Origin of the sequence: Salinimicrobium gaetbulicola, from assembly GCF_042676025.1 — a bacterium.
GTDB classification, from domain to species: domain Bacteria; phylum Bacteroidota; class Bacteroidia; order Flavobacteriales; family Flavobacteriaceae; genus Salinimicrobium; species Salinimicrobium gaetbulicola.
On the sequence record NZ_JBHTJP010000032.1, the window covers coordinates 631,271 to 687,901 of the forward strand.

Annotated in this window: 58 protein-coding genes and 2 tRNA genes (2 of these 60 only partly in view); 46 read left to right on the forward strand and 14 right to left on the reverse strand. The window is 42.4% G+C overall.

All coding sequences use genetic code 11. The annotated features are described in order from the left end of the window. The 4 genes from serA to ACFQ1G_RS04350 form a co-directional block, all read right to left on the reverse strand. Positions 1 to 424 carry the beginning of a phosphoglycerate dehydrogenase gene (gene serA / locus ACFQ1G_RS04335; protein WP_380737046.1) on the reverse strand. It extends 1,469 nt beyond the left edge of the window, so only the first 424 of its 1,893 coding nucleotides appear in the window; its start codon is at positions 422 to 424; the stop codon falls past the left edge of the window. A 379-nt stretch (positions 425 to 803) separates the two neighbouring features. Beyond that, entirely contained in the window at positions 804 to 1,109 is a 306-nt protein-coding gene (locus ACFQ1G_RS04340; protein ID WP_380737047.1) for a hypothetical protein, read from the reverse strand. A 217-nt stretch (positions 1,110 to 1,326) separates the two neighbouring features. Then, positions 1,327 to 2,325, reverse strand: coding sequence for an alpha/beta hydrolase (locus ACFQ1G_RS04345; protein WP_380737048.1), 999 nt, complete (start codon positions 2,323 to 2,325; stop codon positions 1,327 to 1,329). Positions 2,326 to 2,385: 60 nt separating this feature from the next. After that, positions 2,386 to 3,726, reverse strand: a complete 1,341-nt coding sequence (locus ACFQ1G_RS04350; protein WP_380737049.1) for a serine hydrolase domain-containing protein — start codon at positions 3,724 to 3,726, stop codon at positions 2,386 to 2,388. Between the two features lie 181 nt (positions 3,727 to 3,907). Here ACFQ1G_RS04350 and ACFQ1G_RS04355 point away from each other — a divergent pair, with 181 nt between their 5' ends. The 7 genes from ACFQ1G_RS04355 (at position 3,908) to arsB (ending at position 9,415) form a co-directional block, all read left to right on the forward strand. Next, complete coding sequence (locus ACFQ1G_RS04355; protein WP_380737050.1) at positions 3,908 to 4,405, forward strand: nuclear transport factor 2 family protein; 498 nt, start codon at positions 3,908 to 3,910, stop codon at positions 4,403 to 4,405. A gap of 241 nt (positions 4,406 to 4,646) precedes the next feature. Then, the gene (locus ACFQ1G_RS04360; RefSeq protein ID WP_380737051.1) at positions 4,647 to 5,420 is read left to right on the forward strand and encodes a M15 family metallopeptidase; all 774 of its coding nucleotides are present in this window, start codon (positions 4,647 to 4,649) and stop codon (positions 5,418 to 5,420) included. Between the two features lie 68 nt (positions 5,421 to 5,488). After that, a complete protein-coding gene (locus ACFQ1G_RS04365) occupies positions 5,489 to 5,920 on the forward strand; it encodes a hypothetical protein (protein ID WP_380737052.1) in 432 nt (143 codons plus the stop codon). 73 nt (positions 5,921 to 5,993) lie between these two features. After that, entirely contained in the window at positions 5,994 to 6,584 is a 591-nt protein-coding gene (locus ACFQ1G_RS04370; RefSeq protein WP_380737053.1) for an N-acetylmuramoyl-L-alanine amidase family protein, read from the forward strand. A 122-nt stretch (positions 6,585 to 6,706) separates the two neighbouring features. Beyond that, entirely contained in the window at positions 6,707 to 7,726 is a 1,020-nt protein-coding gene (locus tag ACFQ1G_RS04375) for a DUF3471 domain-containing protein (protein ID WP_380737054.1), read from the forward strand. Between the two features lie 10 nt (positions 7,727 to 7,736). Continuing rightward, positions 7,737 to 8,354 (forward strand): arsenate-mycothiol transferase ArsC, encoded by a 618-nt coding sequence (locus tag ACFQ1G_RS04380; protein WP_380737055.1) that lies wholly within the window; start codon positions 7,737 to 7,739, stop codon positions 8,352 to 8,354. Continuing rightward, positions 8,354 to 9,415: an ACR3 family arsenite efflux transporter gene (gene arsB, locus ACFQ1G_RS04385; RefSeq protein ID WP_380737056.1), complete on the forward strand. Its 1,062-nt coding sequence runs from the start codon at positions 8,354 to 8,356 to the stop codon at positions 9,413 to 9,415. The genes ACFQ1G_RS04380 and arsB overlap by 1 nt, the downstream gene beginning before the upstream one ends. Before the next feature lie 126 nt (positions 9,416 to 9,541). Here the strand turns inward: arsB and ACFQ1G_RS04390 are convergent, their stop codons facing one another. Continuing rightward, entirely contained in the window at positions 9,542 to 12,211 is a 2,670-nt protein-coding gene (locus ACFQ1G_RS04390) for a TonB-dependent receptor (RefSeq protein WP_380737057.1), read from the reverse strand. Positions 12,212 to 12,487: 276 nt separating this feature from the next. On the opposite strand from ACFQ1G_RS04390, the gene ACFQ1G_RS04395 reads away from it, so the two are divergent. The 14 genes from ACFQ1G_RS04395 to ACFQ1G_RS04460 all read left to right on the forward strand — a co-directional run bounded on the left by ACFQ1G_RS04395 (position 12,488) and on the right by ACFQ1G_RS04460 (position 24,480). Continuing rightward, positions 12,488 to 13,948 carry a serine hydrolase gene (locus tag ACFQ1G_RS04395; protein WP_380737058.1) on the forward strand — a complete coding sequence of 487 codons (1,461 nt, stop codon included), beginning with the start codon at positions 12,488 to 12,490 and terminating at the stop codon, positions 13,946 to 13,948. Positions 13,949 to 14,067: 119 nt separating this feature from the next. Further along, positions 14,068 to 14,742, forward strand: coding sequence for a hypothetical protein (locus ACFQ1G_RS04400; RefSeq protein WP_380737059.1), 675 nt, complete (start codon positions 14,068 to 14,070; stop codon positions 14,740 to 14,742). A 114-nt stretch (positions 14,743 to 14,856) separates the two neighbouring features. After that, positions 14,857 to 15,810: a calcium/sodium antiporter gene (locus ACFQ1G_RS04405; protein ID WP_380737060.1), complete on the forward strand. Its 954-nt coding sequence runs from the start codon at positions 14,857 to 14,859 to the stop codon at positions 15,808 to 15,810. 107 nt (positions 15,811 to 15,917) lie between these two features. Further along, positions 15,918 to 16,400, forward strand: a complete 483-nt coding sequence (locus tag ACFQ1G_RS04410) for a hypothetical protein (RefSeq protein ID WP_380737061.1) — start codon at positions 15,918 to 15,920, stop codon at positions 16,398 to 16,400. A 22-nt stretch (positions 16,401 to 16,422) separates the two neighbouring features. Next, positions 16,423 to 16,827: a hypothetical protein gene (locus ACFQ1G_RS04415; RefSeq protein WP_380737062.1), complete on the forward strand. Its 405-nt coding sequence runs from the start codon at positions 16,423 to 16,425 to the stop codon at positions 16,825 to 16,827. Positions 16,828 to 17,074: 247 nt separating this feature from the next. Further along, positions 17,075 to 17,578: an RNA polymerase sigma factor gene (locus ACFQ1G_RS04420; RefSeq protein WP_380737063.1), complete on the forward strand. Its 504-nt coding sequence runs from the start codon at positions 17,075 to 17,077 to the stop codon at positions 17,576 to 17,578. Then, positions 17,568 to 18,170 (forward strand): hypothetical protein, encoded by a 603-nt coding sequence (locus tag ACFQ1G_RS04425; protein ID WP_380737064.1) that lies wholly within the window; start codon positions 17,568 to 17,570, stop codon positions 18,168 to 18,170. Before ACFQ1G_RS04420 ends, ACFQ1G_RS04425 begins: the two co-directional genes overlap by 11 nt. A gap of 237 nt (positions 18,171 to 18,407) precedes the next feature. Continuing rightward, positions 18,408 to 19,406: a Gfo/Idh/MocA family protein gene (locus tag ACFQ1G_RS04430; RefSeq protein WP_380737065.1), complete on the forward strand. Its 999-nt coding sequence runs from the start codon at positions 18,408 to 18,410 to the stop codon at positions 19,404 to 19,406. Positions 19,407 to 19,546: 140 nt separating this feature from the next. Then, entirely contained in the window at positions 19,547 to 20,575 is a 1,029-nt protein-coding gene (locus ACFQ1G_RS04435; protein ID WP_380737066.1) for an SMP-30/gluconolactonase/LRE family protein, read from the forward strand. Positions 20,576 to 20,589: 14 nt separating this feature from the next. After that, complete coding sequence (locus ACFQ1G_RS04440) at positions 20,590 to 21,531, forward strand: aldo/keto reductase (RefSeq protein ID WP_380737067.1); 942 nt, start codon at positions 20,590 to 20,592, stop codon at positions 21,529 to 21,531. Positions 21,532 to 21,736: 205 nt separating this feature from the next. Then, positions 21,737 to 22,732, forward strand: coding sequence for a potassium channel beta subunit family protein (locus tag ACFQ1G_RS04445; RefSeq protein WP_380737068.1), 996 nt, complete (start codon positions 21,737 to 21,739; stop codon positions 22,730 to 22,732). Between the two features lie 82 nt (positions 22,733 to 22,814). Beyond that, the gene (locus tag ACFQ1G_RS04450) at positions 22,815 to 23,246 is read left to right on the forward strand and encodes a GNAT family N-acetyltransferase (protein WP_380737069.1); all 432 of its coding nucleotides are present in this window, start codon (positions 22,815 to 22,817) and stop codon (positions 23,244 to 23,246) included. Further along, complete coding sequence (locus tag ACFQ1G_RS04455) at positions 23,179 to 23,793, forward strand: GNAT family N-acetyltransferase (RefSeq protein ID WP_380737070.1); 615 nt, start codon at positions 23,179 to 23,181, stop codon at positions 23,791 to 23,793. The genes ACFQ1G_RS04450 and ACFQ1G_RS04455 overlap by 68 nt, the downstream gene beginning before the upstream one ends. Positions 23,794 to 24,003: 210 nt before the next feature. Then, the gene (locus ACFQ1G_RS04460) at positions 24,004 to 24,480 is read left to right on the forward strand and encodes a cupin domain-containing protein (protein WP_380737071.1); all 477 of its coding nucleotides are present in this window, start codon (positions 24,004 to 24,006) and stop codon (positions 24,478 to 24,480) included. Positions 24,481 to 24,686: 206 nt separating this feature from the next. Here ACFQ1G_RS04460 and ACFQ1G_RS04465 read toward each other — a convergent pair whose 3' ends face one another. From ACFQ1G_RS04465 to ACFQ1G_RS04475, 3 genes are all read right to left on the reverse strand, one after another. Further along, entirely contained in the window at positions 24,687 to 24,875 is a 189-nt protein-coding gene (locus ACFQ1G_RS04465) for a hypothetical protein (RefSeq protein WP_380737072.1), read from the reverse strand. Between the two features lie 111 nt (positions 24,876 to 24,986). After that, positions 24,987 to 26,219, reverse strand: a complete 1,233-nt coding sequence (locus ACFQ1G_RS04470; RefSeq protein WP_380737073.1) for an ammonium transporter — start codon at positions 26,217 to 26,219, stop codon at positions 24,987 to 24,989. Positions 26,220 to 26,221: 2 nt separating this feature from the next. Continuing rightward, positions 26,222 to 26,560 (reverse strand): P-II family nitrogen regulator, encoded by a 339-nt coding sequence (locus ACFQ1G_RS04475; protein ID WP_380737074.1) that lies wholly within the window; start codon positions 26,558 to 26,560, stop codon positions 26,222 to 26,224. Positions 26,561 to 26,868: 308 nt separating this feature from the next. On the opposite strand from ACFQ1G_RS04475, the gene ACFQ1G_RS04480 reads away from it, so the two are divergent. The 8 genes from ACFQ1G_RS04480 to nadB all read left to right on the forward strand — a co-directional run bounded on the left by ACFQ1G_RS04480 (position 26,869) and on the right by nadB (position 36,491). Further along, positions 26,869 to 28,197: a TolC family protein gene (locus tag ACFQ1G_RS04480; protein ID WP_380737075.1), complete on the forward strand. Its 1,329-nt coding sequence runs from the start codon at positions 26,869 to 26,871 to the stop codon at positions 28,195 to 28,197. 29 nt (positions 28,198 to 28,226) lie between these two features. Continuing rightward, positions 28,227 to 29,309: an efflux RND transporter periplasmic adaptor subunit gene (locus tag ACFQ1G_RS04485; RefSeq protein WP_380737076.1), complete on the forward strand. Its 1,083-nt coding sequence runs from the start codon at positions 28,227 to 28,229 to the stop codon at positions 29,307 to 29,309. 173 nt (positions 29,310 to 29,482) lie between these two features. Further along, positions 29,483 to 32,731, forward strand: a complete 3,249-nt coding sequence (locus tag ACFQ1G_RS04490) for an efflux RND transporter permease subunit (protein WP_380737077.1) — start codon at positions 29,483 to 29,485, stop codon at positions 32,729 to 32,731. 89 nt (positions 32,732 to 32,820) lie between these two features. After that, positions 32,821 to 33,126, forward strand: coding sequence for a hypothetical protein (locus ACFQ1G_RS04495; protein ID WP_380737078.1), 306 nt, complete (start codon positions 32,821 to 32,823; stop codon positions 33,124 to 33,126). A gap of 17 nt (positions 33,127 to 33,143) precedes the next feature. After that, positions 33,144 to 33,329: a YgaP family membrane protein gene (locus ACFQ1G_RS04500; RefSeq protein WP_380737079.1), complete on the forward strand. Its 186-nt coding sequence runs from the start codon at positions 33,144 to 33,146 to the stop codon at positions 33,327 to 33,329. A 217-nt stretch (positions 33,330 to 33,546) separates the two neighbouring features. Continuing rightward, positions 33,547 to 33,981, forward strand: a complete 435-nt coding sequence (locus ACFQ1G_RS04505; RefSeq protein ID WP_380737080.1) for an RrF2 family transcriptional regulator — start codon at positions 33,547 to 33,549, stop codon at positions 33,979 to 33,981. Positions 33,982 to 33,986: 5 nt separating this feature from the next. Beyond that, positions 33,987 to 34,952, forward strand: coding sequence for a quinolinate synthase NadA (gene nadA, locus ACFQ1G_RS04510; protein ID WP_380737081.1), 966 nt, complete (start codon positions 33,987 to 33,989; stop codon positions 34,950 to 34,952). Positions 34,953 to 34,955: 3 nt separating this feature from the next. Continuing rightward, a complete protein-coding gene (gene nadB, locus ACFQ1G_RS04515; RefSeq protein WP_380737082.1) occupies positions 34,956 to 36,491 on the forward strand; it encodes an L-aspartate oxidase in 1,536 nt (511 codons plus the stop codon). A 3-nt stretch (positions 36,492 to 36,494) separates the two neighbouring features. On the opposite strand, the gene ACFQ1G_RS04520 is transcribed toward nadB, so the two are convergent. The 3 genes from ACFQ1G_RS04520 to trhA are packed head-to-tail and all read right to left on the reverse strand — an operon-like array spanning position 36,495 to position 37,855. After that, a complete protein-coding gene (locus ACFQ1G_RS04520) occupies positions 36,495 to 36,767 on the reverse strand; it encodes a DUF202 domain-containing protein (RefSeq protein ID WP_380737083.1) in 273 nt (90 codons plus the stop codon). Position 36,768: 1 nt separating this feature from the next. Next, entirely contained in the window at positions 36,769 to 37,146 is a 378-nt protein-coding gene (locus ACFQ1G_RS04525) for a rhodanese-like domain-containing protein (RefSeq protein WP_380737084.1), read from the reverse strand. A gap of 58 nt (positions 37,147 to 37,204) precedes the next feature. Then, positions 37,205 to 37,855, reverse strand: a complete 651-nt coding sequence (trhA, locus tag ACFQ1G_RS04530; RefSeq protein ID WP_380737085.1) for a PAQR family membrane homeostasis protein TrhA — start codon at positions 37,853 to 37,855, stop codon at positions 37,205 to 37,207. A gap of 445 nt (positions 37,856 to 38,300) precedes the next feature. Between trhA and ACFQ1G_RS04535 the strand changes: the two genes are divergently transcribed. Next, a complete protein-coding gene (locus ACFQ1G_RS04535; protein WP_380737086.1) occupies positions 38,301 to 38,660 on the forward strand; it encodes a hypothetical protein in 360 nt (119 codons plus the stop codon). A 253-nt stretch (positions 38,661 to 38,913) separates the two neighbouring features. Beyond that, complete coding sequence (locus tag ACFQ1G_RS04540; RefSeq protein WP_380737087.1) at positions 38,914 to 41,013, forward strand: glycoside hydrolase family 97 protein; 2,100 nt, start codon at positions 38,914 to 38,916, stop codon at positions 41,011 to 41,013. A gap of 281 nt (positions 41,014 to 41,294) precedes the next feature. On the opposite strand, the gene ACFQ1G_RS04545 is transcribed toward ACFQ1G_RS04540, so the two are convergent. Then, positions 41,295 to 41,368 (reverse strand) — tRNA-Pro (locus ACFQ1G_RS04545). A 147-nt stretch (positions 41,369 to 41,515) separates the two neighbouring features. Next, positions 41,516 to 42,760 (reverse strand): alginate export family protein, encoded by a 1,245-nt coding sequence (locus ACFQ1G_RS04550; RefSeq protein WP_380737088.1) that lies wholly within the window; start codon positions 42,758 to 42,760, stop codon positions 41,516 to 41,518. Between the two features lie 307 nt (positions 42,761 to 43,067). Between ACFQ1G_RS04550 and ACFQ1G_RS04555 the strand changes: the two genes are divergently transcribed. The 15 genes from ACFQ1G_RS04555 (at position 43,068) to ACFQ1G_RS04625 (ending at position 56,002) form a co-directional block, all read left to right on the forward strand. Beyond that, complete coding sequence (locus ACFQ1G_RS04555) at positions 43,068 to 43,310, forward strand: GIY-YIG nuclease family protein (protein ID WP_380737089.1); 243 nt, start codon at positions 43,068 to 43,070, stop codon at positions 43,308 to 43,310. Then, positions 43,296 to 43,370 (forward strand) — tRNA-Pro (locus ACFQ1G_RS04560). The genes ACFQ1G_RS04555 and ACFQ1G_RS04560 overlap by 15 nt, the downstream gene beginning before the upstream one ends. 135 nt (positions 43,371 to 43,505) lie before the next feature. Next, positions 43,506 to 44,684, forward strand: a complete 1,179-nt coding sequence (locus ACFQ1G_RS04565) for a PQQ-dependent sugar dehydrogenase (protein WP_380737090.1) — start codon at positions 43,506 to 43,508, stop codon at positions 44,682 to 44,684. Next, positions 44,684 to 45,121, forward strand: coding sequence for a c-type cytochrome (locus ACFQ1G_RS04570; RefSeq protein ID WP_380737091.1), 438 nt, complete (start codon positions 44,684 to 44,686; stop codon positions 45,119 to 45,121). Before ACFQ1G_RS04565 ends, ACFQ1G_RS04570 begins: the two co-directional genes overlap by 1 nt. Before the next feature lie 53 nt (positions 45,122 to 45,174). Next, positions 45,175 to 45,783 (forward strand): uridine kinase, encoded by a 609-nt coding sequence (udk, locus tag ACFQ1G_RS04575; RefSeq protein ID WP_380737092.1) that lies wholly within the window; start codon positions 45,175 to 45,177, stop codon positions 45,781 to 45,783. A gap of 17 nt (positions 45,784 to 45,800) precedes the next feature. Continuing rightward, a complete protein-coding gene (locus tag ACFQ1G_RS04580; protein WP_380737093.1) occupies positions 45,801 to 46,112 on the forward strand; it encodes an FtsB family cell division protein in 312 nt (103 codons plus the stop codon). Positions 46,113 to 46,156: 44 nt separating this feature from the next. Beyond that, positions 46,157 to 47,539 (forward strand): methylmalonyl-CoA mutase subunit beta, encoded by a 1,383-nt coding sequence (locus tag ACFQ1G_RS04585; protein ID WP_380737094.1) that lies wholly within the window; start codon positions 46,157 to 46,159, stop codon positions 47,537 to 47,539. A 41-nt stretch (positions 47,540 to 47,580) separates the two neighbouring features. Then, complete coding sequence (gene scpA / locus ACFQ1G_RS04590) at positions 47,581 to 49,680, forward strand: methylmalonyl-CoA mutase (RefSeq protein WP_380737095.1); 2,100 nt, start codon at positions 47,581 to 47,583, stop codon at positions 49,678 to 49,680. A gap of 60 nt (positions 49,681 to 49,740) precedes the next feature. Next, entirely contained in the window at positions 49,741 to 50,622 is an 882-nt protein-coding gene (locus ACFQ1G_RS04595; protein WP_380737096.1) for an SDR family oxidoreductase, read from the forward strand. Between the two features lie 185 nt (positions 50,623 to 50,807). Further along, on the forward strand, positions 50,808 to 51,572 hold the full coding sequence (locus tag ACFQ1G_RS04600; protein ID WP_380737097.1) for a ParA family protein: 765 nt from the start codon (positions 50,808 to 50,810) through the stop codon (positions 51,570 to 51,572). 6 nt (positions 51,573 to 51,578) lie between these two features. Then, on the forward strand, positions 51,579 to 52,478 hold the full coding sequence (locus ACFQ1G_RS04605; RefSeq protein WP_380737098.1) for a ParB/RepB/Spo0J family partition protein: 900 nt from the start codon (positions 51,579 to 51,581) through the stop codon (positions 52,476 to 52,478). Beyond that, a complete protein-coding gene (locus tag ACFQ1G_RS04610; RefSeq protein WP_380737099.1) occupies positions 52,468 to 53,052 on the forward strand; it encodes a DUF5683 domain-containing protein in 585 nt (194 codons plus the stop codon). Before ACFQ1G_RS04605 ends, ACFQ1G_RS04610 begins: the two co-directional genes overlap by 11 nt. A gap of 1 nt (position 53,053) precedes the next feature. Beyond that, positions 53,054 to 53,749: a 4-hydroxy-tetrahydrodipicolinate reductase gene (gene dapB / locus ACFQ1G_RS04615; protein WP_380737100.1), complete on the forward strand. Its 696-nt coding sequence runs from the start codon at positions 53,054 to 53,056 to the stop codon at positions 53,747 to 53,749. 48 nt (positions 53,750 to 53,797) lie between these two features. Next, on the forward strand, positions 53,798 to 55,366 hold the full coding sequence (gene lepB, locus ACFQ1G_RS04620; RefSeq protein WP_380737101.1) for a signal peptidase I: 1,569 nt from the start codon (positions 53,798 to 53,800) through the stop codon (positions 55,364 to 55,366). 3 nt (positions 55,367 to 55,369) lie between these two features. Beyond that, positions 55,370 to 56,002, forward strand: a complete 633-nt coding sequence (locus ACFQ1G_RS04625) for a WbqC family protein (protein ID WP_380737102.1) — start codon at positions 55,370 to 55,372, stop codon at positions 56,000 to 56,002. Here the strand turns inward: ACFQ1G_RS04625 and ACFQ1G_RS04630 are convergent. Next, positions 55,994 to 56,631 carry the 3' portion of an endonuclease/exonuclease/phosphatase family protein gene (locus tag ACFQ1G_RS04630; RefSeq protein ID WP_380737103.1) on the reverse strand. The gene runs 394 nt beyond the window's last position, so only the last 638 of its 1,032 coding nucleotides appear in the window; its start codon lies beyond the right edge, outside the window; its stop codon occupies positions 55,994 to 55,996. The genes ACFQ1G_RS04625 and ACFQ1G_RS04630 overlap by 9 nt on opposite strands.

Here is a 56,631-nt window from a genome sequence, read left to right on the forward strand (position 1 = left end):
CGATCCTTCCTTCGTCATCTACTTTAAAGGTATTTGCAAAAACATTTTCCTTCCGTACCCCGAATTCTTCCACGATGGGAACAATGAACTCTTTAAAACCATTGGAAATAATGTAAATATTCTCATGGTGTTCATTGAAAAACTCCCGGTTCCTAATGAAAGATGTGGACACTTTACTTTTTAGACGATTCACCAGGTGAGGCAAGTGACTTTCTTTAGCATTTAGCAAAGCCAGTCTTTTCTCCAGCGACTCCCTAAAAGATAGATCTCCCGCCATTCCGCTATTGGTTAGCTCTTCAAGTTCCTGAAGTCGCTGCTCTTTTTCGGCATGATCTGCCAGGGAAATTTCTCCTAATACATCCAGGGCTTCAACCTGGGTAAAGGTGCTATCAAAATCAATTACAAAGTGCCGATTGCTTTTCATCTTAAAGAAGTGTTTTAATGCGCTAATGCATCCAAAGCTAAGCAATTTTCAAAGTTTCAAAAGGAGATTTAAATTGAAAGATCCCAGAATTATGAATTCCTAAAAAATTTCATATTAAGTTTATATAAATCTTAATTAAAGCTGGGCTAAAGTGCCTATCCTTTTATTTCAATTCGTTTGAATCAAAGGAACCTGCTTACATGGCCTCAGATTCTTTGAGACTGATGTTTAAGAACTTTGAAAAATAATCGGAAAGGTCTTGGAAACTGGATCACAGAACCTAGAACTTGAAAAATAGCTATTTAGAATAAATAAAACTTTAAAAAGTCCTTCAACTAGAAGGGATTTTTATCCGTAGTAAACTTTGGTTGATGATAATTCAGATCTCCATTCCAAAAGTAAAAGCGATCAATACCAGGAACAGATAAAGTAAAACCGAGAAAAAGTTCGCAAAGATGGCAAGCTGGGGACTTTGAAAGTCAAGGCTGTTTATAAAAGTATAGATCAAACCACCAAGGCCACCGGCTACCGGCACTAATATGAAAGGAAGAAACATCTCCTCATTTTCAGTCACATTTGGACTCCCTAAAAAAGCAAGTGTAAGTGTAATAAGACCTAAAGCGATCAATCCTCCTATCACTGCAGCTTTCCAGGAGCCAAATTTACCATTAGGCTGTTTTTGCATTCGTTATCTTCTGGTTAGTCATACAAATCTACTTCCTTTCAACTTGGAAACAAAAATAAAAGCCCTGTAAAAGGTTATTTTCAAAGGGCTTTCCGTTGAGACTTATGTTTTACACCGTAAAAATATGCTAAAAAAGCCATGTGTTTCAATACGATGGAACTTGATAGAACAGGTGTACTGGAGAAATGTATTAGTTAAAGCATTTTCGGAAATAACTTTACTTTAATTTTATTTTCAAGACCCGGGTTAAGAAATCCAGGATCTCCCTTTCCACCACCTGAGTGTTTTTTGATTTTATGCCGCTTCCTATAAAATGGGTTTCTGGCTCTGCCAACGCGACCAGTTTTTTAAGGGAATCCCTGGTTCCCAAAGCCTTGTGCATGCTTTTAAAATCATCTACCTCTACATGCTCATCTTCCTTGAGAATATTATCGTGATAGTACAAAGTGAGCACCGGAACTTCAATGTTACTAAACGTTTCCTTATTCATGGTGGTAGAAACCAAAACCTGTAAGTCAACCAAAGCTTTTGAGGGATAGACTGTATCCCAGTATTGGGCTGCTATTTCTTCCTCGTGCTCTATCTTTTTTTCAGCTCCCAAAGAAACTAAATTTGCAATCTCATAACCCCAGGGAGAATTCAAGATAAAGGCTCCCTCCATATCATCTTCAATATTGGGCGCCATATTGATAAGGGCAAAAACTGAATCTGGATAGGTAGCCGCCAGTTTAAGAGCGAGCGTCCCTCCCGTTGAAGTGCTCATTATAATTACTTTATCACCAATTATCTTCCCGATCCCTAATGCCCTTTTAGCAGATTCCCAGGCCGATTCTGCTGAAAAATCTTTAAGGGCAGCTTCCGGTTTTAATCCATGACCCGCCCAGCGCGATAAGTAAATATTGGCTTTCAGAGAATCAGCGATATTGACATTTACCGGGTAGCCGTCTTTATAACTTCCGGCGAAACCATGCAGGTAAACAATGCTGTATTCACTTACCTTCATGCTGTCATTGTACCAACGGATCCTGGCCTGATTGTCTTCTCTAACCGGTTTCCGGGCTTCAGATTTCTCTACATCCTTCTCAAGGTCAGCCAGCTCCACAGGTAGTTTAGGCAGCTCAAAATTGTAAGTAGGCTTTGGGATCTTTGGACCGGTAAAAAAGGTGACCAAGACAATTACCAACAGGCCGGCAAGCAGCCAATATCTCTTTTTCATTTTATAAAGGTGAAAAATTACCGGCTTTGTTCCTAAATTTTTTTAACTGACAAATTCAGGTTATTCAAATTCAATTGACTCTACTACTCCACTCAGAAATTTATCAATATTGAATTCAGGGTTTTCCACTAATCCGAATCGCACCACCACCAGATCTTTTGAAGGAATGATAAATACATGTTGTCCCTGGAACCCGTTGGCAGAAAAAAGATCTTTCGGCACATTGGGATATACTCCGCCGGCATTCAGCCAGAATTGGGCGCCATATTGCCCTTCTGATCCGTTGGTAGGTGTAACGGTATATTCAACCCAGGATTCCTCTAATATTTGTTCCCCGTTCCAGTTCCCTTTATGCAGATATAACAATCCGAATTTAGCCCAATCCCTCGGAGTTGCCCAGGCATAAGAAGAACCTACAAAATTCCCCGTCAGATCAGTCTCCACTACCATCGAGTTCATCCCTATCTTATCGATCAACTCAGCATACCAGAAATCGAGGTATTCCTGATGCGCTTCAAATTGATCACGAATGAACCTGGAAAGTAAATTAGTGGTTCCGGAAGAATAATTCCATGTTTCCCCGGGTTTCCCAACCAGAGGTTTCCGTAATTGAACGTCGCTCATATCTTCTTCCAGAAACAGCATTTTTGTGACATCAGAGATCTCTCCATAGTCCTCATCCCATTCCAGACCGCTGTTCATTTGCAAAAGATCGTTCAAAGTGATCTTTGAACGTTCGTCATTTTCCCATTCCGGAAATAAATGATCCTGGTCCAAACCGATCTTTCCTTGTTTAGCCAGTACGCCAAGAACTCCACTTGTGATACTCTTGGTCATGGACCAACCCAAAAGCTTGGTTTCTGGAGAAAAGCCTTCGGCATAACGTTCAGCTATCAAATGGTCTTGATACAGTACCAATACTGCCCTGGACCGGTTTTGAGGCTCAAAAGCCATATCTATGGCCGATTTAAGTTTTTTACTATCTATATTGTGAAAAATGGTATCAACATATGGCGCATCTCCATAAGGATATGGTATTGTATCAAAGGAAAAACTGCGATTTGGAATATGGTCCACCCGTTTTTCTGCTGAAGTATCTTCAGGTAAGAGAGTACAACCTATCCCCTGAGTATAAACCGCTTTTCTTTTTTTAAGTCCGAAAACTTTGGAAGTAGCAAGGTGCTTTTCGAGATAGACCTCATTATCAGCCAGGGAGACAGGGTCGAAATCATTGTCTTCGGCTTCAATGGAAGCCAGTTCTCTATCAGCTTCAAAAGCACAGGAACATACATTCTTAGCAGCAAACCCGGTGATAATATTTAAGCGGGGATAGTAAAAGTAACCAACCACGGCTAATGACAGCACTACCAGAACCAGACTGAGGAGCAGTATTTTTTTCATGACTTGGGGATTGGATTCCTTTTAAAAGTAAGAATAAAATTGAATATTAGGAAGTTAACTACATTTGGAAGCCTTATTAAAATTTTAAAATATATCTGTTCTTAATATCCCACTGTAACAACCCGGTTAATTCTATTGTCTTTGACTACAGAATATATCCGATGTATAAAAACACTAACCAATGAAAAATATAATTCTCCTTATGTTCCTTTTTGTTCTCTCTAGTCAGTCATTAAGAGCACAATTAACACCCGGAAGCAAGGTGTATAGAGAAATAGTGAAAGCTGACAGCCTGCTTTTCAAAGAAGGCTTCAACAATTGCAATTTTGAAATTCTTAAAAAGATCACGGCCGAAGATCTTGAGTTCTACCACGACCAGGGCGGAATTACCTTTGGAAAAGAAGCTTTTATTGAAAGCACCAGAAAGAATATCTGTTCCATCAGTTATAAACCTATCCGGAAACTGGTGGAAGGAAGTCTGCAGATCTACCCGCTTAAAAACAATGGCAAGATCTATGGTGCTCTTCAAATCGGACTTCATGAATTCTATGCTCAAGAAAAAGATAAAGCTCCTTATTTAACGAGTGTTGCGAAGTTCACACACCTATGGATCAAACAGGAAGACAGTTGGTTACTTAAAAGGGTGCTGAGTTACGATCACCGTAGCCCGAAAGAGTAGCCCTTTCCTTAAAAGTTTATTATTTTAACATTATTCGGAAGATCCTTTCCTTTCAGGCCTTTTGAAAGAAAATATCGTCTTCTCAGTACCGGATCGACCAACGTAATTTTTTTCTTTCACATTTATTTTAGATTTTGGAGTATAATTTAAGATGTCATTAACAGTTATAAAAAGGTCGGAATGATTAGCCCCATCAATCTGATCAATCGAAAATGACTGACATCTTTTATCCAAATAGCCTATGTGGAAAAACCTACTTCTGCTCCTTCTTTTTGTGGCGCCCTTTAATTTAAAGGCTCAGTTCACTTCAAAAGACATCTCCAAATCTTTACTTTTGGGAAAACTTGATTATAATGAGAACGTTGATTTCGTGAAGGTAAACGATGATCATGCCTCTAAAACAACCTTTCTAAACAAAGAAGTTTATGATGCCTTTTTAAAAATGTATGAAAAGGCCTCCAGCGATGGTATCGAGTTGAAGATCATTTCTGGAGCACGAAACTTTGAGCACCAAAAAGCCATTTGGGAAAGGAAGTGGCAGCGCCTGGCCGACATTGACCCACACAGCCGCACCCAACAAATACTTGAATTCAGCTCCATGCCTTCAACATCACGGCATCATTGGGGAACCGATATCGACCTGAACAATCTTGAAAACTCTTATTTTGAATCGGGCCAGGGAAAAAAAGAATATGACTGGCTGGTAAAGCACGCCCCGGAATTCGGTTTCTACCAGGTTTATACCTCTAAAAATTCGGGAAGAACAGGTTATTCCGAAGAAAAATGGCACTGGTCTTATCTTCCGCTCGCAAACCGCTATCTACAAGCTTACAATAGTGTGGTAAGTTATGAAGACATTGAAGGTTTTGAGGGAGCTTTTCTGGCTGAGGAGTATAAAATGATCTCCCATTATGTCAACGGAGTTTCAGAACAGTTTGAAAGTCTGGTTTCTGCGGAAGAAATTTCCGAAGAAATTCTTAACCTCTCTGAGGACGTAAAAAACCTTAGCAGGTAAGCCGCAGCTTCGTCTGGGAAACAGAAAATTTTCAATAAATTTGCAGGCTGTAAATAACAACAGATAAAATGTCAGAACAGCAGCAAAATTCAGATCTGGAATCACAGAACACTGAAACTTTCAATTCTCAGCCGGAAATCCCGGAACTGTATTCCAAAAACCTGATCCTAGTATTTGCCATTGTGTTCTCGACTCTTTTCGCAGCTGTCCTCCTTATACTAAACCTCAGGTCTCTTAGTAAGAGAAATGCCGGGTTACAGGTTTTGATCTTCACGATCTTATATCTAATTGCCACCGGGATCGTAATTCAATCCTTCAATTTGCAGCCGGGTCTTACCGTGATCGCCAATGTAATTGGCGCGGCTATCCTGAACGAATACTTTTGGAACAAGCATATTGGCAGCGACCTGGAATATAAAAAGAAGGGGTGGATGAAACCTTTAATGATCGCTCTGCTCATCGCCTTATCTGTTTTCTTTTTACTGATGATGAGCATGTAACATGCCTCCTTGTAAGAAATGGTTTACAATATATCCGGATTAATTTCCGTTATTATTGACTAAAACCAACTAAATGAAAAACATTTTTAGACTACTGTCCCTGTGTTTACTGGCAGTTAGCCTTGCTTTTACAGCAGGAGACAAAAAGACCGTGATCATTGATGTGGCGCACGGTGGAAAGGATTCGGGTAACACCACCGAAAACGTACTGGAAAAAGAGATCGTGCTGCAAATAGCGCAAAAGATCGTGGCTTTAAATGATGATCCCAATTTGGAGATCATTCTTACCCGTAATTCAGATAAATCCCTGAGCCTTTCAGATCGCGTCAAGCTGGTCAACTCTAAGGACGCCGACCTTTTGATCTCCCTTCATTTAAACAGCGCAACCGCTTCAGAAAGGACCGGTGTGGAAATGTACATTACAGAGAATAATTCAATGAAAGAACGCTCTGCCCGCCTGGCCCAAACCATTAAAGCTTCGCTTGAAAAAGACTTTGAAGTAGCAGAGATCAAGAAGGCCAATTTCAAGATCCTCAAAGGCACTAACTGTCCGGCGGCTCTCATAGAATTGGGTTTCCTCAGCAATCCTTCAGAAAGAGCATTTCTGCAAAGTGAAAGCGGGCAGGAGAAAATGGCAAGAGCCATCTACCATGCTTTAAAATAAACTACCTGCATTAAATTTTTGAGGCGTCTGTGTGCGCCTCTTTTTTTGCCTGCATCTCACTCCGGCAACGGGTTTATTCGGCTCAAATTTTTCCGTAGTTTTAGGCTCTCAAAAACATGCACATGCGTAAAATTACTTTTCTGGCCCTGGGTCTCGCAGTTCTTACCGGAATTTCCTGCAGGGAGAACAAGAAGACGGCAGGCACTTCCACAATGGTATCATCAAAAGAACTTAACCCCCAAAAGCTGGATGAGCTGGGTAAACGCTACCTGGAACTGGGACGTTTCAGCGGAAGCATCCTGGTGGCCGAGAACGGAGAAGTAGTGTATCACGAATTTTTCGGCCGGGCAGATAATGAAACTCAAGAAGCGTTTTCTGATAACAGCATTTTCTCTTTAGGACCGTTCTCTGAGTTTATAAGCAACGATGCCGGTCACCAACTCATAAGTGAAGCAAAAAAGGATTCCGTGGAGGTTGAGTTAAAAAAGGCAACTGAGGCCCTTATTCAAAAAGCAGGCCTTGAACACACTTTTTTACAAACCGAAGTACCCCAAAATGCCGTTACTGGATACATACACAGTATAGGCCCCGATGGTCCAAAGACCGAGCCAGTTGCCCATGGCAAGGAATTGCAGCTTTGGACCACTGCAAAGGATCTCCGGAGACTCATAGCCGGTGTAGCAAAAGACAGCCTTATCCAGGACGGGTATTACGAAACCGGAGGATTTAATTACGCGATAAGAAAAAAGGGAGACCTCAGCGTGATCGTTCTCAGTAATAGAAGGCATCCCGTGGCCGGCGAAATGGCCAAAAGTATCGAAAACCTTTGGCAGCGACTGCCGTACCAACTGCCTCTGGCCCGAAAGGAAATTAAGGTCTCCCCTGCCCTTTTAGAAGAATATGCCGGTGTCTATACACTTGCCCCGGGAGCGAACCTGGAGGTGTTGTCAGAAAATGATAGCCTGTTCATTTTAATGGGGCCGCAAAAAACCTATCTCAAGCCCCAGTCAGAGAACCAGTTTTACATGGATAACAGCGAGGCAGCGATCAGGTTCGAAAAGGACAGCACGGGCAAGGTAGCCACTGCGGTGCTGCTGGACGGATTTTTAGAGGGAAGATCAATTCCCAGAAAACGGGAATAAAATAAAGCTCATGCCAGTATTTAAAGAGATATCAAATTATATTTCAGGGTTAAAGCCTGAAAACATTCCGCCGGCACGAAAAGAGGTTTTGCAGCCCCTTGTTGATTATATTCAGAAGAAGTCAGAGAAAAATGAGGAGATCAGGCTGAATTTTATCTGCACGCATAACTCCCGCAGAAGTCACCTGTCACAGGTATGGGCCCAGGCATTGGCTCATCACTTTCAGCTGAAGAACGTGGTTTGCTATTCCGGAGGGACCGAGGCCACGGCCATTTACCCAATGACAGTGGAAACCTTAAAAAAAACCGGTTTTCAGGTCAGGAATCTTTCCGAAGGAAAAAATCCGGTCTATGGCTTAAAATATTCAGCGAACAGCCACCCCGTCATTGGCTTTTCAAAAAAGATAGAGGATGCCTTTAATCCTAAATCCCATTTTGCGGCGGTCATGACATGTAGTGAAGCAGACGCCGGCTGCCCGTTCGTACCGGGTGCGGAAACAAGGATCCCCCTCACCTATGAGGATCCAAAACAGTTCGATGATTCCCCGGAACAAGCACAAAAATACCTGGAACGCGGCGAACAGATCGCAACCGAACTTTATTATATTTTTTCCCAAATTAAACCTTGATGACACGTAACAAGAAACTAGGTTTCCTGGACAGGAATCTCACCGTGTGGATCTTTGCCGCCATGATCATTGGCGTAGGATTGGGATATGCGATCCCCTCCATTCCCGAACTCATTAATTCGTACAGCACCGGGAGCACAAACCTGCCAATCGCCATCGGCCTTATCCTGATGATGTACCCGCCCCTGGCAAAGGTGAATTATGCGCTCCTTCCCAAAGTGTTCCGAAATACCAGAATACTTTCCATTTCCCTGGTCCTTAACTGGATCATAGGTCCGGTATTGATGTTCGCGCTTGCCCTCATCTTTCTTCAGGATCATCCAGAATATATGGTGGGCTTGATCTTAATTGGTCTTGCACGCTGTATTGCCATGGTGCTGGTATGGAATGACCTGGCCGATGGCAGCAGCGAATACGGAGCCGGCCTGGTTGCCCTCAACAGCATTTTTCAGGTCTTCGCATATAGTTTTTACGCCTGGATCTTCATCACCATCCTCCCTCCTTATTTTGGTTTTGAAGGCGCGATCGTGGATATTTCAATAGAAACCATCGCCGAAAGTGTGGCGATCTACCTGGGGATCCCTTTTGCAGCAGGAATACTCAGTCGACTATTTCTTGTAAGATTGAAGGGAGAAGTTTGGTATACCAATACCTTTATTCCGACTATTTCGCCTTTAACTTTGATCGCCCTGCTGTTCACCATTGTGGTCATGTTTTCCCTCAAAGGCGAATTGATCGTAGAGATCCCTATGGACGTGCTCCTCATAGCCGTGCCGTTATTGATCTATTTCACCCTCATGTTCATCATTGGCTTTTTCTTTTCAAAGGCTATGGGAGCTGAGTATGACAAAACCGCTTCAGTGGCTTTTACCGCCGCAGGAAATAATTTTGAGCTGGCCATCGCGGTGGCGATTGGGGTGTTTGGACTTAATTCCGGCCAGGCCTTTACAGGCGTGATCGGGCCGCTGGTGGAGGTTCCGGCTTTGATCTTCCTGGTGCGGGTCTCTTTCTGGCTTAAGGATAAATACTACGGAAAGACCGAAGTTTCAGAGCACTCTTAAAGATCATATTTGTTTCCTCTTTTCCGGAAGTTCTTCTGCGGAAGGCCTATCGGAAGGCAATCAAGCACCCACATAGAATAAAAAAAGGGATCCCGAAGGATCCCTTTTTAAGTTTATCAGAACAGCTTATATCTTCACATTCAGTTTCGCATAGTAATAAGCTCCGCTTATTCCCATTTGTACCGTGTCCCAATAACCGCCACCTTCGGTCCAGTCATCCTGCTGGTCCGGATACACATTGAACAGGTTATTGCTTCCCACATTCAGTTTTAAGTTCTTGTTCAGTTTAAAACCAAGGTTCAGGTCGGTCACGATCTTAGGATCATATGTGTCTGAAGCCGCCGCGATCTGGTTGGCAAAACTGCCATAATCTTCGGTTGGTTCGAACATCTGCCAGTCGAGTAAAGTAAGTTCGCTGAAACGGGTCAATCCCACGGCCGCGTCAAACCAGCCCAAGTCATATTTTACGTTCAGGGTTAGTTTACTTTCAGGAGCTGAAGCCAGTAAAAATGCCTGGTCACGTACCCCGAAGAAGGTCTCTTCATCAAGGTTACCATTCTTTACATCTGTGATCTCCATGTCATTGATGTTCCCGATAAAGCTCGTTGCCAGGGTACCTTTTCCAAGGCTCATTTTATGGGTAAGCACGATATCAAGTCCCATAGTTTCAGTGTCGGCACCGTTAGCAAAGAACTGGGCTGCCTTTACATTTTCGATCTGTGGGGCTTCAAAATTACCTGTCAAAACGATCCTGTCCTGGATGCTGATATAGTAACCATCTACTGTAGCCGTAAAGCTGCCAATATCTGCCGTGAAACCAAGAGAGGCGTTAAAAGCGGTCTCTTCCTGTAACTGACCAATCCCGAAGGATGCCGTCACCGGACTGTTATTCGGAGAAAGTTGAGTATCCAGTGCTTCCCCGCCCACGAAGTTCGTGAACTTCAGGTTGTAATAGATCTGTGCCAATGACGGTGCTCTGAAACCTGTACTTACAGAGCCTCTGAAATTGACATTGCTCCCGGCCTTAAGGCGGGCGGCCAGTTTCCCGTTAAGGGTACTTCCAAAATCACTGTAGTTCTCAAATCTCGCGGCCGCTGCAAGTAAGAAAGCATCGGTAAGTTCGATCTCACCGTCGGCATAAAGGGAAATGTTCGAACGGTTCCTGTCCACCTCGTTATCCGGGCTGTAACCAGGGAACCCCTGGGAACCTCCGGGACGCAGTTCTCCGGTTTGAGAATCTGTTGGTTGCTCCTGGATGGAAGGATCTGTAATTACCTTTCCGTTCACGTCATAAGTAGCGTAAGAAGTTTCTTCTCCTGCAAAGATCACGAAGTTCTCAGTCCGGTATTCTGCACCAAAAGCGAGGTTCAGTCCGCTCATGATGTCGTCAAAATACCTGGAAACATCCATGTTCAGCGTGTTCTGGCTCAGGCTGTGTCCTCCCGCATCGAAGTCGGTAGGAGAAAGATTTTCCAAAGAAGCGTTCAGTGTTCCCTTGATATAATAATGGAAGTTGTTCTCTCCATAAGTATTGCTCAGGTCAAATTTCCAGTCGTTCAAAGTGGTGGTCCTGATCCCTGCGGTCACGGCATTATCTGTAATGATAGACGTGATTCGCGGAGTAAAGCCGTCAGGATAGATACTTACCACGTTTCTTTCGGTAGGATTATTCCGGGTAAAAGCAAAAGCATCGGTGTCGCGATAGTTTCGGCCACCGAAAGCATAGAATTCAGAGTTATCTGAAAGTGGCAGCGCGATATTTCCGAAGAAATTAAAACCTTCGATCGATGCTTCTCCAAAGCCGCGTCTGAAATCGAATCCGGGACGCAGGGTCTTGTTTTTGGTAAGATATTCAGTCGTGAAATTGGCATACCCCTTCTCCCCTACGTGGAAACCGTAGTTCCCGGTAAGTTTTAAAGAGCCCCCGTCAAAATCCTTGTCTTCACCTATCTGGTTCCCATCGCGCTCGGTATCCAGGCGATTTCCGTCTGTGTTAGGAGTACCTTCCGGAAAATCCCCCTGGGCATCGGTATTATAGAAACCGTAATTAATGTTCCCTGTAAACTCATCTGTATTATCCTTCAGCACCAGGTTGATCACCCCGGCGATAGCGTCAGACCCGTACTGGGCAGAAGCTCCGTCTCTCAGGATCTCGATCCTTTTAATGGCCGAGGCCGGGATCGCGTTCAGGTCAGTTCCTGTATTTCCGCGGCCACGGGTCCCGAAGATATTGATAAGTGACGACTGGTGACGTCTCTTCCCGTTCACCAGAACAAGTGTCTGGTCAGGACCAAGTCCTCTCAGGGAAGCAGGATCAATATGATCTGCCCCGTCAGATCCTGACTGTTTATTGGCATTGAAAGAAGGTGCCGCGTATTGCAGCAGTTCGTTCACCTCGATACGCCCTGTTTGTGTGGTCACCGCCTGCACATCGATCACATCAATGGCTACCGGCGTGTCTACCGGCGTACGTTTAGGACTACGGGAGCCCACCAGTTGCACCTCGTTAAGAGAAACCCCACCGGTCATGGTCACATCTATAGTGCTGCGCCCATCCACCGGTTCCTCTATTTCCTCGAAACCAATGTAACTGAATACCAATGTTGCGTCTTCATCCACCCGAATCGAGTAGATCCCGTCAAAATCTGTGGTCACGCCATTGGAAGTGCCTTTCTCGATCACGTTCACTCCCGGTAACGGCATTCCTTCATTGTCGACCACCTTCCCCGTGACCTCCTGGCCGTAGCCAAACAGGCTGTAAAGCCCTAGTATTGAAATAAATAAAAATCTGCTCATTCCTGAATTTTAAAAAATTAACAATCGGCAATAATAGATAAAAATTCTTTTAAGAATGTTAAAATACTCCCATTCGGTTTAAAAAATTTTCAATTTTCAGAGGCCGAAAATGAAAGGTTTATAGCCGGCGAATCTTCAGTTTCAAGAATGATCGAGCTAAGATCTGCCGGGTTAAGACGGGCTGAGCGAGACCCTTTCATAAATTATCCATTGTGAATAATTTATGTTAACTTAGACAGGCCCCGCAAAATTCGTAATCAATTAATCAATACATATATGAATACATACATCGCGTTGAGAAGATTCGCCCTTTTGATGGGAGCCTTCTTTTGTCTAACCACTCTATTCGCCCAGGGCAAAGCCCAACAGATCGAAAACCTCTTAAAAAAGTACCATGAATACGGCCTTTTCAACGGCTCGGTGCTGGTAGCCCATGAAGGCGAGGTCGTCTATGCAGACGGCCTGGGAATGGCCAATATGGAATATGATATTCCCAATGAACCCAATACCAAGCACAGGCTGGGCTCTATCACCAAACAGTTCACCGCGGCGCTCATCCTGCAACTGGTGGAACAGGGAAAACTGAAACTTCATAAACCTATCTCCACATACCTGCCAGATTATAAAGGTCCGGCAGCCGACAAGGTGACCATCCATCATTTGCTCAACCACAGTTCGGGAATCCCCAGTTATACTTCCTTCCCCGGATTTTTCGAGGAACACAGCCGCGATCCATATAGTCCGAAGGACTTTGTAAAGAAATTCGCCGATTCTACCCTGCAGTTCACGCCGGGCGAGAAATTCCTGTATAACAATTCGGGTTACTTCCTGTTGGGGCATATCATTGAGGAAGTTACCGGCAAGACCTATGAACAGGTATTGCAGGAGAACATCCTGGATCCTTTGAACATGAAGAACACGGGCTATGACCACCATGCCACCATTCTCAAGAACCGCGCTTCGGGATATGAAAAGAACGGGGAAGGATATGTGAACGCGCCTTACCTGGATATGTCATTGCCTTATGCAGCGGGTTCCCTGTATTCTACGGTAGAAGACCTGTATAAATGGGACCGTGCTCTGCATAACAACGAGATCCTCAGTGAAAGCTCAAAGGAGCTCATGTTCACTCCCCAAATAACCCAGGGCACTACGCATTATGGCTACGGCTGGATGATCAATAAACTGCCCGTTGGAGAAACAAAAGACAGTGTAGATGTGATCGCCCACGGCGGCGGGATCAACGGGTTCAACACCCTCATCGCCCGCTTCCCGCAAGACGAGGACCTGGTGGTCCTGCTCAACAACACCGGGGGCACCAAGCTCCAGGACATGGCTATGAGCATCAACAATATATTACACGATGTAGATTATGAAATGCCCAAAAGGTCGCTGGCCATGGCCGTCTTCCCGGTCTTTAGGGAACAGGGCGTCACTGCCGGGCTGGAGAAATACAAAACGCTGAAAGCCGATGAGAGCTATGCCCTCAATGAAGCTGAAATGAACCGCATTGGTTACGGCCTCCTGCAGAATGACAAGGTCAAGGAAGCCATCGAGGTCTTCAAGATCAACGTGGAAGAATTCCCGGAATCCTGGAACGTCTATGACAGCCTGGGAGAAGCTTATATGGTGGCCGGGGAAAAGGACAAGGCGGTGAAGTATTATAAAAAGTCCATTGAAATGAATCCTGATAATGAGAACGGGATCAAAATGCTGCAACAGATGGATGCCCAGTAAAAAAAATCACGATTCTACAAAGAACCTTCCCGCTGCGGAAGGTTTTTTTATGGTTTCCCGTAATTACGTTAACATAATTTTAATAAGTTTACTGAGAAACCTCAAAAGAAAATAATTAGATGGCTATTAGAAATATAATTTTTCTGTTACTTTTCACCATAGTTAGTTTTAAAGGTCAAGCTCAAATAAAACCTATTTTATTTGGGGGAATTGACTATTATAGAGATAAAGGTTTTGAAGAAAATGCCTATGTAAATTTAAATATAGGAACACAATTATTTAAATGGCATTTTATTGCCCCAGAAATCGGATATGAGCATTATTACGGTTTGGTGAATGAGAACAATGAAATGAATCCAAATGACCCAAATGCCAGGGCTCCTTCTAAATTAAAGACAAGATTTTCTACCAATTCTCTATCATTGGCGCCAAAGTTAATTTTCGGGAACAATGAAGCTGCTTTGGTTCTAATCCCACAATACAATTTCGGAGAAATAAATGTTCGTGGGGATTTATTAAAAGATACCGGTAAACAATATGTGCTCGATGACCAGCAAAAGATTTCAGAATCTATTTCCTATTTGAGCATTGCTGCGGGGGTAGAAGGTCAATTTTTTGAGACCGAAGTTTTGCATTTTAGCCTTCTCTTAAAATATAATTTTTTGAATTCAGAGAAAACTTTGGAGAAAATTGAAATACCACAAAGCCGACTAAATTCTAACGGAGGAAGTGCAGAAGGTTTAGGTATTGGGTTTAGGGTATATTTTGATTTAATTGAATTATTGAAACAATAAAGGAATTCTTCCGGTATGCCGCTCTTTTTTGGTCCCTCATTTTAACTAAATTAATTATAAGACGATCTGATTTTGGATCTGAATTATATATACTTTTAGCACAAAATTTTTAAAATGATCCTATCGGGTTTACTTGTGATCCTTGGCTTTGCCGCTCTCATCTTCGGGGCTAACTGGATGGTGAACGGAGCTTCTGCTTTGGCAAAAAGATATAACGTTTCTGATCTTGCCATTGGTCTGACCATTGTGGCCTTTGGAACCTCAGCTCCGGAATTGATCGTAAACATCGTTGCTTCTCTTAAAGGCTATTCAGATATCGTACTAGGGAACATCATTGGAAGTAACAACTTCAACCTGTTCATCATTCTGGGGCTGGCAGGATTGATCTTTCCCATTAAGGTCCAAACCTCCACCGCCTGGAAGGAGATCCCTATTTCGCTGATCATTACCGTAATACTCATTTTCCTGATAAATGACCTCGTCTTTTCAGGACAGACCTCCTTCAGCAGGATAGAAGGGATATTCATGCTGGTACTTTTCGGGCTTTTCCTGTTCTATGTTTTTAAACAGCTGAAAAGTGATCCACAGGTCCAGACCGAAACATATGAGACCTCGACCGCGAAGATCTGGGGACTCATCGTCATAGGCCTTGCCGGGCTGGTGGTGGGCGGACAACTGGTGGTCCTTAACAGCGTCAGCATAGCCGACAACCTGGGGATAAGCGAAAAGATAATCGGACTCACCATAGTGGCGGCGGGAACTTCCTTACCTGAACTGGTAACTTCTGTGATCGCGGCGGCAAAAAAGAACAGTGATATCGCCATAGGTAACGTGATAGGATCGAACATTTTCAACATTCTCCTTATCCTCGGCATCAACGCGGTGATTAAGCCCATAGACTTTAACCCTAAATTCAATTTAGACCTGTACATCTTACTGGGGGGAACAATTTTCTTATTGATCGCTATGCTTACCGGCCAACGAAAGAAGCTGGACAGCTGGGAAGCGGCCATCCTTTTCGGATTTTATATCTTCTACACGATCTACCTGGTAAGCAAAGAGATCTAGGCCGATAATTTCCAGGCGAACCCTGTTCAAAAAGGCCATTTTTGATTAACTTAGGGATAAGCCTCCCAAAGTTTTTGAAAGTGCCTCCTGCGTAAAATTTTAAGGTCATGAAGAAGTTCATTCTCTTTCTAAGCTTAATGGCAGGTATCCCGCTAATGGCTCAAATTGAAACCGAAGTTCCCGATCTCTTCGTAAGGCTCTTTGACCTGCAAGGAAATAAGTTGGGAAAAGGCAAGGTCCTTTTGATCTCAGATACCTCTCTAACATTAAATAGGAAGGGCAGATCTATGGAATTTCCTATAAAAGAGATTGGTCTGGTGAAAACGAAACGCTCGGGAAAACATAATGTTCTTATAGCTACTGCGATCGGAGCTGTTATTGGAGGTATGGCCGGGGCTGCTTCTGCGGAACCTGATACCTGGTTTGGTTATACCTCTTCCGAAGGAGCATTTGGCGGGGCAGTTTTAGGAGGTGCTGCGGGAGCAGGGATCGGAGGGATCACGCTGCTTTTGAAAAATTCAAAAACGTACATCATCAATGGAGAGCCGTCGAACTGGAAAGCATTTAAAGATTCGATCTATCTACCCTGACAACCACATTACCCATCATAAAATGAGATCTGAGAAGTCCCTTTTAATATTCCTGGGAACAGTCCCTGCCGGTTTGAGCATTTTCGCCAGGCTTTCCACTTTCGGGTTCTTTTACCTTATTGGAATGATAACGGCCCTGTTCTTCGGGATTCTCCATCTAATCTTTTTAAATGACCTTCAACGGTATTTTAACCCTTCCAGGTCAACCCATCGGCTTATGGCCTGGGTCGGGGTTCTTAGCTTTCCGCTCATCTTCCTCTTCCAGTTCGACCTGGAGGAATACAAGGACAGCTTTTATGTCTATGAGTTCATTACAGGAGCACACAAGTCAAATTTTGAATTTTACGCCTTCTACATCGCCATATTTTCAGCCTTGGTCTACCTCGTTAATTTGATTTTTTGGAAGATCAAATTCAAACGGGCCTGACCTGCACCTTACAGCCGGTATGATCGAAAAATGTATATTTACCGAAATCAGGATCGAACTACCCGGTTCGAATTAACCCGTCGAACGAGTACTATAAGATACCCCTTGAAAACTTTGAAACCCCCGGGTCATAAGAGAAAAGATCCTTGAAAAGCTTATAGGTTAAAAACCCTTTTTCAGAAAAAAAATGTAGTTTCCTGTGATTTTTCACACATCTGTTACACTAATAAGGTGTAAACCAAACCGAATGACAGTAAAACAGGAATTCATTAAGCATGTAAAAGAGCACGAAGGCATTGTCTATAAAGTAGCTTCCGTCTATGCTGACGGCAAGGAGGACAGGCAGGACCTTTTCCAGGAGATCATTTACCAGCTATGGAGATCATATCCTACCTTTAAAGGCCATTCAAAGATCAGCACCTGGATGTACAGGGTCGCCCTGAACACCAGCATCACCCATTTAAAAAAGGAGAAAAGAAAGGACCAACAGGTACCTCTCGACCCTGAACTTCTCAATAGAATGGAAGACAGAGAAAACCTGGAGGAAGAACAGCTGGCCATCTTACATGCCCACATCAAAAAACTGAATCTTATTGAAAAAGGGATCATCCTTCTCTACCTTGAAGGCAGGAGCTATGTAGAGATCGCAGCGATCACCGGGTTTACCCAAACAAATATCGGCACGCGCCTCTCCCGCATCAAACAAAAACTAAAGGATCAAATCACTAAAGAACACAGCTATGGAATTTGAAGAAATGAAATCACTTTGGACAGACATGAGCCAAAAAGTGGAAAAACAACAATTATTAACCGATAAATTGATCATCAAAATGACAGAAGAAAGGTATACCAATAAGTTCAGAAAGATCTATGGCCTTGAAAGCCTGGGAGCGGTTACTTGTTTGGCAGGTGCATTTTACATCCTTCTCAACATCCAAAAACTTGATACGTGGTACCTCCTGACCTGCGGAATAATTTGCCTAGTCTTGCTGCTGGTGCTCCCTATGATAACCCTGAGGTCCATTAACAGAACCAAAAGCCTCAACATCTCCCAGAGAAATGTAAAGGAAACCCTAGTGAAGTTCTATAGAGCAAAAAATGAACTGCTGTTCACGCAGCGTCTAAACATGTACCTGGGCATACTGTTCGCTTTGGTCATCTTGCCGGTATTTTCAAAAATAATGAATGGGAAAGATCTCTTTATTGAGGAGAACATAAACGATCTCTGGCTGTTCATTCCAATCCTGTTAGCCTTTCTGTTCGTGATGGCGGCCTGGGTTTTCAGGGCCTATAAAAATATCACCACGTCGGCTGAAAACATTCTAAAAGAACTTGACACCTAAACTATGAAAAGCAATAATCGGCTTCTCTTCTAAAGTGGCATTTGAAATGCGGAATCATGGAATATCCATCAAATGTGTAATCAGGAATTTGATAAATTTTTATCTGTCATTAATTTGACCGGAAATACCTCAATGAATTTATTAATTATCTTCACCCAATAACCAGAGCTAAATCTTTCTACGATATTAACCATCGTTAAATTGAGTTGGCAAGCATAAAATACAACACGTAATCTTATGAAAAAAAAGGTCAATTGGGGGATCATAGGATTGGGAAAAATAGCAAATAAATTTGCTGAAGATTTACAACTTTCCAATACTGCCGTGCTTCATGCCGTAGCTTCCAGAAATGAAGAGAGAGCTAGAAATTTTGGAGAAAAACATAAGTCGGTTAAGTTTTATACGTCATATGAAGAGCTGGCAGATGACCCCGAGATAGATGTTATTTATGTTGCCACCCCCCACACTTTCCATTTTGAAAATACCATGATGTGTTTAAAAAAAGGAAAGGGGGTACTCTGCGAAAAGCCCATGGGAATAGATGTGCAGGAAGTGGAAATTATGGTCAGGGAAGCCAGGTCAAGGAATTTATTTCTAATGGAAGGCTTATGGACACGCTTTATGCCCTCCATTAATAAATTAATGGAGATCCTGGAGAATAAGGCGATAGGAGATATTTTATTTGTGCGCGCAGATTTCGGATTCAAAGCAGACGCACATCCCGAAGGCAGGCTATTTAATAAAAAATTAGGCGGTGGCTCTTTAATGGACCTGGGCATATACCCTGTTTATTTAAGTCTACTAGCCCTTGGAATTCCCCTTGACATAAAGTGTATGGCCCGCATGACCACCACGGAAGTTGATGCTACTTGCTCGATGCTATTAAATTATGAAAATGGAGCGAAAGCCATACTTGAATCCACCCTTGAAGCCGAAACTCCTTCTGAAGCCTACATTCATGGAAGTAAAGGATCTTTAAAGCTTCATAGCAGGTTTCACCAGGCTGAGAAAATCACCATTACTCAAAATGGAACCAAAGAAGTTTTCAACCTGGAATATGAAGGAAATGGATTTATTCATGAGATAGAGGAAGTAAATGATTGTCTTCTAAGAGGTGAAATTGAAAGTTCCAAACTGCCGTTAAAAACCAGCATCGAAGTTAGTCACCTGATTGACAGAATTAAAAAGGAAATTGGACTTGATTATAAAACAAAAATAGCGTCCCACAAGGCATAAAGAACGTTCAGGCTTAATAGAAGAATTAATATCACTAGCAGCTTTTGGGCTTAAAAGCATTATCTCAAAAGTATAAAATCAATAGATTCTCTGGCCTAAAGTTTCAGACGTAATTTATACTTTTATATAAATTTAAGATCATGTATATCCGTTCTACTTTTTTGATTGCCTTTTCGTTCATTTTTTTCCTTTCCTGTAAGCATAAAAATAATCCTGAAGACCCTGCAATTTCTAATGTAGACACCACAGTACAGGAATTAAAAATAGAAGTTTACGATTCAACAGCACTCGCTTTCCTTGATCCTAACACCAATTTTGAGGTTTTGGCCAAAGGATTTTACTGGAGCGAAGGCCCACTTTGGGTCGATGATTTACAGTCCGTAATTTTTTCTGATGTCCCCGCCAATAAGATATATAAGTGGAATGAAAAGGACAGTCTCAGCGTTTACCTCGAATCTGCCGGCCATTCGGGTACAGAGAACAAAAGTTCGGGCAGAGGTCCAAATGGTTTAATACTCGACTTAGAAGGCAAATTATTGATTTGCCAGCATGGCGACAGGCGTATTGCCCGCTTAGACGCAGATCTCAATAACCCTGAACCGCAATTTACTACGGTAGCTGACACGTATCAAGGAAAGCAATTCAACAGCCCCAACGATCTTGCGATTGACGAAGCAGGAATTATTTATTTTACAGATCCTCCTTATGGCCTGCCGGAAAATAAAACAGGTGAAATTGGAATGAACGGGGTGTTTAAAGTGAATCCTGAGAAAGAGGTTTCAGTACTGATAGATAGTCTAACCATGCCTAATGGAATTGGGTTATCTCTGGATCAGAAAACCCTGTACGTCAATCAGTCCAATCCCAAGAATCCGGTTTTATACAGTTACGAGGTTACCGGTGACGGTACTCTTGACAACGGAAAAGTATTATTTGATTTTCAAACTCTTTCTGAAGATAAAAACGGATTACCCGATGGTCTGAAAATTCACAAAAGCGGTAATATCTTTGCCACAGGTCCGGGTGGTGTTCACATTATAAGCCCGGAAGGAAAACATCTTGCGGCTATTTTCACAGGTAAATCCACGGCTAATTGCGCTTTTGACAAAAATCACGAATACCTGTATATGACCACAACGGACAGGTTGATGAGATTGAAATTGAAATAAACGAATCCCTAAACATGAAATACAACAAATACATCAGTAACGCTGTTCCTGTTTCTGAAATTGGACTGGGTGCATGGCAGTTGGGAGTTAACTCCGGGTGGCAAAGTATGTCTGAAAAAGATGCCATGAAACTGGTTGAAAGATCTTTAGAGTACGGCATCAATTTTTTTGATACCGCGCCAAATTATGGGTTGGGCACCGGTGAAGAAAGGTTGGGAAAGGCGCTAAAGAACGTTGATAGAAATACCATTGTGATCAACACAAAATTCGGGCATACAGATTCAGGTATTACTAACTATCACTCCAATTACATTAGGGAATCATTAGAAGGAAGTCTTAAAAGGTTACAGGTTGACTACGTTGATTCCCTCATTATTCATAATCCGCCCGCTCAGTACCTCGATGGTAACAAAAATGACCATTATGAGATCCTCGAACGCTTAATTGAGGAGGGAAAAATAAAAGCCTATGGAGCATCTTTAGATACTTCAGAAGAAATGAAGTTACTTATGAATACCACAAATGCCCAGGTGATTGAAGCATTTTTTAATATCCTGCACCAGGATACCTCTCAGGCATTTTCCATGGCAAAAGAAAAAGAAGTGGGAATAATCGCGAAGATCCCTCTCGATTCAGGATGGTTATCTGGCAAGTATACCGCTGAAAGTACATTTCAAGACATTAGAAGTCGCTGGTCGCGACAGGATATCCAAACCAGGGCTACGCTGGTAAACAGAATTAAGGAGATAACAAATTCAGAAAACAATCTTGCCCAAACGGCACTCGCGTTTTGTTTGGCATTTGATGCGGTTGCTACAGTTATACCCGGGAATGTAAATACTGCTCAATTAAAAAGTAATCTTGAAAGTATCAACAATCCTATTTCAGAGGAACTTGTTCAAGAATTAGAAGAATTTTACCGGGATGAAGTAAAAGATCTGAACTTGCCCTGGTAACATAAACTGAATAACGCCTTGCCTTATAGAATTAATTGAGATGGCTTATTCTTATCCCTGCCTGAAAAACCTTGGATATTGCCCGGAATGGTGTTTACTTGCAGGTGAAAGTAAGACCTCACCTTATAAAAATTAATTAAAGGCCGGTCAATGCTGAACGTGGCATTAAAAAAATTACTAAAACAACTTTTAAAAAACTGAAATAATGGAATATAGACGCTTAGGAAGATCCGGTTTAAAAGTCTCAGCTTTGTCTCTGGGGTCTTGGGTAACTTTTGGTAAGCAAGTGGAGATGGAAGATGCCAAAACCCTTTTAAAAACGGCTTATGATGCCGGGGTGAATTTCTTCGACAATGCCGAAGGCTATGAGGCCGGGGAATCTGAAAAAATTATGGGTGAGGCCATAAAAAGCCTTGGCCTTTCTCGAGATACATTTGCTGTTTCTTCAAAGGTATTTTGGGGAGGTGAGCATAAAATGCAGTTGGGGCTAAGTGCCAAGCATGTACGTGATGCCTGTGATCTGGCTTTAAAAAGACTTCAGGTAGAATACCTGGATCTGTACTATTGCCACAGACCGGATATTGACACCCCAATTGAAGAAACCGTGCGCGCCATGCATAACCTCGTTCTTCAGGGTAAGATCATCTATTGGGGTACCAGCGAATGGTCGGCTCAACAAATCACCCAGGCCCACGCAGTAGCCCAGGCGCATGGACTTACTCCGCCGGTGATGGAACAACCTCAGTATAATCTCTTGCATAGAGATAAGGTAGAATCTGAATTTTTGCCTTTATATGAAACTTACGGTCTGGGAACAACCACCTTTTCTCCGCTGGCCAGTGGAATCCTTACAGGGAAATACAATGATGGGATCCCGTCAGACAGCCGCTTGAACTTACCTGATTATCAATGGTTGAAAGACCTATGGACGAGTGAAGAGGGTAAACAAAAACTGGAAAAAGTTCGAAAATTAACCGGCTTATCGAAGGAGTTAGGTATAAGCATGCCGCATTTATCTCTCGCCTGGTGCTTAAAGAACCCACATGTTTCGGCAGTAATTTTAGGAGCTTCTCGATTGAGTCAGTTAGAGAATAATTTGAAAGCGCTTGATGTGGTGCGGCAATTAACTCCTGAAGTGATGGTAAAAATTGAAGCTATAGTCGATAACAAACCTGGCGCACCGGAACGATTTGGGCAGTAGGATCACTTTAAATATTGAAATTTCAGCCGACGGTTATTTACAGAAAGTAGATCATTTTTGAATAAAAAATTAAAACTAGCTAATGCCACAAAAACCTATTTTGGAGAATTTTAGCATTGTAAAAAGAAAAATAGAAGTCTGCGAATATCAATCGCTACGGCAAACCACCGGTTGGGGCTCTATAGAAAACGATGTGGTCGAAAAGGCCCTGGATAAAGACCTGTTTTCGGTCTGTGTTCTCGAAAGTGAACAAATTGTTGGAATGGGAAGAGTAATTGGAGACGGTGCCATTTATTTTTATATACAGGATGTCATTGTAGATCCCGGCTATCAAAATAAGGGAATCGGCAAACTCATAATGGAAAGCATTGAAGACTATCTGGCGAAAAACAGCAATAACAATTCCTTTATAGGTTTAATGGCTGCGGAAGGAGCAACTCAATTCTATGAGCAATTTGGTTACCAAAAACGCCCTGATGACCGACCTGGCATGTTCAAAGCAATTAAGAAATAAAAGTTCAAAAATAGCTGTACGAATTCAAATGAAAACCGGAAAATACGTCCTTAAAGAAATAGAGGCCTCAGACATTCATAAAATTCATATGGGATTATCTGACCCTGAGGTCACTCAATACTACGATGTCCACTTCCCTACCCTAGAAGATACCGAAGAGCAAATGCAGTGGTATGAAAATTTAAAAAGGGAAGGCACAGGGTGTTGGTGGGGAATTTATGACAAAGATGATAAATTCTATGGTGCAGGCGGATTTAATGGCCTGGACAAGGAACATAAAAAAGCTGAGGTCGGCCTGTGGCTGCTAAAGGAATATTGGGGTCAGGGGATCTTAAAGGAAGTGATGCCCATGCTTTTTGAAAAAGGCTTTAACGAACTCGGTTTGAACCGAATTGAAGGATATGTGGTGAGCGAGAATACCAAATGCAAAAATGCCCTGGAGAAGATCAATTTCACATACGAAGGCACTATGAGGGAATGCGAGATCAAAAATGGCAAAAAAATAAATGTGGACTTTTATTCCATCCTCAAAAGTGAATGGGAATAATCCCATTCACTTTTGCTTCAGCTTTACACTTTATTTGCTATCTTTAATAGAAGTAAAAAAGCCCTTTTTCCTCCCGCCTACCACTTAACCTCATATTAACCTTCGTTGGATAAAATATTCCTTCGTACCTCCCTCTATTTCTATTCATGTTTTGGTAATTAAATAAAACAACTGATATAGTTGTAAATTAATAACCTAAAATATGTACATATGAAAACTCAAGGTATTCTTTCTTTAAAAGCCATTCTAATTGGCCTTCTAGTATTGACAAGTGGAACTGTGGCAATGGCCCAAACAGATGAAATGGGAAATTCAAAAGTTGTTTCTCACGATGAAATGGCTTCTTTAAACTGGATGGCCTGCCCTGCGCCTTTAGATGTCGCCGGCTGTCATATAACCGTGCTTCATGGTGATCCCACAAAACCAAATTCAGATATTCTTTTCAAGCTTGAACCTGGAGCCTCGGTTCCAAGACACTGGCATACCTCGGCCGAACGAATGGTAATGATCTCAGGGGAAATGGAAGTAACCTATGACGGGGAAGAAACTCAGAGTTTTAAACCAGGTACTTATGCCTTTGGCCCTTCAAACAAACCCCATGTCGCGAAATGCAAGGAAGGCGGCGATCCGTGTGTGCTTTTTATCGGTTTTGAAGAGCCGGTAGATTCTTATGTAAAATCCGAATGAATTATTCTGATGATCTGGCGATATAAGCCGGAGAATTAATTTTTCAGAAAAATGGTACCTTCCGCAGCCATTATCTAAAAATAAGTATTCCATGCCTGGAATCATAGATATTAGTAAGACCATCTACCCTGGTATGCCGGTTTACAAGAGCCTGCCAAATTACTGAATTATACGATCGGCTTTTTTTTAGAAGGATTAAAACCTACTTAAAAGGGGTTAATTACCTGAAAATTCATCCCGGTATTCTGAACAGAATCGTTGTGCTGTACAGGAATTTCTTCAGATCGAATGTTACTATCAATAGACAAGTCAGGTTGGGCGAAAAAGAGAATAAAGAAAAGTGCAATGGGTAAAAAGCCGAGTAATCTTGATTGAAGTTCCATAGTTGGTCCCATATTTAGAAGATTGATTCTCTTAATAGACGCCTGGAAACCAATTATGTTACAAGCTGTTTCCGAAAAAAAGAGGCTGATACAGCCTCTTTTAAAATGGCAAATAACGATCTATTATGACTCAGAATAGGTGATATGAGTATAAGCGGAGGAGCCGTGTTCATGAGCATCCAGTCCCTCCTTCTCTACCTGTTCACTCACTCTTAGTTCTCCTGCCTGTTTTATAACATGAAAAATTCCGTAAGAGGTTAGAACAGAGAATAAACCTACTGCAGTAATCCCGGTAAGCTGAACCCCCAATTGGGCCCACCCGGCCATAGATCCAAAGAGTCCAACTGCCAGGGTACCCCAGATCCCGCAGGTAAGGTGAACTGACACCGCTCCTACCGGGTCATCCAGTTGCCACTTTTCGAGTAGAGCAACTGATAGCACTATGAGAATTCCCGAAACAGAGCCTATCAAAAAAGCATCCCAAATCCCCATAATATCGGCAGCTGCGGTAATTCCAACTAATCCTCCTAAAATTCCGTTCAATACCATGGAAAGATCGTTCGCTTTGTATTTAAGTCGGGTAAAGATAAAGGCACTCAGACCTCCCGCCGCGGCAGAGATACATGTGGTAACCAGAACCAGGGAGGTCTTCCCGGGATCTGCAGACAGGACCGAGCCTCCGTTGAACCCAAACCAGCCAAACCATAATAAGAAAGCGCCCACCGTTGACAATGGGATACTATGCCCCGGAATTACATGACTTACTTTATCACTGAATTTTCCAATTCTCGGGCCCAGTAAATATATTCCTACCAGAGCGGCCCAGCCTCCTACTGAATGTACCAAAGTAGAACCTGCGAAATCATAGAAACCTATAACATCTAGAAAGCCTCCCCCCCATTTCCACATTCCGGTGATGGGATATACAAGGCCCACATAAAGGATGGCGAAAGTGACGAAACCTGTGAGCTTTATTCTTTCTGCCACAGCCCCGGAAACTATGGTAGCCGCCGTTGCGGCGAACATCGCCTGGAAAAGGAAATCGGTGTAAAAAGTATAATTGCCATCCGCATAAGCAGCGGTAAGACCATTATCAGGTAGTAATAATCCGAAACCCGAAAACCCGAAAAATGATCCGGCGAACGCTGCGCCCGGGTACATCAAATTAAATCCAATTAGGGTATACGTTAAAAGACCAATAATAATGACCATTACATTCTTGAAAAGTATGTTCACGGTGTTCTTTGATCTGGTTAGCCCGATCTCCAGTAGGGAAAACCCCAGGTGCATGATAAAGACAAGGGCGATGCACAGCATCATCCACACATTGTTGATGGTAAAAGTGATTTCTTCCATAATTACAGCAGCGATTTAATTCCCGATTCCTTTGTGCGTATCCTGTACGCCTCATCAATAGTTGAAATGAATAATTTCCCGTCCCCTATCTTACCCGTGTAAGCAGCACTAAGCAAAACCTCCACTGTTAGATCCAGGTTATCTTCCTGTACCACCAAGGAAAGCATGCGACGGGGAATATCGGCCGTATTATAGGCTACCCCCCTGTAAACATGTCCCAGAGTCTCATTTCCGACCCCGGTAACATCCCAGTAAGTAAAAAATAGCACCCCTATTTCCTGAAGGGCCCGTTTTACTTCGGAAAATTTTTCGGTCCTGATAATCGCTTCTATTTTTTTCATAATTCTGAATTTTCAGAAATAAAAGTATATAAAATTAATTTACACCCCCTAAAAAAGAGGGGTTAAAAATTAATATTTACGACATTATTAAATTACACCCCCTATTTTTAATAGGTTAATTTCTTTTGTTTAAAATATTGAGAAATGTACATCGGGACCTTTGGGGTCTTTAAAGGTGTTTACTAAAAACTTCCGCGAAGAGCTTCAGAAAAAACAGGACCAATTTGCCTGAATTTTAACGTTTGGTAACAAAGGTTACTGACTACAGCCCATTCTGAGGGTACTTTTGCTCCATCAAAAATTATAAAATGAAGAAGAAAACAACTCTATTATTTATTCCGGTATTACTTTTCAGCTGGCTGCTTTCCGCACAGGAAACGGTAAGCATCAGTAAACGTGAAGTAAAGCAACGAGTGCAGGAGAACAACAGCAGCCTTCAGATTTCTCAACAGGAGTTTCTGGCAGCCCGTGCGCAGTACCGGCAAACCAACGCTGTATTCTTGCCTAACATAAGTGTCTCTCATACCGGGATGACCACCAATAATCCATTAATGGCCTTCGGAAGCAAGCTCAACCAGGAGGTGATCTCGCAAAGCGATTTCGATCCTGCCCGCTTGAACGACCCTGACCGAACCGACAATTTTGCCACAAAGATCGAAGTGCAACAGCCTTTGATCAACCTGGACGGATTCTATCAGCGGTCAGCCGCCAAAAACAAGATGGAGGCGACACAATTAAAGCGTGAGCGCACCGGAGATCACATGCAGCTGGAAACAGAAAAAGCCTATATGCAATTGCAACTCGCGCATAAAGCGGTGGAGGTTCTTGAACAGGCCCTTGAAACTGCCCAGGCTAACCTGAAACTGGCGAATGACAATTTTAAACAAGGTTATCTTCAAAGATCTGACTTGTTAGCTGTGGAAGTCCGCGTTACCGAGGTAAACAATCAACTTCAGTACGCTAAAAGTAATGTGAAGAACGCCAGTGACTACCTCATGTTCCTAATGGGAGATTCCATAGACGTGGTTTTGATCCCTAAAGACTCCCTGCAGGTTCAAGTGGCCGCAGTGAATAAAGGTCAGCTACCAATGGAACGTGCAGATATACAGGCCATGCAACTGGCTTCCCAGGCACGCAAACAAATGTATAAGGCCGATAAAATGTCTTTTTTACCCCGTCTTAATGCCTTCGGAAGTTATGAGCTGTATGATGATGAACTTTTCCAGGGAGATGCTACCGGGTATATGGCAGGAGTCGCCTTGACATGGGACATCTTTGACGGAAGTAAGCGCATTGGAAAGACCCAGCAATCAAAAGCAGAATTTAAACAAGCTCAACTCCAATATGAACAACACGTACATAAGAGTCAGCTGGAATTGAACCAGGCTAAACGTGCCTTACAGGATGCGGAAAATAAGTTGAAGCTTACCCGTCTGGCAATGGAACAGTCAGAAGAAGCCCTAAGAATAAGAAACAACAGGTACGAACAGGGACTTGAAAAGACCACCGACCTGTTAATGGCCGAGACGCAATTTTCAGAGAAGAGACTGGAATATTACCAGACCGTATATGAATACAATTACGCTTTGGAATATCTGAAGTTCCTTACCCAGAACCAAAGCACTACTGAGCAATAAGATAGATAAAAATCACCAAACTATAGAAAATGAAAAGAACAATATACACTTTAGCAATAGCCGGGTTAATCCTTTTTACGACCGCTTGTGGTAATGATGATAAAAAGCAGGTGGCTGACAAAGGACCGGCGGTAGAAGTGCAGGTAGAAACACCAGCGGCGGCTGGAGAGCGTTTTTTGACCGCCAGCGGAAAGATCGATGCCGTGAACAGCGCTAACCTCAGCACCCGTATGATGGGTTTCATTGAGGACATTCATGTGAATGTAGGCGATAAAGTGAACAAAGGCCGGTTATTGATCTCTATCAACAACACCGACCTGCAGGCCAAACGCGCCCAGGTAAATGCGGGGATAACCGAAGCTGAAGCCGCTTACAACAATGCCAAAAAAGACTATGAACGTTTTAAGGCACTTTACGAGGAACAATCTGCTTCCCAAAAGGAAATGGATGACCAAACGGCCCGTTTTGAAATGGCTAAAGCCAGGCTTGAAGCCGCTAAGCAGATGAAGAACGAAGTGAACTCACAGTTTGCATATGTGAACATCAGAGCTCCTTTTAGCGGAGTGATCACCAATAAGTTCGCTGAAGAAGGCACTATGGCCAATCCCGGCCAACCCTTATTAGCGATTGAAGCCCCAGGTAAATTTGAAGTTATGGCCCGTGTACCAGAATCTGAGATCTCAAGGATCAAAACCGGAACGAAGGTAGACGTGATCATCAAATCTATTGATAAAACTGTGGAAGGAACCGTGACCGAGGTTAGTACATCTGCCAGAAATACAGGTGGACAATACATGGTAAAAGTTGCTCTGGAAGATACTGAAGCTGAAGTGCTTTCCGGAATGTACGCTACCGTTAGATTCCCGATCGAAAAGAAAGAAACCACTACCAAAGCTGTCATGATCCCAAAAGAGGCGATCATCACCCGCGGTGACCTGAAAGGAGTTTATACTGTGAGCGCCCAGAATACCGCTATGCTACGATGGCTGCGTTTAGGAAGAACTTACGGAGACCGTGTGGAAGTTCTTAGCGGACTTTCTCCTGAAGAAGCTTACATAGTTTCTGCGGAAGGTAAATTATTCAACGGGGCAAAAGTGACTGTAAAAGAGTAATACCTTTTTCACAGCGCGTGAGCCTGCCTGCCGGTAGGCAGGGGATAGAGGCAGCTACCCCGCCTGACTATTCGGGCAGGCGTGTAGCGCCGAAAGCCCGGCCGAAGCTCTGAAGGAGCGAAGGACACGCCCAAAGAAAAAAGGTACAAACAACAACTATAAGAATTCAACATATGAAAGAAGGATTAGCAGGTAAGATCGCCAAAGGCTTTATAGGGTCTAAATTGACGGTGCTGCTCATGATCGTGTTCATGATCATTGGGGTGTACAGTTCATTTTTGATCCCTCGCGAAGAAGAGCCGCAAATTGACGTCCCCATGGCCGATATCTTTATTGGATATCCCGGGGCCAGTCCCAGCGAAGTAGAATCGCGCATTATAAAACCCATGGAAAAAATGGTTTCCAACATCAAAGGTGTGGAGTACGTCTACTCTAACTCGATGGAGGAACAGGGAATGCTCATCGTGCAGTTTTACGTGGGCGAGGATATAGAACGCTCCTATGTGAAGCTTTACAACGAGCTGATGAAACATATGGACCAAATGCCGCCCAACGTGACCCAGCCACTGGTGAAGACAAGGGCCATTGACGATGTTCCGGTTCTGGGACTTACACTTTGGAGCGAGAATTATGACGATTACCAGTTGCGCCAAATGGCCAACGAACTAAGGCATGAGATCGAGAAGGTAGAGGATGTTTCTATCGTAAATAATATTGGTGGGCGTAACCGACAGTTAAGAATCGTACTTGATAAAGATAAAATGGCTGCCAGCGGTGTGGACCTGCTGGGTGTTGCTGAAAAGATCAAAGCCAATAACCAACAGCTCTCTTCGGGAAGTTTTGATCGCAATGATTCTGAAATCCTGGTAAGCACAGGAAGTTTTCTGGAATCTGCGCAAGATGTGGAAAACCTCATCGTTGGGGTTCAGGACAACCAGCCGATTTACCTTAAACAGATAGCAACTGTAAACGACGGTCCGGAAATTCCTAAAGAATATGTGTCTTTTGGATACGGCCAGGCGGTAGCTGCTTCGGAAACTTATCCGGCAGAATATCCTGCTGTAACCTTGTCTGTTGCAAAACGTAAAGGTGCCGATGCGATGAAGATCGCCGATGTGATCCTTGAGAAAGTAGATCACCTGAAGCAAAACCTTATTCCTGAAGATGTGCATGTTGAAGTAACCCGAAACTACGGGGAAACGGCATCTCACAAGGTAGGGGAACTTTTAATGCACCTTATTGGAGCTATTATCGCTGTAACCCTGGTGGTAATGCTGGCAATGGGCTGGCGTGGCGGACTGGTAGTTTTTCTATCGGTACCTATCACCTTTGCCCTCACTCTACTGAGTTATTACATGCTTGATTACACCCTTAACCGAATTACTCTTTTCGCACTGGTATTCGTAACGGGAATCGTGGTAGATGACTCGATCATCATTGCCGAGAACATGCACAGGCACTTTAAAATGAAACGCCTGCCCTTCAAACAGGCCGCGTTATATGCCATTAATGAGGTAGGAAACCCTACCATACTGGCAACATTTACCGTGATCGCGTCTGTATTACCTATGGCATTCGTTAGCGGATTGATGGGACCATATATGAGCCCAATGCCGATCGGGGCTTCGATCGCGATGATATTATCATTGTTCGTAGCGCTCACGATCACCCCTTATTTAGGATATATCTTCCTGCGTGAAAAAGAGAAAAAAGGTAAACCTGTAAAGAAAGAAAAAACTCTTGAGGAAAGTATGATCTACCGCATCTATAAGCGCTTTGAAGAGCCGCTTATTGAAAACGGAAAGATCAGGTGGACATTCCTTGGTATTACTACGTTATTGTTATTAGGGTCTGTAGCCATGTTCTTCACGAAGGACGTAGCCGTAAAAATGCTGCCGTTTGACAACAAGAACGAGTTCCAGGTGGTGATAGATATGCCCGAAGGAACTACCTTGGAAAGAACCGCCGTAGTGACAAAAGAGATCGGGCAATACCTTTCTCAAAGTCCGGAAGTGGTGAATTACCAGAATTATATTGGTACCTCTGCCCCTATTACCTTTAACGGATTGGTGCGTCACTATGACCTGCGCGGAGCCAGTAACACGGCCGATATCCAGGTAAATCTAAGGGCCAAGGGAGAACGTAGTCTTCAGAGTCACGACATTGCAAAGATGCTAAGGCCGGATATTCAGAAGATCGCAGCTAAATATGGCGCCAATGTGAAACTGGTGGAAGTTCCGCCGGGACCTCCTGTATTGTCAACCATAGTCGCCGAAATTTACGGACCTGATTATGAAAAGCAGATCGCGCTTGCCGACAGTGTTAAAACTATACTTCAAAACACTGATGATGTCGTAGATATCGACTGGATGGTAGAAGCCGATCAGAAAGAATTCGAATTCGAGATCGATAAGGAAAAAGCCATGCTTCAAGGCATCGCACCTCAGCAGATCGTTTATACGCTGAATTCAGCACTTGGAGAAAGAGCGATCACACAATTATATGATGAGGACGCGACCCAAAGAGTAGGAATCGTATTAGCCCTTGATGAGGAGGAAAAATCTTCGGTTCAGGATATCATGCAGATTCAGATAACTTCCCAGAATGGGCAAATGATCCCGGTTGGTGATCTTGTAGAACCTAAGGAAGTGATTCGTGAGAAAAGCATTTACAGAAAGAACCAAAAACGAGTGGTTTATGTGCTTGCCGACATGGCCGGGGAACTGGAAAGTCCGGTTTATGCGATCCTTGGGATGGAAGAAAAACTGAAAGAGATCGACCTGCCTGCAGGTTACGAGATCCAGGAGCTGTATATGGAGCAGCCACAGTATGAAGATGACTATACCGTAAAATGGGATGGAGAGTGGCAGATCACCCTGGAAGTGTTCCGTGACCTTGGAATAGCATTTTTGGGTGTAATTGTTATTATTTACATTTTGATAGTTGGATGGTTCCAGAACTTTAAAGCACCTATAGTGATGATGGTGGCAATACCGCTATCCTTAGTGGGTATTGTATTAGGGCACTGGATGCTTGGAGCGTTCTTTACCGCGACTTCTTTTATCGGGATGATCGCCCTGGCGGGGATCATGGTTAGGAACTCGGTCTTGCTCATTGACTTTATCAACCTGAGAGTGGAGGAAGGTATTCCGCTTAAACAGGCGGTGATCGAGGCAGGAGCCGTAAGGACCACCCCTATTCTGTTAACAGCGGGTACGGTAGTGATTGGAGCTTTTGTGATCCTGTTCGACCCTATTTTCCAGGGACTGGCGATCTCCTTAATGGGAGGAACCATAGTCTCTACCTTCCTTACCTTGTTAGTAGTTCCATTAGTGTACTACATGATTGAGAAAGGAAAACACCCTGAAGAAGGTAAGGCGGTTGTTCAGGAGAAAGAAGAGTACGTGGAGGAAAGCAAATAAAAAATGATCTCATTTCCGTCATTTCAGGATGGCGGAGATGGGTTCAAATTTAAAAGTAAAACTAAGTTTTGAATTATAAACCAGACATCATGAAACTACTCATCGTAACAACCGTTTCAGATTTCCAGAAGGAGGTCCTAAAACTCTTCAAAGAGGCAAATATTGAAGCCTTTAGTTCATCTGAGATCGACGGCTACAAGAATACCAATTCCCTGGTCGCCACCCAAAGCTGGTTCCCGGGTCATAAAGGTGGAAATGAATCTCTTATGTTCTTCTCATTTACCGATGAAGAAAAGATCGAGGAGATCTTCGGATATATAAAAGAATTCAACAAAAACCTTGAAACCAATAACCCGGTAAGGGCTATTGTGTTACCAATAGAACAATCTATATAACATTTAAAACAATAATTATGCTTAACAGAGTCATACGCGGAATTGCAGGTACTTTCATACTTATTAGTCTGCTGCTTGCGATCTATGTAAATATAAACTGGCTGTGGTTCACAGCTTTTGTAGGATTCAATCTTTTACAATCTTCTATCACCAAATGGTGTTTAATGGAAGACATTCTGAAAAAACTGGGAGTAAGACCATAGAAAGTCACACTTCTTCATTAATACTTGTGTTGGGCGGGATCAATTTAAAGATCGGCCCGGTAAACCCGGTCACTGAAGCGACCGGGTTTTTTATTAAAAACAAATAGGATTCCGCATCATCACATTTATAGTAGGTTTTTTCTCTCTAGCTGACCGTAGTCATAAATTAGGGATAAGGAGGTCCTTAATTTTGACACTTAACCTGAAGAAGTAAATAATGTTTTCAAAAGCATGTGAATATGCGATAAGGGCTACCATCTTTATCGCCTCAGAGTCAGATAAAGGAAAGAGGGCGAGCCTTAAAGATATCGCCAGGGAAATAGACTCCCCGGAAGCTTTTACCGCCAAGACCCTCCAAAAATTATCTAAAAGCGGAATTATCACCTCCATCAAAGGAGCTCATGGAGGATTCACTGTAAGTCCTGATAACATGGATTATATCAAGGTAGCACAGATCGTGGTTGCCATTGACGGTGATACTGTTTACAAGAGATGTAGTTTGGGACTGGAGAGCTGTTCTGAGGAGCACCCCTGCCCTTTCCATTCGAAATTCAAACCCGTGAGACAGGAATTACAGCAAATCGTAGAAAACACCAGTTTGAAAGATTTAGTTACCGGATTGGTTTCCGGCGATACGTTTCTAAAAGTCTAAATTCAATGTACCCTACAAAGGAAATGGATATCAGAACAGAAAGAAAAGAGAACCTTCAGCAAAAACTTATAAAACTAAAGGAGGAAAAGAACGCGGTCATCCTGGCACATTATTACCAGGAACCTGAAATTCAGGAGGTGGCCGATTTTATTGGAGATAGCCTGGAGCTGGCCAAAAAGGCGGCCCAAACTTCAGCTGAGATCATCGTTTTTGCCGGTGTCCACTTTATGGCCGAAACAGCGAAGATTCTCAACCCTTCAAAAAAGGTATTACTACCCGATCTTAATGCCGGTTGCTCTTTGGCAGAAAGTTGCCCACCGGATGCCTTCCGGGAAATGAAAGAAAAATATCCCGACCATATGGTCGTCACATATATAAACTGTTCTGCGGAAATCAAGACCCTGAGTGATATTGTCTGTACCTCCTCAAATGCCGAAAAGATCATCAACTCGATTCCGCAGGACAAACCCATTATTTTCGCCCCCGATAAAAACCTGGGAAGCTACCTGATGAAAAAAACAGGCCGAAAAATGCTTCTTTGGGACGGGGCATGTATCGTTCATGAAGCCTTCTCCCTGGATAAGCTGCTAAAACTTTACAAGGAAAACCCCTCAGCCATGATCATCGCTCATCCTGAGTCTGAAGATCATATTTTAAAGGTCGCCAATTACATTGGTTCTACTTCAGGAATGCTCAACTACGTGAAAAACAGTGACCATGATACGTTCATCGTGGCTACCGAAGCCGGGATCCTCCATCAAATGCAAAAGGATGTCCCCAACAAAATCCTGATCCCCGCTCCTGCCAAGGAAGATAACACCTGTGCCTGCAGCGAATGTGCATTCATGAAAATGAACACGCTGCAAAAGCTTTACAACTGCCTGAAAAATGAAGAGCCCGAGATCATTCTGGATAATGATCTTATGGAAAAGGCCCACAGACCTATTAAAAGAATGCTTGAATTATCATAGTCTATGAAAACTGATGTGCTTGTAATAGGATCCGGGATCGCCGGGTTGTCATTTGCTATTAAACTGGCTGATGCCAGACCGGATACTTCAATTACCATTCTTACAAAAAGCAGTAATGACTTGTGTAACACCGCCCAGGCCCAGGGTGGCATCGCCGTGGTCCTTGACAGGGTGAGAGACAGTTTTGAACAACACGTACAGGATACCATGAAAGCCGGGAAAGGCTTAAATGACCGCAAGGTGGTTGAAATGGTAGTTTCACAAGCACCCGAAAGGCTGTCTGAACTGATTTCCTGGGGCACTTCCTTTGATTTCAACGGAAATGGAGAATTTGAACTGGGACTGGAAGGCGGACATTCACAAAGAAGGATTGTGCACCACAGGGACCTTACAGGAAAAGAACTTGAAAGAAAACTGCTGAAGAAAGCCGGGTCTCTTCCAAATGTGGAATTTGTGGACCGCTATTTTGTTATTGATCTTTTAAAGAACGAACAGGATCAAGAGAACTGTACAGGAGTGAAAATGCTGGACAAGGTCACCGGCCAACAGGTAAACTTCAATTCCCGAATTACTTTTCTGGCAACAGGTGGCAGCGGAATGATATTTTCAAACACTACGAATCCTTCGGTAGCTACTGCCGATGGCGTGGCAATGGCCCAGAGAGCCGGAGCCGAGGTCAAAAACATGAATTTTATTCAATTTCACCCTACCGCTCTTTATGAAAAAGACAAACACCCATTATTCCTTATTTCTGAAGCGGTAAGAGGGTTTGGAGCTTATGTAGTCAATCATAAAGGCAACCGGTTTCTTTTTAAAACCGATACGCGAGGGGAACTTGCTACACGTGATATCGTTTCTGAAGCCGTTGTGAAAGAATTAAAAATGAGCGGTGAACGTTCTGCATTTTTAGATTGCAGGCATCTAAACTTTGAAGCTTTCCAGAATGAATTTCCTACAATTGTCGCCTATTGTCATTCTATAGGCCTCAATTTAAAAACCGATCTTATTCCAATCGTTCCGGCTGCTCATTATCAATGCGGCGGAATACAGGTAGACGAGCACGCGCGAACTTCTATACCACACTTATATGCTTCGGGAGAATGTGCTCACACCGGGTTACACGGAGCTAATCGTTTAGCTTCTAATTCCCTGCTGGAAGCCCTTGTATATTCACATCAGTCATACAAATCAGTAATAGAAGAACTGGATAAACTTCCGGAGCCTGAAACCATAATAAGGCCAGAAATTCTAAGGTTTGAGCAGGAAGCTGACGATGAGATCATTGCCAGTCTAAGGCATCGCCTGAACGACCTCATGACTTATGATCTTATTCATGCATCGGGAAAACGGGAGAAAAAAGAAGCTCTCGAACATTTAAGAGAGCTTAAGGAAATGTTGGAAGATTATCCACCGTTCAATACGGGCACTACCGGTTTCTACGAATTGCGGAATATGGTATGTACCGCGGTATTGATCCTGGATCACGCCCTCGATTTTAGTAGTAAAATGAAAAAGAACCTATCGGAGCTCCTTGCATAGGATTTATTTCCTCGTCTCCTTATAGTACATATGGATATGCCTTCTTACATAAAGAAAACGTGACACCCCGAAAACGAGTAACAGCGGGCTAAACCCAATTAATATAAAACCAAAACCACGCAGATCATCAAGGGCCGGAACTTTTAAAAGTGCGATCCCCGAACCAAGGATCACGATCACGGTTCGCAGGTACGCTAAAAAAGTGCGCTCATTAGCCATTTTTGTACGGTCAATGGCCAGCCAGTCCCGGGTTATGAGTTCCTTCTTTTCTTTCATCCTATTTTTTTCCGGCAGCCTTCCAGGCCTTGTAACCACCTTTTAGATCGATAATATTTTTAAATCCTGCATCCGATAACTGTTTAGAGGCTTTAGCGCTCCGGTTACCGCTCCTGCAGTATAAATATAAAGGCTCCTCTTTATCAAATGAGCGGAACTGTTTCAGGAAATCATCGGCGAAAAAATCAATGTTCTTTGCTCCTTTTATGTGGCCTTCCTTGTACTCTTCCGCAGTACGAACATCTACCAGCTGAACATTTTTCCGGGCAACCGCCTGCTCATATTTATCAACATCCATTACTTTAAAGTAAGGATCCTGCTGGGCATTCATTGAAGTTATTAAAAAAATTCCGAAGAGGAATGGGATTAGCTTTTTCATAGTTTTTAGTAAAATTTACTGCAAAGGTTCAAAAACCACACCAGAAATAGCCTTTAATTCAAGGTGTCACATGAAAATAAATGGAGTTAAAATGGCAAAAAGTACCTAGTAAAACAAATAAATGAAACCAGGCATGGTTGTAATTAAGTTTACTGATACTATAAAGTATAGCTCCTACTGTATAAAAGATCCCGCCACTGAACAACCACCACAAACCTTCTGAAGACAGATTCCCGATCAAGGGCTTGATGGCGAATATTATGATCCAGCCCATTCCCACGTAAAGAAGTGTGGAAAGGATCTTGAACCTTCCCGTAAAAAATATCTTCAGCAGGGTCCCGAAAAAGGCAATTCCCCAAGCTACTCCAAAAATGATCCAGCCAATAGTTCCTTCCAGGGTCACTAGCGCAAAAGGTGTGTAGGTACCGGCGATAAGGAAGAAGATCGCGATATGATCGAATATTTTAAGTTTATAGCGCAAGTGCGGATCTTTGGCACTATGATAAAAAGTTGAGGCAGAATACAGCAACAGCATGGAAACACCAAACACCACAAAACTAATAAGCAGATTATCACTGCCTGTTCGCAACCCCTTTTTTATAAGAAAAACCAAGGCGATCACACTTAACACCATTCCAAAGGCATGAGATATAATGTTCCATTTCTCTTCTTTTGGGGAATAAAATTTTGCAGGGCCTTCTCCTTCCATTTAAATTTATTTTAGACCGGTAAAAATACTTACATATTTCTAACGTTCCTACTTATAAGAAATAATTTGAATGGAGATAAATTTACTTTGACCAATGTTTTTTTGAAATGTTTTTATTGGAATAAAAGGGATTTTTAAATAGATAATATTTGAAAAATTCCTAAGGATTGACTTAATTTTTTGAGTATTTAATGCATGAATTGAAAAAAAAATTTAATCATATTATGGTGATTCAAAGATTTTTCCTACATTACCCCTCTGATTTCTAAACTCTTACCCCCTCAATAGTTTAGGAAAAAGATTACAAATAAGTGCTTAATCCCTGCTTCCAGACCTCATTCCCCCCTCATTGGTCGATGAAATACCAAATTTTTCGGTAAAAAGCATTGTTTTTTAAAATAAAGATGTATTTTAGTTGCCACAAAACATAATCACCGTTACGAATATGGATTTAATAGTAGTGTTAATTTCTTTTGATATCATAGCCTCGAAGTTTCTTGATTCATTCATAACTTCTCATCGCTTGGACTTTTACCAGGAAAGAAATCCTATCCTTAGACAGGTGCTATCTGTTCTAAAAATAAATAATGATGCCTGGTTATCATTTTTCTTTACCATTCTTATAGTCGGTTCTTCCGTCTACCTGCTGAATACCTTCTATACTGCTACAGCATACCAGTTATTATTCATATTTGCAGGATTGTTTACCACTACTCTTAATTTAGGAGCTGCACACAGCACTTATTTCGGAAAACAAAATTTCATTACTGAAAAACTTATTCACGGAAGAAATATCAAAGCGTAAAACTTCCTTTTTAAAATATTATAAAAGCCCGATCTTAAGATCGGGCTTTTTCTTTTTTATATCCGTAATGACCGAAATAGTGAACAAAAAATCAGCTTCTGAAGCCAGTGAAACCCGGCAGATTATTAAGTTTGCCAAATAGAATTTTTCCGGAACAATTAATCCTGAAAAGGCTCATTTCACTGATCTTTTTAAACCTCCGGTTAGTTAACAGAAACCCTATAATATGAAAATGATGAACAAATTGTTGGTTATGTCCTGCCTCTGGATGAGTCTTGCCGGCCTTGTGAGTGCGCAGGAACTAGAATCTCCGAATGGTAATCTTGAAATGGAATTTTCACTGCTTGAAAATGGCACCCCTACTTACACTCTTACTTATAAAGACAAACAGGTAATTAAAGAAAGTAAACTAGGCCTGGACCTTAAAAATGATGAGGCTGATCTATTTAATAGTTTTTCCCAGGCTGATGTTGAAACATCCACTTTTGACGAAACCTGGAAACCGGTTTGGGGAGAAGAAAAGGAGATTCGCAATCACTATAACGAAATGGCTGTTACCCTGACACAGGAAGAAACAGGAAGAAAAATGATCGTTCGATTTCGCCTTTTTGACGAAGGACTTGGTTTTCGCTATGAATTTCCGCAGCAAAAAGAACTAGGCCACTTTGTCATAGAAGATGAGAAAACTCAATTCGCCATGAGTGGTGATCATACCGCTTTCTGGATCCCTGGAGATTATGACACCCAGGAATATGATTATACCGAATCCAGACTTTCAGAAATAAGAGAGCGCATGGCAAGTTCGATCACTGCGAACATATCCCAAACTTCTTTTTCACCTACTGGAGTACAAACTTCATTAATGATGAAATCTGAAAACGGACTTTATATCAACCTGCATGAAGCGGCACTTATAGATTACCCGGCCATGCACCTGGATCTTGATGATGAGAAGATGATCTTTGAATCATGGTTGACACCCGACGTAAATGGAGACAAAGCATTCATGATCGCACCAACTCATACGCCATGGAGAACTATTATGGTCAGTGATGATGCAAGAGAGATCTTGGCATCCAGAATGATCTATAATTTAAACGATCCAATCGCCATCGAAGACCCTTCCTGGATCAAACCCATGAAGTACATTGGGGTGTGGTGGGAAATGATCACCGGCAAGAGCTCCTGGCATTATACCGATGATTTCTCTGCAGTAAGACTTGGGGAAACAGATTACGATTCAGCTAAACCGAATGACACTCATGGCGCGACAACTGAACACGTGAAAGAATACATTGACTTTGCTGCCGAACATGGTTTTGACGGAGTTTTGGTAGAAGGCTGGAACATTGGTTGGGAAGACTGGTTTGGTCATTCCAAAGATTACGTTTTTGATTTCGTTACTCCTTATCCTGATTTTGACCTGGAAGAAGTCAGGGATTATGCGAAAAGTAAAGGGGTAGAAATGATCATGCACCATGAAACATCCTCTTCCGTCCGTAACTATGAGCGCCACATGGATGAGGCTTATCAATTCATGAAGGATAACGGGTACAACGCAGTGAAAAGCGGCTATGTAGGAGACATGCTTCCGAGGGGAGAAAATCATTATAGTCAGTGGCTAGTGAACCATTATCAATACGCGATCGAAAAGGCCGCAGATTTTAAGATCATGGTGAACGCTCATGAAGCGGTAAGACCTACGGGCGTTGCAAGAACCTATCCAAACCTTATAGGAAATGAATCGGCACGAGGTACCGAATACCAGGCGTTTGGCGGATCAAAGCCAAATCATGTGACCGTACTTCCGTTCACCCGTCTCCAGGGAGGTCCTATGGATTACACCCCGGGAATATTTGAAATGGATATCAGCACATTCAGCCCTGATAACGACTCCCACGTGAACAGCACATTAGCAAATCAACTTGCACTATATGTTACCATGTACAGTCCGTTGCAAATGGCAGCCGACCTTATTGAAAATTATAAGCGCTTTCCTGATGCCTTCCAGTTCATAAAAGATGTTGCTCTTGATTGGGATAAAAGTATCTATTTGGAGGCTGAACCCGGAGATTATATTACGGTTGCCCGAAAAGAAAAAGGCAGCGAAAACTGGTTTATTGGAAACGTAAACGGAGAAACACCAAGGACATCCAGGATCAACTTCGATTTTCTTAATAAGGGACAAAAATACATCGCGACCATCTATTCAGATGCTAAGGATGCACATTACAAAACAAATCCTCAGGCCTATGAGATCAAAAAGGTGGTGGTGACCAACAAATCTAAACTATCAAAGTTGTCTGTACCGGGCGGAGGATATGCTATCAGTATTATTCCTGCGGAAAAATGAGAGACCAAAGGGTTGAAGAAATTATAAGGTTTTAACTTTCCTGAATAGCAAAAAATCCTGCAGAAAGATCTGCAGGATTTTTTTTGTTTTCAGATCGCTTACCAAAACAAGAGTTTCAAAAAAAGGATTTAGAGAATCACTTTACATCCAGCGCTGGAAATATAAAAGTCCAGCAGGCTTGCGCCTGGCTGCTTTTCTTGTTTTCAGATCGCTTACCAAAACAAGTTTTGGCCGCCTCTGAAAACAAGAAAAGTGATGCTTTCGCATCACTTTTATGCTTGTCGGGATGACAGGATTTGAACCTGCGACCCTACGCCCCCCAGACGTATACGCTACCGGACTGCGCCACATCCCGAATTGTATTGCAAATTAAACAGCTTATTTGAAATTATCAAAGGGAAAAAATCGATTTTTAAGCAGACCGGATAATACTTATAAAAGATAAAGCCGAAGCATCATAATTGACACTTCGGCTTTCATCAACAAAAAAAAAACACAAATCTTAATCTGCCTTGGCAGAAGTAAATATTGTCGGATTGAAATTTACCATTACATAAGCCCAGTTCTGAGTTCTTCCACTGTCCCCTCCTTTAAGGATCTCAAGAGAATCAGTCCCGAACATTTGAGAATATCCAATATTTACAGCAACATCTTTACTGAACTTGTACCCCGCAGCAAGATCCACTTCAGTTCCCAGGTATTTGTCTTCCCCGCCAAGTTCGGCAGTTGCCGAAAACAGGTGTGGAGTCGCCATGAAATTGAATTTATCCTTTGAATAAGTCAACTTTCCGAAGATATCTAACAACCCTACACTGTTTTGATGATTCCCAACAAAAAAGTAATCCATAAGTCCGTTAAAGGCGTGGTTTGTTCCGAATAAAGGAGTAAAAGAATTTATATTACCGGCACTTCCGAGATCTGTTCCCGAAAAATATTCAGTTCCGGCACCTATTTTCCATTCACCTGAAAGTTTGTAGTTCAGGTTCAAACCTCCATACCAGGCAGAGACGGTTTTATCATTTCTTTCTCCTGTTTGCCCATATACCGCAATATCTCCTGAAAAGGAACCTTTTGAAAACTTATGAAAGGCCCCGTAGGTCTGTAAATAGTCAATTTCCTGCTCATCTACTCCATTAGTGAATTCATAACCGGTATTCATAACCAGAAAGCTGAAAGCTACATTTTGACGATCCAGGTGATACCAGGCGAATTGCATATTCTTATAGGAATTTACGGTATAAGGTACCTCGAAGAGTGTTTCTGCCGGCGCGTTTACAGCAATCCCCACGTCTAAACGATGTTTCTCCTTGGGCAACCAGGTGAAAAGAGCCGCATCATGACTTTGAGCCTGCTGCGCCCACCCTACTTCACCTAAAATTCTTTGATTGTCATAAGAAAGCACCTGTCGCCCCAGTTTAAATCTAAAATCAGGACTTAAGTTATATTGACCATAAGCCTCGAAAAGGGCGATCCCATTATTATCGGCGGTACGCATCGTAGGAACATCGCCCCAGACTCTTACGTTCTGAAGTGAAAGTTTAAGTTCCAATGCTTCATGCGCGAAATTGAAATTTATGCGTGACCTCTGCGAAATAAATTCAGCTCCATCCTGCTGTTCTGATAGTAAGGTTTTATAACCGTTTCTATATTCAAATCGAGGACGTATTTGAAGATCTGTTTCAAATGTCTGAGCAAAAAGGGGAAAAGTGAAAAGTAAAAATCCCAGTAATTGTACTGTTCTAAGCATCTTTAAGGTTTTAACTATTAAATTATAGTGTAAAAAAAGAGAAGTTTTTACTACCAAAATATGATCGGACTCATATGTCCGATATTTAATCAAAAAATTAATTTCTCGCTTTACGACCGGGTTGATTTTCAGCCAAATGCAGGAAGGTGATTTTTTTCCTGGAAAAAAGACACCTAATATAGGAACAGAACCTAAAGGTTTTTCTATATTTGCAGCCGCTAACAAGTAAATAACTACTTGTTAGCGGGGTGTAGCGTAGCCCGGTTATCGCGTCCCGCCCTGGCGGGAAGGCCATAAAAATAAAAAGATGTTTGTATACATTCTTTTTAGCGAAAAAAGTTCACGATATTATGTTGGTCAAACAGCGGATATCGAAGAAAGATTGAAAAGACACAATTCAGGAAGAGTTAATTCCACTAAATATGGAATTCCCTGGAAAGTAGTTTTGTTAAAAGAAGTTTCTGAGCGTTCCGAAGCAATGGTTTTAGAACAGAAGATTAAGAAACGAGGAGCAAAACGATATATAGATGACCTTCGGGGTGTAGCGTAGCCCGGTTATCGCGCCTGCTTTGGGAGCAGGAGGCCGCAGGTTCGAATCCTGCCACCCCGACTAAAAGCCTTACATGAAAGTGTAAGGCTTTTTTTGTTTTTCAAAATTTAGAAGTCATTGCAACTTATTGACTCACGATTTTACTTTACCAAAAATTTGAATTCTTTATATTTGGATATTCTAAAAAGCAAGGCTATGAAACCATTAATATTCCTGGGAATATTCGCATTACTGATTATAGGTTGTAATGACAACGACAAATCAATTCAAAAAGAACAGGCAGTTACCAATGACACCCTGCAAGAAAACAGCAAGGCTATAACAATTCCCGATAGTCAAATGACCTCCACAGAATACCAATATGAAACTGTAGTTCCAGATCTTCAAATTGGTTGGGGTATGGCCTTTTTACCAGATGGCAGTATGCTGATCACTGAAAAAAGCGGTGAGATAATTCACTTCAAAGATGGTAATAAACAAAAGGTAGAAGGAGTTCCACAGGTTTATGTCCGGGGGCAGGGTGGATTATTAGATATCACACTTCACCCCGATTATGAAAATAATGGCTGGCTCTATTTCACCTTTGCTTCATCTGAAGGAGAAGGTCAGGGTGGAAATACCGCTTTGATGCGTGCAAAATTAGAAAATGGAAAACTTATCAATAAAGAGCAACTTTATAAGGCTTCACCAAACTCTACCCGAGGTCAGCACTTTGGCTCCAGGATAACTTTTGACAAGGAAGGGCAGTTATATTTCAGTGTAGGAGACCGTGGGAATCGAGATGAAAATCCGCAGGATATTACCCGTGATGGCGGGAAGGTCTACAGGCTAAATGACGACGGAAGTATCCCGGCTGACAATCCTTTTGTAGGTAACGCAAATGCTAAAGAAGCCATTTATTCATACGGGCACCGCAATCCGCAAGGAATGATTTATAATTCGCAAACCGGAGAAATTTGGGTTCACGAACACGGCCCAAAGGGAGGTGATGAGATAAATGTGGTTCAAAAAGGAGCCAATTTCGGATGGCCGAAGGTTACTTTTGGAGAAAACTATGATGGCACTACTATCACTCAGCAAACATCCGGACCCGATTATACCGATCCTATTTACTACTGGGTTCCGTCTATCGCGCCAAGTGGATTCGCTTTTATTACTTCTGAAAAATACCCGAACCTTCAAGGAGATCTTTTAGCGGGATCATTGAAATTCCAGTATGTGGAACACCTTTCCCTAGACGGAAAAACGGTAACCGCACGAGAAAAGTTACTTGAGGGAATCGGAAGGGTTCGCAACATTGTTCAGGGGCCTGATGGATTCATTTATGTTTCAGTTGAAAACAAAGGCATTGTAAAAATAATTCCGAAGCAATAATGAGAAAATACCTTCTGTTTCTATTAGTATTGTCAATCCTCTCATGTAAGGACAATACAGGAAAAGAACAAACCGCCCCCCTGGCCCAGAGTGACAAAAGTCCCGAATTGAAAGAAAGTATTTCCCGTGGCGCCTCTATTTACAGTAATTTTTGTGCGTCCTGTCATCTTTCGGGAGGACAAGGAATAGAGGGTGTCTTTCCTCCTTTGAACAAATCGAATTGGCTGACCGAAAAAAGGAAAGAAACCATACATGCTGTAAAATATGGGTTGAATGGCCTAATTGAGGTTAATGGTGTTGAATATGACAATTTAATGCCAGAGCTTGGATTGACCGACCAGGAAACAGCAGATGTCCTGAATTATATTTTTCACTCCTGGGAAAATTCAGTAAAAGAACCCGTATCGGCTGAAGAAGTTAGTGCTATAGCAAAATAAAAGGGATTTTATAAAAAGCTAAATAATTACCTTTGCAGCAAAATTGAAGGAATATGTTGATCATTGGAATTGCCGGTGGTACCGGGAGTGGAAAGACTACTGTAGTAAACCAGATTATTGAAGAGTTAAAAAATGAAGAAGTAGATGTAATTTCTCAGGATTCATACTACCAGGATACCACCCACTTAAACTTTGAAGATCGAAAAAAGATAAATTTCGACCACCCTAAATCCATTGATTTTGATCTTTTGGTAACACACTTGAAAGATCTTAAGGCCGGGAAGAATATTCAGCAACCGGTTTATTCATTTAAAGAGCACAATCGTACGGGAGAAACTATAGAGATCGAACCCCGAAAAGTGATTATCGTAGAAGGGATCCTGATTCTTACCCATCCCGAAATTCGCGAAATGTTTGACATCAAGATCTATGTTCACGCAGATAGTGATGAGCGTTTAATAAGAAGATTAAAGCGTGACATTGCCGACAGAGGCCGTGATCTTGACGAGGTATTGACAAGATACCAGACCACTTTAAAACCTATGCATCAGCAATTCATAGAACCCACCAAGGAATTCGCAGATATTATTATTCCAACCAACCGCTATAACACGGTAGCTGTTGATATCGTTCAGACAATCATTAGGCAGCGTTTACTCTAATTTTGTATCTTTCAGACATGAAATTGAAAAAGATCCGCGATAATAAATGGTTTAAAATTTTCAGCAACAAATACCTGTTGGTGACTATCTCATTTGTAGTCTGGATGCTTTTTCTGGACAGCAATTCCTGGCTGATCCATCATGAACTGGACAACGAAATTGAAGATCTCGAAAAGAACAAGCAGTATTACCTGAATGAGATCGCAAAAGACAAAGCTATTATTGAAAAACTGGACGACTCTCTGGAACTTGAAAAATTTGCCCGTCGGGAATATTTCATGAAAAGAGAGAACGAGGAGATCTTTATTATAGAGCATCAAAAGGAATAAGATCCTTTCTCTCTTCGCTGCCTCCGGTTATAAAATTACTGACAATGACCAAAAATTTATTCGATGAATTTGAGGAGGTATCGGCCAAACAATGGAAACAAAAGATCCAGTTTGATCTAAAAGGTGCCGATTATAATGACACTCTGGTCTGGAATTCTCTGGACGGGATCGATGTAAAGCCTTTTTATCATCCTGATGACACCCCTACTCCCCAGAAAGTTAATTCCCCGCAGGCATGGAATATCATAGAGCAGATCTATGTTTCTTTTGCGGAAAGATCTAATAAAAAAGCTCTTGATGCTCTTGAAAAAGGTGCTGAAGGACTATGGTTTATAATCCCTTCGGAAGAAATTGAGCCCGAGATCCTTTTTAAGGATATTGATCTGAAAGAAACCACGGTGTACCTAAAACCGGAATTCTTATCGGCAGATTATTTCAAAAAACTGGATAAGGTGGTGAGCGGAAACTCAAACGTTTTCCTTCAGGTTGATCTTTTGGGTAATCTCGCACGTTCCGGTAACTGGTACAAGGATCTTAATAGTGATCACAAGGAATTAGGGGAAGTACTTCAGAAGTGCAAGAATTTCAAATCGGTGATCTCCATTGATACAAGCCTGTATCAAAATGCGGGAGCGAATATTCCGCAGCAACTGGCGTATGCGATGGCTCACGCAAATGAGTACTTCAATCACATTGCGCAAGAAGATCTTTCCGAAGAAAAAGAAAACCTCGAATTTCAATTTATTGTTGCCTCAGGCCCAAATTACTTTTTCGAGATCGCGAAAATAAGAGCACTACGGGTATTGTTAGCTTCACTGGCCAAAGAATACGGGTTTTCAGAAACCTGTCATATTCTGGCTCAGCCTTCCAAAAGAAATAAGACACTTTATGACTTCAACGTCAATTTACTGCGCACCACTACAGAGTGCATGAGTGCCATTCTTGGAGGTGCTGACAGCGTCTGCAATATGGCTTATGATGCTATTTACCATAAGAATAATGAATTTGGAAGAAGGATCGCCAGAAACCAGTTATTGATCCTCAAGCATGAAAGTTACTTCGAGAAAGTGGCGAATCCGGCAGAAGGAAGTTACTATATTGAAACCCTCACTAATCAAATGGCTGAAAAAGCCCTGGATATCTTTAAAGAGATTGAAAAAGGCGGCGGATTCCTTACCCAGCTAAAAGAAGGAGTTATTCAGAAGAAAATTTCAGAAAGTGCCACTAAGGAACAGGAGCAATTTGATTCTGGTGAACTTGCATTAATAGGCACCAATAAACACCCCAATCCTGATGACCGGATGAAAGAGGAACTGGAATTATATCCATTTTTAAAGCAAAAACCCCGAAAAACGCTTTTACCGCCGGTCATTGAAAAACGACTGGCAGAAAAGGCAGAACAGGAGCGATTAACGCAGGAGGTCTAAGGCCTTAAAATTTATTATTACTTCTCTCAACCAACCAGACCATGAGCAGAAAAGATCTTCAACATATAGCAATTACCAAGGAAAGGGATCATCAGGATGCTAAAACACCTGAAGGTTCAAAAACCTATTCCCAAAAGGACATTGAGAACCTGCACCATTTGAAATTTGCCGCAGGGATCCCGCCCTATTTGCGCGGACCTTACAGCACCATGTATGTACGCAGGCCTTGGACCATCAGGCAATACGCTGGATTTTCAACTGCTGAAGAAAGTAACGCTTTCTACCGCAGGAATCTTGCCGCAGGCCAAAAAGGACTTTCAGTAGCCTTTGATCTGCCAACACACAGAGGTTATGACAGTGACCATGAGCGGGTTGTAGGTGACGTAGGAAAAGCCGGGGTTGCCATTGATTCGGTTGAAGATATGAAGATCCTTTTCGACCAGATCCCGCTTGATAAAATGTCGGTTTCCATGACCATGAATGGCGCGGTTTTACCTATTATGGCCTTTTATATAGTTGCCGCCGAAGAACAAGGCGTTAAACCTGAACTACTTTCAGGGACCATCCAAAATGACATTTTAAAGGAGTTTATGGTTAGGAACACTTACATCTACCCTCCCACTCCTTCCATGAAGATCATTTCAGATATTTTTGAATATACTTCCAAAAATATGCCCCGCTTCAACAGTATCAGTATCTCAGGATACCACATGCAGGAAGCCGGTGCTACCAGTGAGATTGAGCTGGCATATACCCTGGCGGACGGACTGGAATACATAAGAAAAGGACTGGAAGCGGGAATGGATATTGACAGTTTCGCACCCCGATTATCATTTTTCTGGGCTATTGGAATGGACCATTTTACCGAAATCGCAAAAATGCGAGCCGCCCGAGCTTTATGGGCGAAACTGGTTAAACAGTTCAATCCTAAAAATGAAAAATCCTTAGCCTTACGAACCCATTGCCAGACCAGTGGCTGGAGCTTGACCGAGCAGGACCCTTTCAACAATGTTGCCCGCACCTGCATAGAAGCAGCTGCAGCGGCATTCGGAGGAACTCAGAGTTTACATACAAATGCCCTGGATGAGGCAATTGCCCTACCAACAGATTTTTCAGCCCGTATTGCCCGCAATACTCAGCTGCATTTGCAACAGGAAACAAAGATCACTAAAACGGTCGATCCTTGGGCAGGCAGCTATTATGTAGAGTCCCTCACCAATGAGATCGCCGAAAAAGCCTGGGATCTTATCCAGGAGGTAGAAGAACTTGGAGGGATGACAAAAGCCATTGAAGCCGGAATCCCGAAATTGAGAATTGAGGAAGCAGCCGCAATAAAACAGGCCCGAATTGACAGTGGCCAGGATATCATTGTGGGAGTAAATAAATATCGCCGGGAAAAAGAAGATCCTATAGTCACGCTGGAAGTAGACAACCAAACGGTTCGCCGCCAGCAAGTTGAACGACTTAAAAAAATAAGAGGTGAAAGAAATTCTGAAAAAGTTTCAAGAGCGTTAAAGAATCTCACCGAAGCAGCCCGTTCGGGTGAACAAAATTTGCTAGCTTTAGCAGTAGAAGCGGCCCGGGAAAGAGCATCTTTAGGAGAGATCAGTGATGCACTTGAAGAAGTTTACGGTCGCTATAAAGCAAAAATCCAATCCTTTAGCGGTGTGTATTCAAAAGAAATAAAAGACGACTCTTCATTCAAAAAAGCCAGAAAAATGGCCGATCAATTTGCGGAACAGGAAGGTCGCAGGCCAAGGATCATGATTGCTAAAATGGGACAAGACGGGCATGATCGCGGCGCTAAAGTAGTCGCCACAGGATATGCTGATGTTGGTTTTGATGTAGATATTGGCCCGTTATTCCAAACCCCGGCCGAAGCAGCCAAACAAGCGGTAGAAAATGACGTGCACATTCTGGGAGTCTCTTCACTGGCAGCCGGACACAAAACATTGGTGCCCCAGGTTATTGAAGAAATAAAGAAATATGGGCGTGAAGACATCATGGTCATTGTGGGTGGAGTCATTCCATCACAAGACTACCAGTTCCTATTTGATGCAGGTGCGGCAGCCGTTTTCGGTCCCGGCACAAAAATAAGTGACGCGGCCATTCAATTGCTCGAAATCTTAATAGAAGAATAAATCAAGTCTGATTAACCTCAGAAAAAAACTTATAAACAACCAATTAAAATCAAATTTCCCATGGATTATACTCAAAAAATGCTTCGAGATGACGCTTTAAAAGGCAAGAATATTGTAGTGACAGGAGGCGGCAGCGGCTTGGGAAAAGCCATGACTAAATACTTTTTGGAATTAGGTGCAAAAGTTGCCATTAGTTCCAGGAACTTGGAAAAACTTCAGAATACAGCAAAAGAACTTGAAGAAGAAACCGGAGGAACCTGTTTGCCACTGCAATGTGATGTAAGGAATTACGAGGAAGTGGAAAACATGCTGGACCAAACCGTTAAGGAATTTGGATCTGTGGATATTTTGCTGAACAATGCTGCAGGAAACTTCATTTCACCAACCGAAAGATTAAGTGCGAATGCCTTTGATACTATCATTGACATTGTACTTAAGGGAAGCAAGAACTGTACCCTCGCCTTCGGAAAACACTGGATAGATAAAGGGGAGAAAAACAAGACCATACTTAACATTGTAACAACTTATGCCTGGACAGGTTCAGCCTATGTAGTACCTAGTGCTACTGCCAAGGCAGGGGTGTTAGCCATGACACGATCTCTGGCCGTGGAATGGGCCAAATACGGAATTAGATCAAATGCGATCGCTCCTGGTCCATTTCCAACTAAAGGTGCCTGGGACAGATTATTGCCGGGTGATCTCAAAGAAAAGTTCGATCTTTCCAAGAAAGTTCCGCTTAAGCGAGTGGGAGAACATCAGGAACTTGCCAACCTTGCAGCCTACCTGGTCTCAGACTTTTCAGCATACGTGAACGGGGAAGTAATCACTATTGATGGTGGAGAATGGCTTAAGGGTGCAGGACAGTTCAATCTCCTGGAAGCAATACCTGAGGAAATGTGGGACATGCTGGAATCAATGATCAAAGCGAAGAAAAACAATTAACAGAAATCTTCTAAGGAAAATAATCAGAACCGGTTGTGAATTCGAGAAATTCCAGCCGGTTTTTTTATGATGCTTGTCAAGAAAAACCTACTAAAATGCGGGTAACATTCTTAAAACTGTTAACAAATTACCTTTCGTAAACATATAATAAATTGTATTTTTACCTTTTAAATCCAAAAAATTTAATGGGTAAAATTATTGCCATTGCAAATCAAAAAGGAGGAGTAGGAAAGACTACAACTTCTGTGAACCTAGCGGCATCCTTAGGGGTGTTGGAAAAGAAAGTTCTTTTAATTGATGCCGATCCTCAAGCAAATGCTACCTCAGGACTTGGTATTGATGTTGAAAGTATCGAGCTGGGAACCTACCAACTGTTAGAGCATTCTATTAAAGCGGAAGAAGCCATTATGAAGACCGAGTCTCCAAACGTGGACATCATTCCTGCTCATATAGATCTTGTAGCGATAGAAATTGAACTTGTAGATCAGGATGCACGTGAATACATGTTAAAAAAGGCTATTGGACACCTTAAGGAAACATATGATTATGTTCTTATAGATTGCGCTCCTTCCCTGGGATTATTGACCCTGAACGCGCTTACCGCAGCAGATTCGGTTATCATCCCGATACAATGTGAGTATTTCGCATTAGAAGGACTGGGTAAACTTTTAAATACTATCAAGAGTGTTCAAAAGATCCACAATAATAAATTGGATATCGAAGGCCTTCTGCTTACCATGTATGACTCCCGTTTGAGGTTGTCAAATCAGGTGGTAGAGGAAGTTCAGAAACATTTTGATGAAATGGTGTTCAAAACAATCATTCAACGAAATGTACGTTTAAGTGAAGCCCCTAGTTACGGGGAAAGTATTATCAATTATGACGCGGGAAGTAAAGGAGCTACGAACTACCTGAATCTTGCACACGAGATCATAAAGAAAAACAGTTAGGAGAAGATGGCGAAGGCGACCAAGAAACAGGCACTGGGAAGAGGACTTTCAGCTTTATTGAAAGATCCTCAAAATGATATTAAATCGGCGGAAGATAAAAATGCTGACAAACTGGTTGGACATATTGTAGAACTGGAACTTGAGGCTATTGAGGTGAACCCTTTTCAGCCAAGGACCAGCTTTAATGAAGATGCTTTACGAGAACTGGCTTCTTCCATCAGGGAGTTAGGAGTGATCCAGCCAATTACAGTACGTAAGCTGGGTTACAATCAATATCAGCTTGTATCGGGAGAACGTCGTTTTCGGGCTTCAAAGCTCGTTGGACTTGAAACCATTCCGGCCTATATCAGGATCGCCAACGACCAGGAATCCCTGGAAATGGCACTGGTAGAAAATATTCAGAGGCAGGATCTTGATCCTATCGAGATCTCACTTTCTTATCAGCGACTCATTGATGAGATCAACCTAACTCAGGAACAACTGAGTGAACGCGTTGGAAAGAATCGCTCTACCATCGCGAACTACCTGAGATTATTAAAGTTAGACCCGATCATTCAAACAGGAATGAGAGATGGTTTCCTGTCTATGGGCCACGGTCGTACACTTATTAATATTGAGGATACTCAAACCCAGCTGGAGATCTACGAAAAGATCCTTGCGAATTCGCTTTCTGTAAGAGAGACCGAAAAACTGGTGAGGAATCTTCAGGAAGGAAAACCGGAAGGAAAAGCGGCAGCTCCTGTCCTTCCGAAGAACATCAAGAAAAGCATCAAGGAATTTTCAGAACGCCTGGGAACTAAAGTCGATGTGAAGGTGGCGAAAAAAGGAAACGGAAGGTTAATTATTCCGTTTACTTCAGAAGAAGATCTCGAAAGACTGAAAAAAATAATCTACGGTGAAGAGTAGAACTTCCATATTATTTATTCTTTTTCTACTTTTTGTCGGACCCTTATTTGCGCAACAAGATACCCTTCTTGTAAGTGCCCAAAAAGTGGTGGAAGAGCCGGCGTATGAACCTTACGATCCGCTCTCCCCTGCCCGCGCAGCCTTTTATTCTGCTGTATTACCGGGATTGGGACAGGCCTATAATGGAAAGTACTGGAAAATACCTGTGGTATATACCGCTTTAGGTATAGGCGTGTATTTTTACATTGACAACGACCAGCAATACGATAGATACCGTGATGCCTACAAAAGCAGGCTTGCAGGAAAGACTACCGATGAATTTTCAGATGCCAACGGAGAACCTATTGTTTCTACTAATGGACTGATCGAAGCGCAGCGATTTTACCAGCGCAACAAGGAGATCTCGGTCCTGGTAACATTAGGACTTTACGCGCTGAATATTATTGATGCTAATGTGGATGCCCACCTTCAGCAATTCAATGTTAGCGAAGATCTTTCAGTAAAACCAGCGGTCGACTTTGACCAATACTCCGGAAAAACGGGTTACGGACTTTCTTTAAACTACCAATTTTGATATGAAAATAGCTCTTTTAGGATACGGAAAGATGGGGCAGACGATCGAGCGATTAGCTAAAGACCGTGGTCATGAGATCGTTTACACTATCAAAGAGAAAATTAAAAACTACGATCTTTCAAAGGTCGACGTTGCCATAGATTTTAGTGTGCCCGATGCAGCCTTTGAAAATATTACCACTTGTTTTGAGCAAAACATACCCGTGATCTCCGGAACCACAGGTTGGCTTGAACGATATGATGAGGCCGTTGCCAGCTGTAAAGAAAATGACGGGGCTTTTATCTATGCTTCCAATTTTAGCCTTGGAGTAAACCTCTTTTTTGAGTTGAACAAGAAACTCGCTGAAATGATGAGCTCTTTTCCCGAATATGCTATTGGAATTGAAGAGATCCATCATACCCAAAAACTGGATGCTCCCAGTGGAACAGCGATCACCCTCGCCGAACAGATCATGGAGAATACAGACCGTAAAGGCTGGAGGCTCAATCGTGCCGAAGAAGGGGAAATCCCGATCATGGCCAAACGCATTGAAAATGTACCTGGAACACACGTGGTCTCCTATAAGTCACCTATTGACACCCTTAAAATTGAACATATTGCCCATTCCAGAGACGGTTTCGCACTTGGAGCAATAATCGCTGCAGAATGGATTCAGAACAAAAAAGGTGTATTCAGCATGAAAGATGTTTTGTTTTAGTGTAACAAACTTTCAGCTGTTAATACCAATAACCACAAAGAATAAATCATGACTTTCACAGAATGGATCCTTTTTTTCCTGGTTGTCCAACTAATACATTTTCTAGGAACCTGGAGATTATATAAAAAAGCCGGGCGCAAGGCCTGGGAAGCAGCCATCCCGGTATATAATGCCGTAATTTTAATGAAGATCATTAACCGCCCGTGGTGGTGGGTGATCCTGCTGTTCATTCCTATTGTGAACCTTATCATGTTTCCGGTTATTTGGGTGGAGACCATCAGAAGTTTTGGCAGAACCTCTACCGCCGACACGATCCTGGTACTCATTACTTTAGGACTCTACATCTATTACGTCAATTATGTTTCTGATGTAAAATATCGTGAAGAGCGTTCCCTGCATCCTGGAAGCGCGGCGGGAGAATGGATAAGCTCCATACTTTTTGCGGTGGTAGCCGCCACTATTGTTCACACTTATGTGATGCAACCTTTTACGATTCCTACATCTTCCCTTGAAAAGACTTTACTGGTAGGAGATTACCTTTTTGTAAGCAAGTTCCATTACGGGGCGCGCACTCCTATCACTTCTATAGCATTTCCAATGGTACATGACACCATTCCGGGAGTGGGTGTAAAATCGTATCTGAACGAGCCTTCTATTCCATATTTTAGGTTACCCGGTTTTGAAGAAATTGAAAGAAATGATATAGTGGTCTTCAACTGGCCGGTAGATACCGTACGTAAGTTCTTCGACCGATCGGGAATGAGGTATGATAAACCGATAGACAAGAAATCCAACTACGTAAAACGCGCTGTTGGTATGCCGGGGGATTCTTTAAAGATCATTGATGGTAAAGTGCATATCAACAATGAACCTTTACAACTTCCGGACAGAGCAAAACCACAATATTCCTACGTTGGAACCACAAAAGGTCAGGCGCTGGATCCATACACCCTATACAATATGTACGGAATCACAGATCCTTCTTATTACGACCCCAACACCAACCAGTTCTTTATCCAGTCCCTTTCAGAAGAGGCCTTTGAGCGCTTAAAGAACAATCCAAACGTTGCCTCCATCGAGAGACAGATCGCACCAAAGGGAAGCAAAGAGACCAAGATCTTTCCTAACAACAATAAAACTCCATGGAACGGGGATAACCTCGGACCAGTCTATATTCCGAAAAAAGGAGAGACAGTAGATCTTACAATAAAAACTTTCCCATTCTACCGCCGTATCATAGAAACCTACGAAGGTTTGGAGATGGGTATTGACAACGAATTGTCGCTCAATGGAACCCAGGTGCTATTGAATGGCCAACCAGTAAATTCATATACCTTCAAACAGAATTACTACTGGATGATGGGAGATAACCGCCACAATAGTGAAGATAGTCGCTACTGGGGGTATGTTCCCCAAAACCACGTAGTTGGAAAACCGGTGTTCATCTGGTTGAGCCTGGATCCTAATAAATCAGGTTTTAGTAAAATAAGATGGGATCGCATGTTCACCACAGTTGGCGGTGATGGCGAACCGGTCTCTTATTTCCCCTACTTCCTGGTAGTTATCGTTGGACTTTTAGGCTATAGTTTTTTCAAGAAAAAGAAGAGTAAAAAGTAAGAGATGAATACTGTTCTTTTACATCCCTGTTATTTTGGACCGGTTTCTCAATTTGTCGCTATAGCAAAGGCCGACAACGTGGTCTTTGAAAATGAGGATAATTACCAAAAACAGACATATCGCAACCGCCAGTACATTTATGGCGCAAACGGAAAGCTTTTACTGAATATTCCCATAAAACATTCAGGGAATAAGACCCAACACCAAAAATACAGGGAAGTCAGGATCGAAAATGACTTTGACTGGCAAAAACAACACTGGAGGTCATTGCAGACCGTATATCGCACCTCTCCTTTTTTCGAATTCTATGAAGATGAATTCGAACCGTTATACAGTAAAAAGTATGACTTCCTAATGGAGTTCAATTACGACTGTTTACATACAGTCCTGGAAGCATTACAGCTTGATCTGGACTATTCCAAGACCAGTGAATTCATTTTGAAGCCGGAAGATGTGATAGACGCTCGCTCCCTGGTGCAGGCAAAAGGACGAAAAGAATTCAATTTTGAACCTTATACACAGGTTTTCGACACTAAATTCGGGTACCTCAATAACTTAAGCGTGATCGACCTGATCTTCAATGAGGGACCAAACGCCCTGAACTACCTGGAAAATCAGGAAATAGAATTATTTTAAACTGAAGGTTGCGCTTATTGGAAAGTGATCTGAATAAGGCACTTCATAATCCTCAAATTTCAATACTTCCAGGCTCTCATCGGCCAGGATAAAATCTATACGAAGTGGAAAGAATTTGTAATCGAATGTCCTTCCGAAACCATTCCCGGCTTCTTTGTAGGCATCAAATAAACCTTCAGATTTAAGTTCCCGATAAATATAGGAATACGCGGTATTATTGAAATCTCCCATTAAAACCAAACGGTAGGGACTTGACTTAACTAGGTCTACGACCAGCTCCATTTGTCGCTGCTGCTTGACAAAAGTCTGCCCCATTCCCAAAAACACTCTTTTAGAATGCTCTTTTTCGAGCTTATCCATATTAGGCTTCAAGCTGAAGGACTGCAAATGTACATTTATGACCCTGAGGGTATCATCTCCTTTTACAACATCAGCATAGATCGCATTGTTATTACTTTTGGTAGGAAAATCTAAGGATCCCTGATTGATGATGGGGAATTTAGAAAAGATCGCAAGTCCAAATTCGGCATTTTGATCTTTCTGATTGATGTATTTATAAGGAAAACTGTTTGCAATGTTCAATTCACCCCTGTAATACTCCTGCATGGTAATAATATCAGGATCCTGAC

What these genes read in the sequence shown, in the direction of transcription:
- ACFQ1G_RS04340 (WP_380737047.1), bottom strand. Translation starts at nt 1,109, where the DNA reads ATGCAAAAACAGCCTAATGGTAAATTTGGCTCCTGGAAAGCTGCAGTG.
- ACFQ1G_RS04345 (WP_380737048.1), bottom strand. Translation starts at nt 2,325, where the DNA reads ATGAAAAAGAGATATTGGCTGCTTGCCGGCCTGTTGGTAATTGTCTTG.
- ACFQ1G_RS04350 (WP_380737049.1), bottom strand. Translation starts at nt 3,726, where the DNA reads ATGAAAAAAATACTGCTCCTCAGTCTGGTTCTGGTAGTGCTGTCATTA.
- ACFQ1G_RS04355 (WP_380737050.1), top strand. Translation starts at nt 3,908, where the DNA reads ATGAAAAATATAATTCTCCTTATGTTCCTTTTTGTTCTCTCTAGTCAG.
- ACFQ1G_RS04360 (WP_380737051.1), top strand. Translation starts at nt 4,647, where the DNA reads ATGTGGAAAAACCTACTTCTGCTCCTTCTTTTTGTGGCGCCCTTTAAT.
- ACFQ1G_RS04365 (WP_380737052.1), top strand. Translation starts at nt 5,489, where the DNA reads ATGTCAGAACAGCAGCAAAATTCAGATCTGGAATCACAGAACACTGAA.
- ACFQ1G_RS04370 (WP_380737053.1), top strand. Translation starts at nt 5,994, where the DNA reads ATGAAAAACATTTTTAGACTACTGTCCCTGTGTTTACTGGCAGTTAGC.
- ACFQ1G_RS04375 (WP_380737054.1), top strand. Translation starts at nt 6,707, where the DNA reads ATGCGTAAAATTACTTTTCTGGCCCTGGGTCTCGCAGTTCTTACCGGA.
- ACFQ1G_RS04380 (WP_380737055.1), top strand. Translation starts at nt 7,737, where the DNA reads ATGCCAGTATTTAAAGAGATATCAAATTATATTTCAGGGTTAAAGCCT.
- arsB (WP_380737056.1), top strand. Translation starts at nt 8,354, where the DNA reads ATGACACGTAACAAGAAACTAGGTTTCCTGGACAGGAATCTCACCGTG.
- ACFQ1G_RS04390 (WP_380737057.1), bottom strand. Translation starts at nt 12,211, where the DNA reads ATGAGCAGATTTTTATTTATTTCAATACTAGGGCTTTACAGCCTGTTT.
- ACFQ1G_RS04395 (WP_380737058.1), top strand. Translation starts at nt 12,488, where the DNA reads ATGAATACATACATCGCGTTGAGAAGATTCGCCCTTTTGATGGGAGCC.
- ACFQ1G_RS04400 (WP_380737059.1), top strand. Translation starts at nt 14,068, where the DNA reads ATGGCTATTAGAAATATAATTTTTCTGTTACTTTTCACCATAGTTAGT.
- ACFQ1G_RS04405 (WP_380737060.1), top strand. Translation starts at nt 14,857, where the DNA reads ATGATCCTATCGGGTTTACTTGTGATCCTTGGCTTTGCCGCTCTCATC.
- ACFQ1G_RS04410 (WP_380737061.1), top strand. Translation starts at nt 15,918, where the DNA reads ATGAAGAAGTTCATTCTCTTTCTAAGCTTAATGGCAGGTATCCCGCTA.
- ACFQ1G_RS04415 (WP_380737062.1), top strand. Translation starts at nt 16,423, where the DNA reads ATGAGATCTGAGAAGTCCCTTTTAATATTCCTGGGAACAGTCCCTGCC.
- ACFQ1G_RS04420 (WP_380737063.1), top strand. Translation starts at nt 17,075, where the DNA reads ATGACAGTAAAACAGGAATTCATTAAGCATGTAAAAGAGCACGAAGGC.
- ACFQ1G_RS04425 (WP_380737064.1), top strand. Translation starts at nt 17,568, where the DNA reads ATGGAATTTGAAGAAATGAAATCACTTTGGACAGACATGAGCCAAAAA.
- ACFQ1G_RS04430 (WP_380737065.1), top strand. Translation starts at nt 18,408, where the DNA reads ATGAAAAAAAAGGTCAATTGGGGGATCATAGGATTGGGAAAAATAGCA.
- ACFQ1G_RS04435 (WP_380737066.1), top strand. Translation starts at nt 19,547, where the DNA reads ATGTATATCCGTTCTACTTTTTTGATTGCCTTTTCGTTCATTTTTTTC.
- ACFQ1G_RS04440 (WP_380737067.1), top strand. Translation starts at nt 20,590, where the DNA reads ATGAAATACAACAAATACATCAGTAACGCTGTTCCTGTTTCTGAAATT.
- ACFQ1G_RS04445 (WP_380737068.1), top strand. Translation starts at nt 21,737, where the DNA reads ATGGAATATAGACGCTTAGGAAGATCCGGTTTAAAAGTCTCAGCTTTG.
- ACFQ1G_RS04450 (WP_380737069.1), top strand. Translation starts at nt 22,815, where the DNA reads ATGCCACAAAAACCTATTTTGGAGAATTTTAGCATTGTAAAAAGAAAA.
- ACFQ1G_RS04455 (WP_380737070.1), top strand. Translation starts at nt 23,179, where the DNA reads ATGAGCAATTTGGTTACCAAAAACGCCCTGATGACCGACCTGGCATGT.
- ACFQ1G_RS04460 (WP_380737071.1), top strand. Translation starts at nt 24,004, where the DNA reads ATGAAAACTCAAGGTATTCTTTCTTTAAAAGCCATTCTAATTGGCCTT.
- ACFQ1G_RS04465 (WP_380737072.1), bottom strand. Translation starts at nt 24,875, where the DNA reads ATGGGACCAACTATGGAACTTCAATCAAGATTACTCGGCTTTTTACCC.
- ACFQ1G_RS04470 (WP_380737073.1), bottom strand. Translation starts at nt 26,219, where the DNA reads ATGGAAGAAATCACTTTTACCATCAACAATGTGTGGATGATGCTGTGC.
- ACFQ1G_RS04475 (WP_380737074.1), bottom strand. Translation starts at nt 26,560, where the DNA reads ATGAAAAAAATAGAAGCGATTATCAGGACCGAAAAATTTTCCGAAGTA.
- ACFQ1G_RS04480 (WP_380737075.1), top strand. Translation starts at nt 26,869, where the DNA reads ATGAAGAAGAAAACAACTCTATTATTTATTCCGGTATTACTTTTCAGC.
- ACFQ1G_RS04485 (WP_380737076.1), top strand. Translation starts at nt 28,227, where the DNA reads ATGAAAAGAACAATATACACTTTAGCAATAGCCGGGTTAATCCTTTTT.
- ACFQ1G_RS04490 (WP_380737077.1), top strand. Translation starts at nt 29,483, where the DNA reads ATGAAAGAAGGATTAGCAGGTAAGATCGCCAAAGGCTTTATAGGGTCT.
- ACFQ1G_RS04495 (WP_380737078.1), top strand. Translation starts at nt 32,821, where the DNA reads ATGAAACTACTCATCGTAACAACCGTTTCAGATTTCCAGAAGGAGGTC.
- ACFQ1G_RS04500 (WP_380737079.1), top strand. Translation starts at nt 33,144, where the DNA reads ATGCTTAACAGAGTCATACGCGGAATTGCAGGTACTTTCATACTTATT.
- ACFQ1G_RS04505 (WP_380737080.1), top strand. Translation starts at nt 33,547, where the DNA reads ATGTTTTCAAAAGCATGTGAATATGCGATAAGGGCTACCATCTTTATC.
- nadA (WP_380737081.1), top strand. Translation starts at nt 33,987, where the DNA reads ATGTACCCTACAAAGGAAATGGATATCAGAACAGAAAGAAAAGAGAAC.
- nadB (WP_380737082.1), top strand. Translation starts at nt 34,956, where the DNA reads ATGAAAACTGATGTGCTTGTAATAGGATCCGGGATCGCCGGGTTGTCA.
- ACFQ1G_RS04520 (WP_380737083.1), bottom strand. Translation starts at nt 36,767, where the DNA reads ATGAAAGAAAAGAAGGAACTCATAACCCGGGACTGGCTGGCCATTGAC.
- ACFQ1G_RS04525 (WP_380737084.1), bottom strand. Translation starts at nt 37,146, where the DNA reads ATGAAAAAGCTAATCCCATTCCTCTTCGGAATTTTTTTAATAACTTCA.
- trhA (WP_380737085.1), bottom strand. Translation starts at nt 37,855, where the DNA reads ATGGAAGGAGAAGGCCCTGCAAAATTTTATTCCCCAAAAGAAGAGAAA.
- ACFQ1G_RS04535 (WP_380737086.1), top strand. Translation starts at nt 38,301, where the DNA reads ATGGATTTAATAGTAGTGTTAATTTCTTTTGATATCATAGCCTCGAAG.
- ACFQ1G_RS04540 (WP_380737087.1), top strand. Translation starts at nt 38,914, where the DNA reads ATGTCCTGCCTCTGGATGAGTCTTGCCGGCCTTGTGAGTGCGCAGGAA.
- ACFQ1G_RS04550 (WP_380737088.1), bottom strand. Translation starts at nt 42,760, where the DNA reads ATGCTTAGAACAGTACAATTACTGGGATTTTTACTTTTCACTTTTCCC.
- ACFQ1G_RS04555 (WP_380737089.1), top strand. Translation starts at nt 43,068, where the DNA reads ATGTTTGTATACATTCTTTTTAGCGAAAAAAGTTCACGATATTATGTT.
- ACFQ1G_RS04565 (WP_380737090.1), top strand. Translation starts at nt 43,506, where the DNA reads ATGAAACCATTAATATTCCTGGGAATATTCGCATTACTGATTATAGGT.
- ACFQ1G_RS04570 (WP_380737091.1), top strand. Translation starts at nt 44,684, where the DNA reads ATGAGAAAATACCTTCTGTTTCTATTAGTATTGTCAATCCTCTCATGT.
- udk (WP_380737092.1), top strand. Translation starts at nt 45,175, where the DNA reads ATGTTGATCATTGGAATTGCCGGTGGTACCGGGAGTGGAAAGACTACT.
- ACFQ1G_RS04580 (WP_380737093.1), top strand. Translation starts at nt 45,801, where the DNA reads ATGAAATTGAAAAAGATCCGCGATAATAAATGGTTTAAAATTTTCAGC.
- ACFQ1G_RS04585 (WP_380737094.1), top strand. Translation starts at nt 46,157, where the DNA reads ATGACCAAAAATTTATTCGATGAATTTGAGGAGGTATCGGCCAAACAA.
- scpA (WP_380737095.1), top strand. Translation starts at nt 47,581, where the DNA reads ATGAGCAGAAAAGATCTTCAACATATAGCAATTACCAAGGAAAGGGAT.
- ACFQ1G_RS04595 (WP_380737096.1), top strand. Translation starts at nt 49,741, where the DNA reads ATGGATTATACTCAAAAAATGCTTCGAGATGACGCTTTAAAAGGCAAG.
- ACFQ1G_RS04600 (WP_380737097.1), top strand. Translation starts at nt 50,808, where the DNA reads ATGGGTAAAATTATTGCCATTGCAAATCAAAAAGGAGGAGTAGGAAAG.
- ACFQ1G_RS04605 (WP_380737098.1), top strand. Translation starts at nt 51,579, where the DNA reads ATGGCGAAGGCGACCAAGAAACAGGCACTGGGAAGAGGACTTTCAGCT.
- dapB (WP_380737100.1), top strand. Translation starts at nt 53,054, where the DNA reads ATGAAAATAGCTCTTTTAGGATACGGAAAGATGGGGCAGACGATCGAG.
- lepB (WP_380737101.1), top strand. Translation starts at nt 53,798, where the DNA reads ATGACTTTCACAGAATGGATCCTTTTTTTCCTGGTTGTCCAACTAATA.
- ACFQ1G_RS04625 (WP_380737102.1), top strand. Translation starts at nt 55,370, where the DNA reads ATGAATACTGTTCTTTTACATCCCTGTTATTTTGGACCGGTTTCTCAA.